The following is a 45,909-nucleotide window of genomic DNA, read 5'->3' on the forward strand; positions in this document are numbered from 1 at the left end:
CCGCATCCCTGAAGTCGAATATCAAGGAGATGATGTCGACGATCAGCAGCAACCAAAGAAAGCGAACAAAGGCTGGGCTCAGGCTTTCACCTGAAGCCAACAGCAGCGCTATAACGACGACAAGTGGCACCCAGCAAAAAATATGCGGCAAAGCCATCGCACCGCTCATCCCGCGCGCGGACACCATAATGGGCACGTTCAAAGCCATGCCCGTAATGGCAAGAATTGCGATCACCCGCCCCTGCGGCTGATCCAGAAATGCCAGCGGAATCAGATTGACGGGCACCAAAATCACCACCACCCAAATCTGAACCCAAAGGGGAATCGCCCTGAAACTGCGCCAGATTTCCCGCACCATGAACCGCACCCTTTTCTCGTCCTTCGCCCGCAACATTAGCGAGTGAGACGCGGGCGAACAGCACGTTCACCGTATTGTCAAATCACCGCTGAAAAGGCGCGTTCCAGTTTACCGACAAGCTCGCCGATCTGTTCATCTTCAATAATGAAGGGCGGCGCGAGCAGGATATGATCTCCGTTTCGACCATCCCGCGTACCAGCCATCGGATAACAGATCAGCCCTTCGGCCAGCGCTGCTTTCTTTACCTTTCCGGCAATGCCCAGTGATGGATCGAATGGTGCCTTGGTCTCACGATTCGCCACCAATTCGATCCCCCGGAACAGGCCACGCCCCCGCAGATCACCCACGTTCGGGTGCTGTCCAAAAGCAGCCTCCAAAGCGGATTGCAATGTGTTCCCCATGACACCAGCGCGTGTTGGCAGGTTTCGTTCCGTCAGTTCTCGGACTACCGCCAGCGCGGCCGCTGTGGCAACCGGGTGTCCGATATAGGTGTGCCCGTGTTGAAAAAACCCTGACCCGTCACGGATCGCATCATAGATTTCACCGTTGCACAGCATGGCACCGATCGGTTGATATCCTGCCCCCAACCCTTTGGCGATGCACAGAATATCCGGTGAGATACCATCATGGTCGCAGGCAAACAGGTGGCCGGTACGCCCCATGCCGCACATCACCTCATCGAGGATCAGCAACACGCCATACTGGTCGCAGATTTCACGGATACGCTTGAAATACCCATCTACCGCCGGAACCGCGCCAAGGGTTGCGCCGACGACCGGCTCGGCCATGAAAGCCATCACCGTTTCAGGACCCAGGCGCAAAATTTCCGCCTCCAACTCATTGGCGACGCGCTGGCCGTAGTCAAAGCTGCTCTCATCCTCGGGTTTCTCGGCATATTCATAGCAGGCCGAGATATGGGTCATTTCGATCAGCATCGGTGCGAACTGTGCCCGTCTCCAGGCATTGCCCCCGGCGGACAAAGCCCCCAGAGTGTTGCCGTGATAACTCTGCTTGCGAGCGATGACATGCCGGCGGTCCGGCTGGCCGATTTCCAGAAAGTACTGGCGCGCCAACTTGATGGCCGCCTCGGTCGCCTCGGACCCGCCGGATACAAAGTACACTCGATCCAAATCCCCCGGTGCGTGCTGGATCAGCAAATCGGCCAGCGCCTCGGCCGGTTCCGACGTCATGAACCCGGTATGCGCAAAAGCGATCTGTTCCACCTGCTGTTGCACGGCCCGGATCACCGCCGGGTTCGAGTGTCCCAGACACGACACTGCGGCATCGCCGCAATCCAGGTATCGTTTGCCTTCGGCATCGACGAGGTAACAGCCATCACCGCCCGCCGCGACTGGAAGGTCGGACTTGGTGTGTCGCGGGAAAACGTGGCTCATGATTCAGTCCTTCCAAGAGTTTCAACCAATGCTGCGACCGAGGCCGCGTTATCCGCCCAGGCCGTGCCATCCGGCGCCGTCAGGCTATTTTCAAATCCGACCCGCACATCACCACCGCGCCGCGCAGTTTCGGCCAGACAAACATGTTCCTGCGCCCCAAAAGCGCACACCATCCAGTTGGACGGGCTGGGAGGAAAGGCATTCAAATCCGCAGGCACAGACTGCTGGCCTTCGCTGTATCGCCCCAGCACAAGCAAACGGTCCGTCTGATCGGCCTTTACCACGCCTTCTGCTTGCCAGTTTTCCAGCAATTCTACGTCTTCCGCATCATACAGAATATGCTGAACACGCGTACCCTGATCCGCACACAGGGCGTAAATCCGAGGCGCAAGAATGTTGTCTCGTGCGACTTCCCGCACTGACACTGACGCCCAATCAGGTTGAACCCTTTGCAGGCACTCGAGTTGCGATGAGACGTCAAATACTCCTGCCGCTTCCGTGGTAATCTGAACATCCATACCCGGAACGACGCGCTGCAATTCTGTCAGCGTTTCGCGATACAATCCAGCATCCAGCGTATGGTTTCCGTCAACATCCCGAACATGCAGGTGTATGCCATTCGCGCCCGCCACATGGCAGCCTTGCGCAGTGGCGACGATCTCGTCTGTCGTGACTGGCAGAGCCGGATGATCTTTCCTGCTCCGCCGTGCTCCGTTCGGGGCGACCAAAACATACGGCCGGCCAGTGCTATTTGCTGCGATCGAAATCATTGCACCCTCTGAATTCTTCTGCTTTCAGCTAATACGCGCGAAATTCGTTTTCAATTTACCCTGTAGAAAACATATGTTTTATATTCTGCATGACACTCACCCTTACAGCTTTGGTTACGCGATTGCGCCGCGAGATCGATCAGATGCCCGCGCAAATGCAGATTGCCGCAAAATACATCATCGATCATCCCGGTGATTTCGCCCTGAACCCCGTCCGAACAACCGCCGATCGGATCAGCATCAGTTCGAACGTTCTGGTCCGGCTCGCCCAGCGTATGGGATACGACAGCTTTGATGCGTTTCGTCGCCCCTTTCGCCACGCTCTGACAACTGACGGAGAGGACAGGTTTGGCCAAAGTTGGTTGGAGCAGCTTTCACACCAAGGGCCGTTTGGTGCCGCGCAGGCGAGATTTGCGCAGAACGAAATGAATGTTGTGTCCCGCTCGCTGCGTCTGATGGACCCTAAGTTGGCGGAACAGGCCGTCGCATACATGATTTCGGCGCGACGTTGCTACGTGACTGCAACGCGGTCCAGCCATGCGCTGGCCTATTATTTTCACTACGCGGGTCGCATGGCCCATCCCGGATTTCAATTGGTACCGCGCCACATGGGCTCGGCCATCGACGATCTGGTCGAATCCACAGCAAACGATTGTCTGTTTGCCATCACGGTTCACCCCTATTCCGCCGACACCATTCAATCGATGCGCTTTGCCCGCGATCGATCCATGCGAATTGTGTTGTTATCGGACAGCGAAGTCATTGCGCCGGGAGTTGAGCCGGATGTTGTCCTGCCGATCAGCACCCGAACCTTGCACCCCTTTTCAAGCTTTTCCGGAGCAATGGCAGTTCTGGAATGCTTGCTGGGCCATCTTTTCGTTGCTGGCGGGGACGCAGCCAGGGAAAGGGTGGATGCCTATCAGAAAGCTCGGGAAAACACCGGGGCCTATTGGAAGCCAGGTGGGTTGCCAAAGCTCAGAAAACCCTAGGGTGGCGTTTTCCTTCTGTGCCCGGGCGGGCGCCATGCTCTAGTCTTTGCGTTTCGCCCGCGGTTGCGGTCTGGTCGGGATTTCCTTCAGCAATCCTCCGACACCCATACCGGCAATATCCGCGCCGGTCGTCTCGATCCCACAGGCCACCCGCGACAGAACCCAATCCGCCCCGTTCAAAGCCGGAGACCGTGCACATCCCGGCAACCCGATCACAGGGCGATCCTGCATCGCACCCAGAAACAGCAGGTTTCCCGGATCAACCGGCATACCAAACCGATCCACCTGTCCCCCGGCCAGTCGCACGGCTGAAGGGGCGACATCATCCGGGTCCGAGGTCGCGGATCCTGTCAGGATCATCAGCAAATCGCCCGCCGTTGTTGAAACCGCTTTGGCCAGCGTATCCGCGCGGTGGGGCACGATCCGGACATCGCACAAGTCCAGCCCCAATGCTTCGGTCCGCCCACGAATGGCCGCGATCCCTTTTTCGTTCGAGGGGCCACCGGGAATATCCGTCACGATCAACCCGGCCGTCTTATGAACCGGCCTTGCCAAACGAACAGCCCCTTGCGCCAGATTGGCCGCGCGATGAACATCTGCCTCCGGCACGGCATATGAGATGACCTTGATGGTGGCCACCATACCCTTCGGTCCCATTTGCTGGTATTGTGGAACAGTCGCGACCGTGATCATCGGATTGACCTGGTTGAACATCTCAAGTGCGGCCACATCCAAGACGGCCACACCCGGCCCGTCCGCCAACAGGTTGACCCGCCCGGTGAACGCGTCCGTCACGCGCAGATTGGCCGCCTCCGCGTCAGGCGCAAGAGCTGCTGCCAATGCACGCGCGGCTTCGTCCTCGTGGCAGTCTCCAGGTTCAAGGCGCGCAACAATAACTTCGCCGATCCCCGCCTGAGTCAGCTGCTCCACATGATCTGCCTGCAACGACAGACCCTTGCGCAACTTTTGACCGTCCGCCGTAACCGAATGCGCCAAAATGGCGCCTTTTGCTTCAGAGACGGGTACCGGACCAAACCTCATGCCTTGCCTCGCAATACGGCCGTCATCTGCGCCAGAATAGCAACGGCTATCTCGGATGGCCCGGCGGCACCGATATCCAAGCCAATGGGCCCGTGAATTCTGGCAATCTGCACCTCGGTAAAACCGGCCGCTTTCATACGCTCAACGCGCTTGGCATGGGTCCGTGTCGACCCCAGTGCGCCGATATAGAAGACACCTGCGTCCAATGCGGCTTGCAGCGCAGGATCATCCAGCTTGGGATCATGAGTCAGCAGTACGATAGCGGTACGCGCGTCCATCCCCAGCTTGGCGACTGCCTCATCCGGCCAATCCGTCAGGATCGTTTCGCCCGGAAAACGTGCGTTGGACGCAAATGCATCACGCGGATCGATAATGGCCGGGTCATACCCCGCAATCCTCGCCATCGGCACCAGTGCTTGCGCGATATGGACTGCGCCAACAACGATCAGCCGCAGCGGCGGGTTATGTACCGCCACAAATGTCTGGCCATCCTCTTCAAAACCCGACAGGTCCATGCGCAGCCTTTCGACATAGGCATTGCGGCGCAGGGCCCTGTGCCCGGTGTCGACATTGACTTCGTAAGCAATGGGTTCCCGCGCCGCACGGGCGGCGGCCAGTTCTGCCAGCATGGGCTCGGGCAAGACCTTGCCAACGGGTTCGACAAGAACGCGAATGGTACCGCCACAGGCCAAACCCACCGCAAAGGCATCTTCGTCACTAACACCGAATTCCAGCAAACGTGCCTCGCCTTCATCGATAGCTTCCAGCGCTTCGACGATCACCGCACCTTCGACACAGCCGCCCGAGACGGACCCTTCGATCCGGCCATCGCCGCCGATCACCAGTTGCGATCCAACCCGCCGCGGCGCGCTGCCCCAGGTTTCGACAACTGTGGCAAGCGCTGCGCCGCCGCCATTGCGGTGCCAATCCAGTGCCGTTTCCGGACTGTTGTCGAATCGTTCCATCGGAACCTCCAGCTGTGCTCTGCCTTCAACATAAGCAGGATTGGCGTGATGAAAAGCGCAGGGACCTTGCCAAAAGGTCTAATTTGAACGTCGAGGGGCAGTGCCGGCGCCCAAACGACATTCAAGAAATCAAAGCATTGATTGTTAGCGGTCCGAGTCTTAGCCTGCGCGGGCAACCGGCCTCGGGCCGGGGCTGCATATCGAACAATTTATAGATCGGAGACAAGCAGTTGAAACATTTTCTTACACTGGGCGCAATGGTTGGCCTTTTGACCTCGACCGCTGCGTGGGCTGACACGTTCGAACGTTACGGAGAGGTTGAGGGCTGGAAAGTCTTCATCGACAACGAAAAGAAATCCTGCCTGATCGAGGCCGTGGACGATGCCGAAAACGTCGTTCAGATGGGCCTGACCGAGGATCGCGGAGTTGGTTATGTGGGCGTTTTCACCAAAGCCGAAACCGATATCAAACGTGGCGAGACACAGGAAGTGGCGATCCTGATCGGGGATAACATCTATCTGGGCGAAGCCACTGGTATGAAAGGTAATATTACCAAGGGCTATTCGGGTGGCTACGTCCTGTCAGACGACCCTCAGTTCGCGGACGATCTGGCCAAGAAAAAGGTCATGATCGTGTTTCCTGAGACGTCGTTTGCCTTCTCGGTCGATCTGACCGGCACATACAAAGCCATGGAAATGGCCCGCAAGTGCAACGAAGAACAACTGTCGTAAGGTTTTAGTCGGACAGCGCGGCCATCAGCCGTGCTTTCTGCCCCTGGTCGTCGGGTTGAGAAATCACGGCGGCCAGGTCTTCGAGTGAAGCAATCGAATGCCCGGCCCGAAAGCTGTCTACATGGGGAAGCATTGTCACCACCCCTTGTGCCTTGGGTGCAAACCCATCCCAACGCAACAGTGGGTTCAGCCAGATCAGGCGTTTGGAAGACAGATGCAGACGCTCAATTTCTTTCTCGAGGCTCTCCGGGTCGCCCCGCTCCAAACCGTCGGTGATCAGCAGAACAACCGCCCCTTGCCCCATGACACGGCGCGACCAGTCCCGGTTGAACTGATGCAGGCAGTCGCCGATGCGCGTGCCGCCCTCCCAATCCTGCGCCTCGGCACCAGCGGCAGCAAGCGCGGCATCCACATCCCTTTGATGCAGGTGGCGAGTGATGTTGGTCAGGCGCGTGCCGAAAGTGAAGGCATGCACTTTGGCCCAGCCTGCTCCTTTGGCGTTCGATACTGTGTGCAGAAAATGCAGGATGATACGGCTGTACTGGCTCATTGAGCCAGAGATATCGCAGAGAGTCACGAGATTCGGCCAACGTGGCTTGGGTTGCAGCCTGGCGATATCGCGCAACTCACCCCCTTGCCGCATAGCAGCGCGCAAGGTGCGGGCGCGGTCGATACGATGCCCCAGATGGCTGGCCTGCCCGCGGCGCGATTCAATGGGTTTAACCGGCAGGGACATCCGCGCCAACACGCGTTTGGCCTGAGCGATTTCAGCCGTGCTCATCTGTTCAAAATCCAGATTGCGCAGACGTTCCTCGGACGATGCCGTCCGGGTTGCGTCAATCTCGATTTCGGTTTCACCCTCGTCTTCGGCGACCGGTTCCGGCACATCCTGTTCGACACCGTCCAACAGCGCCTCCGCGGCGCGTTTTTCCCCGGCATCGGCTTTACGTTCCTCCTGAACACCGCGAATGGCCGGAAGCATCATGGCCATCATGTGCTCCATGTATCGCGGGTCGCGCCAGTACATTCGGAAGACCTGAGCGAACACCGTACGATGTTCCGGACGGTTCACGAAACAGGCGTGGAGTGTCCAGTAGAAATCCCGTTTTTCGGTGAAGCCTGCCGTTTGCACGGCACGAATTGCGTCAATCACGCGTCCCGGGCCGATTGGCAGACCTGCCTTTCTGAGAGCACGGGCAAAATGCATGATATTCTGCGCCAGCTTTGGGTTGTCCGGAATATCCAGCGGGAGTTGCTCGGTCATTAGCAGCCATGGGGGCTCTGCCCCCATACCCCCGAGGTATTTTTGAACAGAAGAAGCATCAGGCGGGTTCGAGGGTGGCTTTTGCCTCGTCGAGGAGGCGTTTAGCCTCTGAGCCCTGCAGCCTTTGAATATCGTCCTGGTACTTTAGAATGGCACCTAGTGTGTCGCCGATTACTTCAGGGCTGAGGTTCATGACATCCAACGCCAACAGGCATTTGGCCCAGTCGATGGTTTCGGCCACACCCGGTTTTTTGAACAGATCTTCGGTTCGCAAACGCTGAACGAAAGCCACGACCTCACGGCTGAGCGCCTCGGCAGCTTCAGGCGCGCGGGCGTGCAGGATTTCGATTTCGCGGTCAAAATCAGGGTAGTCGACCCAATGATAGAGGCAACGGCGCTTGAGGGCGTCGTGTACTTCTCGGGTTCTGTTCGACGTGACAACCACAATGGGAGGTTCAGGGGCTTTTACCGTTCCGAGTTCGGGGATGGTGACCTGAAAATCACTCAACGCCTCCAGCAGGAAGGCTTCGAACGGCTCATCGGTACGATCCAGTTCGTCGATCAGCAGAACCGGTGCGCCGTTTTCATCTGCGCGCATCGCTTGCAGCAACGGGCGTTCGATCAGGTAATCGTCCGAGAACAGTTCTGCCTGCAGAGTGCCCCGGTCTGCCCCGCCAGCGGCTTCGGCCGTTCGGATAGCAACCATTTGCGCCGGGAAGTTCCATTCGTAAACGGCGGAGGAGGCGTCCAGCCCTTCGTAGCACTGCAGGCGGATCAAACGACGGTTCAGCCCGGAGGCCAGAGCCTTGGCGATTTCGGTTTTGCCGACTCCTGCCTCACCTTCCAGAAACAACGGGCGCCCTAGTTTCAACGAAAGGAACACAACCGTCGCAAGGGCGCGCCCACAGACGTAACCCTGACTTCCCAGCATCTGCTGCACGGCATCGATGGATTTTGGCTGAGTCATGGACCCCCTCATTTCTACGTGGACAAACAGGTCACGCAAGCGCCTGCGCGTCAAGGCCCCTGCCCCTGTCAGAGCTACGACGTTCCGGTTGGTTGACAAGTTTTTTTGGCATCTCGCGTAGCCCCGGTTGGTCTTTCGCCGCAGCTATGCTAGCGGGAGGCCATGACCGATACCCTCACGATCCGCCGCCCCGACGACTGGCATCTGCACCTGCGCGATGGCGCAATGTTGCAGGCCGTCCTGCCCGAAACCGCGCGCCATTTTGGCCGTGCGATCATCATGCCGAACCTTGTGCCCCCGGTGGTGACCGGCGCGCACGCCGCCGCCTATCGCGACCGCATCATGTCCGCCCTGCCCGGCGAGATGACGTTTGAGCCGTTGATGACCCTGTATCTGACCGAGGATACGGACCCGGACGATCTGTACGCCGCGCATGCGAGCGGATTGGTCAAAGCTGTTAAACTGTATCCTGCCGGGGCCACGACCAATTCGCATTCGGGTGTGCGGAACTTCGACAAAGTGCGTCCCGTGCTTGAAAGAATGGCCGAGATCGGTTTGCCGCTGTGCGTGCATGGTGAAGTGACTGATGCCGAGGTCGACATTTTCGACCGCGAGGCTGTGTTCATCGACCGTGTTCTGGATCCGATCCGCAAGGCCACTCCGGGTCTGCGTGTGGTGATGGAACATATCACGACCCGTGACGGCGTTCAGTATGTCAAAGCCAATGAGACGGACTTGGGCGCGACGATCACGGCGCATCACCTGATCATCAATCGCAACCACATTCTGGTTGGTGGGATCAAACCGCATTACTACTGCCTGCCCGTCGCCAAACGCGAGGAACACCGGCTGGAACTGCTGAAGGCCGCGACCTCGGGCGATCCGCGGTATTTTCTTGGCACCGACAGCGCGCCGCATACGGATGACAACAAGGAAATGGCCTGTGGCTGCGCAGGATGCTTCACGGCGACCAATACAATGTCCCTGGTGACCGAGATGTTCGACCGCGAAGGCGCTTTGAACAAGCTGGAAGGCTTTGTTTCGCTGAACGGGCCTGCGTTTTATCGCCTGCCCGTGAACAAAGACAGTATCACGCTGACCAAGGGCGCACCGGTCGAATATCCGGACAAGATCGAAACCGGGGATGGCCCTGTCACCGTGTTCGATCCAGGCTTCCCATTGCACTGGCGCGTGGTTTAACCCGCTAGTTTGACAGCCAGGTCACGGGCGCGGCCACCGGTGCGCAGCATCGACCAGATCGCGTCCGCCTCATCCGTACCGATCAGCTTGGCTGCTTTCGCACGCACGCGATCCTCGCGATCGGACAGCGACATCGGCGTCAGCAGATCGTGCGTCGCTTCGCGACGGATACCGTCGCGGCGCAGCAAGGGCAGGTGCGCCTGTGTTTCTGACAGGCTTTCATCCGCTTCGACCGTGATGCGGTCGCGCAAGGACTTAATGCGCGAGTCGGCGCAGACCTTGTCCGTATAGCTGCCCGGCAAAGCCGTATCAAAGCCCATCGCCTGCATGGCAATGACGGTACGATAGGAAAACTTGGCCCCCAGCCCGGTTGTGGGCGAAAGCTGATTGCAAACGCTCATCCAGCGGGGATGGGTTTTGATCTTGATTTCGGCCACTTCGGGTTCCGCGATGTCCAGTTCTCGCGCCGCTTCCAAAGCAGCGTGCAGACCGTGGCAACAGGCGTGAAACTTATGACTGACCGTTTCGAACAGCCATTCGTCGCCCAAACCATCCAGCGCACTCAGATCCGCTGCACCGTGATGAGTCGACCCAAATCCAAACGGGCCCTCCAACGCTTCGGCGTTGGCCTGAAAACCGCGCTGCACCAACAGGGCCGACTCAACCCCGGCTGAGGCCGCAAGTCCGGCATTGTAAGGTTTGCCCATTGTTCCGAACTGGGCCTTCAACCCGGCCGCTCGCGTAGCGGTCAGCCCCAAAACAGAGCGCATCTGGTCCCCATCAAAGCCCAGCAACCGCCCAACAGCGATAGCGGCCCCGAAAGCGCCGGAGGTTGCCGTCTGGTGAAATCCAACCTGATAGTGCCCACGGCCCAGCCACAAGCCGATGCGAATCGAAGTCTCCATCCCGACCAGTGCGGCTTCGAGCAAATCGACCAGAATACGATCATCCCACTCAGCCACGGCAAGTGCTGCCGGAAGAATGGCAACGGACGGGTGCCCAATATGCGCAAAATGCGTGTCGTCATAATCCAGCGCATGAGACACAGTGCCATTCACCAGCGCCGCACCGCGCAAAGGGGCTGCCCCACCGCCGAACAGATGCGCTTGCGTATTCCCGCCCTCAGACAGAACCATGTCGCGCACCGTGGTCGACACCGGTTCGGTTGCCCCTGCACGACCGACGGCGACCCAGTCCAGAACAGAAAGAGACGTGACGATCCGCGCCTGAGATGTCGTTGAAACCGGGCCTGCTGCAAAAGCAGCCAATGATGTTGTGAAATCCGTCATGGGCGCAGTCTAGCGTGCGCCCTTGCCGCGTAAAGGCCTAGCCGTAGAGTTCCTGAGCCCGCGCTTCAAACGCTCGCACGATCCGTTGCATGGCTTCGTTGAACACAACGCCGATAATCCCTTGCAGAATGGCGTTCTTGAACTCGAAATCCACATGGAACGAGATGTTGCAGCCACCATCCGGCGCATCCTCGAACTGCCAGTCGGATTTCATGTATTTGAACGGACCGTCCAGATACTCGGTATCGATCTTCTTCTGACCTGCGAACAGAGTCACCCGGCTGCCAAATCGTTCGCGGAACACTTTGAACGAGATGACCAGATCGGCCTCCATCACCTCAGCCTCACCCGCCGCATAGGTCTTGCGAATACGGGCCGCGGCGCACCAGGGCAGAAACTGGGGATACTTGGCTACGTCGGCAACCAGATCATACATCTGCTGGGCGGTATACGGCAGGTGGCGGGTTTCCGAATGGATAGGCATGACGTCCGGTATTTGCAGGTGACAATGGCGCGTCATGTCGTATGTTGCGCGCCAAAGATCAAGGGGGCTGCGATGACTGACCGCGCATATGTGATAGATGAGATGATCTCGGCCAAGGCCATCGCCGCCCGGATCGAGGAGTTATGTCGCGAGATCACGGCGGAATTCGGCGATACCGACAAGCTGGTGGTCGTAGGGCTGCTGCGCGGTAGTTTCGTGTTCATCGCAGATCTGGTGCGTGAATTGGATCTTCCCATCGAAGTGGATTTCCTTGAGGCGTCTTCATACGGCGATTCGATGGAAAGCAGCCGGGAAGTTCGCATTCTCAAAGACTTGCGCGGCGCGATTGAAGGGCGAGACGTGCTGGTCGTCGAAGACATCGTTGATACGGGCCACACGTTGAACCACGTCACCAAGCTGCTTCAAAGCCGGAAACCTTCGCGTTTGAAGTCCATCGCGTTGCTCGACAAACCCAGCCGCCGCGAAGTTGATTTCCGGTCAGATTGGATCGGGTTCGAGATTCCGGACGAGTTTGTGGTGGGGTATGGAATCGACTACGCGCAACGCAATCGCAACCTGCCGTTTATTGGCAAAGTTCGGTTTACCGAGGATTGAACAGCCTCCGCCTATTGTCGCGGATTATCCCAAAACCTGCCGAATGGCAGACGTGAAGATGCCTGTACCGATGGGAATCAGCGCATCCGGGAAATCGTAATCCGGGTTGTGCAATTGCGGTTGGTCCCTTCCCGCCCCCAACCAGAACATGGCCACCTTCGCGCTTTTGCCAAACTGGCCAAAATCTTCTGAGAACCTTTGCGGCTGATCGACCAACTTGCAGTCAACGCCCTGATCAGTGCAGGCTTTAGCCAATACCGCAACGGCTTCGGGGGCGTTGACGCAGGCTTCAAACACTTCGTCATAAGTGATTTCGACTGACAGCCCTTCGGCTTTTGCTGCCTTTCGGACCAACGCTTCCGCTTCGGCAATAAGGCGTTCCATCCGCGCATCCGAAACTGTGCGCAGCGTCACCCATAACTCGGCGCGCCCAGGCGCAACACCGACCGTTCTCTCACCGAGGGAAGCATGTGTAACGGTGGTCAGGGCGTAATCGTCATTCAGCTCACCACCCGTTCCCAGCGTTGCCAAAGCAGGCATCAGCCTGGACAAAGCGCCTGCTGGCGACACCCCGTCCTGTGGGGCAGCAGCGTGTGAAGTCTTTCCCGTCAAAACGATCTGCATCCCACGCGAGGCGCAATTCGCTGGACCTTCACAAAGCTCAACTGTGCCAAGCTCCAGACCTGGCAAGTTATGCAGCGATAGCACGATATCGGGCGAAACCTCGGCGAATTGAGGATCGGCCCGGTAAGCGATAGCACCATGGCCTGTCTCTTCCGCAGGTTGGAAAATCAGAACCACGCGGCCGGTTTTCGGGCGCTGTTCCTTCAGCGCTTCGGCCACACCAAGCACCATCACCATATGGCCATCGTGACCGCATAGATGCCCCTTGCCCGCAATCTGAGACACATATGGCAGGTTTGACAATTCCTGGATTGGCAGGCCGTCCAGCTCGCACCGAATACCAAGTGTTGGCCCGGGTTCGCCACTATCAAAAACGGCGGCGACCCCATGCCCGCCTAAGCCGGATAGAACGCGGTCAGCACCCGCTTCGCTTAGAATTTCCGCAACCCGGGCAGCAGTTTGCACCTCCCGCCCTGAAAGTTCAGGCTGTTGATGCAATTCGTGGCGCAGACGGGTCAGTCGTGCGATCTGTTCCGGTATCACGCCTGCTGCAACTTTGCTTGGCGCGCCGCGCGCAGTCGGGCGAAATCGTCACCCGCGTGGTAAGACGACCGGGTCAGAGGCGTCGCTGATACCATCAGGAACCCTTTGCCATAGGCCGCCTTTTCGTACGACGCGAACTCTTCCGGTGTTACGAACCGATCGACGCCGTGGTGCTTTGGTGTCGGTTGCAGGTATTGGCCGATGGTCAGGAAATCGATATCCGCGGCGCGCATGTCGTCCATGACCTGACGCACCTGCTGTTCGTCTTCACCCAATCCGACCATGATTCCGGATTTCGTAAAGATCGACGGATCCAGTTCCTTCACCCGCTGCAACAAGCGCAGAGAATGGAAGTACCGCGCGCCCGGACGTACCTCGGGGTAGAGACCCGGCACGGTTTCCAGATTGTGATTGAACACATCCGGTTTTGCCTGAACCACGATCTCAAGAACATCCGCCTCACATTTGAGGAAGTCCGGGGTCAGAATCTCGATTGTGGTTTTAGGAGAGCGATGACGCACCGCGCGAATAGTCTGCGCGAAATGCTCTGCGCCCCCATCACTCAGATCATCCCGGTCGACAGATGTTATGACCACATGGTTAAGGCCCAACTTCTCAACCGCGTGCGCCACGCGACCGGGTTCAAACGCATCAAGATCGTCAGGGCGACCGGTGGCAATATTGCAGAAGGTGCAGCCGCGGGTACAAATCTCGCCCATGATCATCATGGTGGCGTGACCCTGGCTCCAGCATTCGCCTACATTGGGGCAACCCGCTTCTTCGCAGACTGTCACCAGATTGTTGTCACGCATGATCCGGCGCGTGTCCGCATAGCCTTTGCCGCCAGGAGCTTTGACCCTGATCCAACTCGGTTTCTTGGGCTGTGCATTATCCGGGCGATGAGCTTTTTCCGGATGGCGCTGTTCGGGGATCTTCAGATCTCGCACGGGCAGTTTTCCTGACTTTGGGTCAACATTTGTGACTCATAACATAGACATAAGCGAAATGTTACTCCAGCGACGCATAGCCGCTATGCAACGACATTACGCAATCGCAGAAACTTGCAGTAAATAGTCGTTTTTTACCAAGTATTTTCAACGCATAACAGGCCGAAAATTTAATTCGCATACGCAGCGTTTCCTCGATTGAATGCGGTTTAGAACTGTTTTAACTCACGACAAAATCACACGTGAATCACAGGAGATTGATTATGAAATCCGGTGCAAAACTGCCCAACGTGACCTTTCACACCCGCGTCCGCGACGAGTCGGTCGAAGGGCCGAACCCTTTCCGTTGGGAAGACAAGACAACAGCGGATTATTTCGCTGGCAAACGTGTAATCCTGTTCTCGTTGCCGGGTGCCTTCACTCCGACCTGCTCGACCTACCAACTGCCCGGTTTTGAAAATGGCCATGCGGATTTCACCGCCCAAGGGATCGATGAAATCTACTGCATGTCTGTTAACGACAGCTTTGTGATGAACAAATGGGCGCAGGATCAGGGTCTGAAAAACGTCAAAGTCATCCCGGATGGCTCGGCTGAATTCACCCGCAAAATGGGCATGCTGGTCGACAAGGACAATCTGGGTTTCGGCATGCGTTCGTGGCGCTATGCAGCCATCGTCAATGACGGTGTTGTCGAGGCATGGTTCGAAGAGCCCGGCCTGATGGATAACTGCCCGGAAGATCCCTATGGCGTGTCTTCGCCTGATAACCTGATGAAACATCTGCAGACATCGGCAGAGCCGGAAATGGCCTGATCAGAGGTTCCGAAGGAAAAAGGCCCGGATTCGTCCGGGCCTATTTTGTTCAACCGATCATTCGATCGCGTTCAGCCTGATCCTGATAATGCCGTTTCAGACGCTGCAAGGCGATCCGAAGCACAATCTTTCCAGAACGTGCTGACCACCCCATGCGCTTTTCCGCCAGTTCCAGCCCCTCAAGATAGCAACAGCAGCGCAGAGCGACATCGCTCAGACCCGGTCCCAGATCGGACAAGGCGCAGGCCACGCGGTCCTTCGCGTCAGAAAAGCCCCTGCCCCCGTAGCCGTCACTGTCAAAACTGCCCCGTCCTCCGGCGGTCAGGAACCTGTCCCAATTCTGCGAAACCTGAGGGCCGATCTGGGCCAGTTCGAAATCTTCACGCAAGCGCTCTCCGGCGCTGACAAGGGTTTCATCCAGAAACGGTTTACCATCCCGATCCCGTCTTCGCGCCAAAGCGATCAGCGGGCTTTCGGCAGCGCTGTACCGAATACGTTTGGCCCGTTCAGCAGACCCGCCGGACGGTTTGGTCTGAAAACCACTCTGCGCCTCGGCAAACCCAAAGTCAGTCCCCGCGCGCGCCTTGTTTTCCGCCTTGGCAATCAGATGACTCAGCGCTGTTCGCCCTGCCGTAGAAATCCGATAACGAGAAATCCGCCCGGGATTGTCACAGGAAATCCAGTCTTTCAAAGCCAGCGCCTGTGCAATCCTGCATTCCACGACTGCTGTTCTTGTCGCCCCTGTGTCACCAGTGTCTCGAACGACAACGGCCTTGTCCATTTCCTCGGCAACGGCAAGGACTGAACCCGTCTCACTCAGACGGCGCAACACGCGCAGCGCTTCTTTCTCGAACTCTTCTTCGGCTGCGTCTTGCAGCTCGGATGATGGCCCCTCAAAACAACCCGAGGCTGCAAAATGCGCCTCTGCTAATGATTGCAAAGCCGCGTCCACCAGCGGATCATCCCGGCGCATTTCGATGCGTCGAATTTGCCTGAGGATGGTTGACGCATGGCACCCGGCTGATCGCGCAATGTCACGGATCGAGCGACCGGTCTCGGTATGGGCAAGGTATCTTTGCGCCCCCTCTGGAACCCATGCCGGAATGGTAAAAGCCATGTTGTTTTCCATAATTATTTGCCCTCATCGACAAAACAAACTGCCACTTTTCGCCCTCGGAATGTGGGTTAACCAAATCTAACTAGAGGTCCATTCGTTACTCGTTCGTTAACCGCACAAGGCAAGAAGCAGATTTGATTCAAAAAGATAAACAGTCGTGAAACCATCGTTCGGAGAGGTTCTGGTAAAGGCAACACCCGCTTAGGTTGTGCGAAAAACACTGCGCAAATCTTCAAACAAGGGACACTTGAAATGCAGGATCTGATGTCAATGATCGCAACCCTCCGCCGCCCACGCATGTTGGCGCGTGCTGCCAAATTCGGGGCGCGGGATTACAATCGGGACCGGCATCTGCAACGCATTTTGGGATACGGATCGCTACCCGGATCAGGTCTGGCGCTGCTGCGTCTCATGGAGATGGAAAAAGAGGTAAATGAACAGCGAAAGGAAGACGATGCAGCATATTCGCTGGTGCGGCATCTGGATCTGCTTATCGCGCTGTTGGGTGAGGCGCAGCTGTATCAGGCCAGCCGCGCCTCGGCTTTTCAATAATCAGGCAAACGCGTCCGGCATGGAGGCCTTTTTCTCAGCGATATAGGCTTCCAGCGCCGCTGCCTTGTCCGGATCCAACTGTGGTTGCCGGTAGTTGGCCAGCAAATGCTCGACCCGTGCCGACGCCAGAGCGCGCGTATCGCGGGCGCCCTCTTCCTGCCAGGTTTCGTAGGGCTTGTAATCCAACAGTTCGGATTTCCAGAAGGATTCCTTAAAATTAGCCTGTGTATGGGCACAGCCAAGATAGTGACCGCCCGGACCAACTTCACGGATCGCATCCATGGCCTGTGCGTTGTCGTCATAGGCGACGCCTTTGGCCAGCGAGTGCAGAACACCCAGCTGATCTGCATCCATGACGAACTTCTCGAAATCGGCCACAAGACCGCCCTCGAGCCAGCCGCAGGAATGCAGCATGAAGTTCACACCGGCCAACAGGCCCATGTTCAGCGAGTTCGCTGTTTCATAGGCAGCCTGAGCGTCAGGCAGTTTCGAACCGCAGAACGAGCCCGCCGAGCGGAACGGAAGCTTCAGACGACGCGCCAATTGGCCCGCACCATAGGTAATGTGCGCGGCCTCAGGCGTACCGAACGTAGGCGCGCCCGAATTCATGTCGATCGAGGTCACAAAGGCACCAAAGATCGCCGGCGCACCGGGGCGGATGATCTGGCTGTAAGCCACACCGGCCAGAACCTCGGCCAGAACCTGAGTCAGTGTTCCCGCAACCGAAACCGGAGCCATCGCACCGCCCACGATAAAGGGCGAGATGATGCAGGCCTGATTGTTGCGCGCATAAACCTCAAGCGAGCCCATCATCACATCGTCGAAGGTCATCGGCGAGTTGATGTTGGTCAGCGAGGTCATCACCGTGTTTTCCTGCACGAACTCCTTACCGAACAGGATTTCGCACATTTCAACCGAATCCTGCGCCCGGCTGGGGTCGGTCACCGAGCCCATGAAAGGCTTGTCCGACAGGGTCATATGCGCCTTCAACATGTCCAGGTGACGCTTGTTCACCGGAATGTCGGTCGGTTCGCAGACCGTACCGCCCGAGTGGTGCAGCCACTTGGACATATAGGCGAGTTTCACGAACTTGTTGAAGTCGTCCATGGTCGCATAACGACGGCCGCCCTGCGCATCACGCACAAACGGAGGGCCATAGACCGGGGCCAGAACCATGTTGCGGCCACCGATGACCACCGATTTCTCGGGGTTACGGGCGTGCTGAGTGAACTCGCTGGGTGCAGTTTTGATCAACTCACGCGCAAGGCCACGCGGAATGCGGACACGTTCGCCATCGATATCCGCACCTGCATCGCGCCAACGTTCCAGCGCTGCAGGGTTATCAACGAAGTTCACGCCGATCTCTTCCAACACGGTTTCCGCGTTGTTTTCGATGATCTCAAGCGCCTCTTCATTGAGGATCTCGAAATTCGGAATGTTCCGTTCGATGTATTTCGCGGTCTCGATACGGACTGCGGTACGCTCGGCGCGGCGGGCAGCGCCACCGCCACCTCTCGCCCTGCGCCGGGTGTTTGCCTCTGACATGAGAAAATCCCGTCTGATTGGTTAGATTGGATATCGTGATACAGGTTTACCAAATCGCAGGCATCGGGATTGCGGCGCTCTGGGGGAAAAAGCGACATCGGGACCCGACAACCGCCACATTGCCAACTGTCACCTATACATCAGGACTGTCGCCGCCCGCCTCTACAGGTTTTTCCATCGAAAGCCCGTTGCCGCTCTGATCCGTAACTTTCCAACCCAAATGCTGATACATGGCAATCGTATCTGTCATCTTTCTATGCGTGCGCAACTTTAGTTTGGAAAGCTTCTGTGCCCTTGCCGCGTCTTCGGCAAACCACATCAAACGACGCGCCAGCCCCTGCCCTTGAGCCTGAGGTGAAACTGCGAGGTTGAACACCATGATCGCGTCGTCGACCTGGTCAAACACAATGACGCCAACGATACCGTCAGACACTGCAAGCATAACGTGATGCGCCTTGATCTCATCCGCTACTCCGGCCGTGACATCTGGCAGATCTTCGATTCGGCGTATGGCATCCTCATAGGCGCGTTCAAGGCAACGCGTCACATCACCTGCATCCGCCGCTACAGCAGCTCTGAAACTGATCTTCGTCATGGCACCTGAATACTCCGCAGATATTGCCCCGCTTTTGTATCAAATGATGTCATAGCGCTTGCACATGCAAGGCTTGCAACCTATGAGCCGGTTATGACCCAGACATCCCACGACCGCCTTCTGATCATCGACTTCGGCAGCCAGGTGACGCAGCTTATCGCCCGCCGTCTGCGCGAGCTGAACGTCTACTGCGAAATCCACCCCTACCAGAACGTCACGATGGATTTCGTGCGGGAAATGGCCCCGCGCGCTGTGATCTTCTCGGGCGGTCCGGACAGTGTAACGCGCGAGGGATCGCCGCGGGCTCCGCAAGAGATTTTCGACTATGGCGTTCCGATTCTGGGCATTTGCTACGGTCAGCAGGTGATGATGCATCAGCTTGGCGGCAAGGTCGAAAGCGGCCATGGCACCGCCGAGTTCGGTCGGGCCTTTGTCACACCGAAAGACAATCTGGATATCCTGAAAGGCTGGTTCGCGGACGGTGACGAACAAGTCTGGATGAGCCACGGTGACCACGTCAGCGAAATCGCGCCGGGTTTTGAGGTGTTCGGCACTTCTCCCAACGCGCCTTACGCGATCACGGCGGATTCTTCGCGGCACTTCTATGCGGTACAGTTTCACCCCGAGGTGCACCATACGCCCAAAGGTGCCAAGCTGTATGAGAACTTCGTCAGGCTGGCCGGTTTCAAAGGCGACTGGACCATGGGTGCCTATCGCGAAGAAATGATCCGCAAGATCCGCGAGCAGGTTGGCGACAAAAAGGTCATTTGCGGCCTGTCCGGCGGCGTCGACAGCTCGGTCGCGGCGATCCTGATTCACGAAGCGATCGGGGATCAGTTGACCTGTGTGTTCGTCGACCACGGGCTGCTGCGAAAGAACGAGGCCGAAGAGGTCGTGGGTATGTTCCGCGACAACTACAACATCCAACTGATCCATGCGGATGAATCCGAACTGTTCTTGGGTGAACTCGAAGGTCAGAGCGACCCGGAAACCAAACGCAAGATCATCGGCAAACTGTTTATTGACGTGTTCCAGAAACACGCCGACACCATCGAAGGGGCCGAGTTCCTGGCTCAGGGTACGTTGTATCCGGATGTCATTGAATCCGTTTCGTTCTCGGGCGGCCCATCGGTCACGATCAAGTCGCACCATAATGTCGGCGGTCTGCCCGAAAAGATGGGCCTGAAACTGGTCGAACCCCTGCGCGAATTGTTCAAGGACGAAGTTCGTGCATTGGGCCGTGAACTCGGCCTGCCGCAAAGTTTCATCGGGCGTCACCCCTTCCCCGGCCCCGGCTTGGCGATCCGCTGCCCTGGTGAAATCACCCGCGAAAAGCTGGAGATTCTGCGCGAAGCCGATGCAATCTATATCGATCAGATTCGCAAGCACGGGCTTTATGACGACATCTGGCAGGCGTTCGTCGCCATCCTTCCCGTTCGCACCGTGGGTGTGATGGGCGATGGCCGCACCTATGATTACGCATGCGCTCTGCGAGCGGTCACTTCGGTCGACGGGATGACGGCGGATTACTACCCGTTCAGCCATGAATTCCTTGGAGAAACGGCGACGCGTATCATTAACGAGGTCAAGGGCATCAACCGCTGCACATACGACATCACCTCGAAACCTCCCGGAACGATCGAGTGGGAGTGATCCTTCGAAAACACGTTGCGCCCATTACGGGATGACCCAAAATGGGGCATGTGAAACAGACGTCGAAAAACACGTTCAAGGCCGCGTTGTGGATGACCGGCGCCATTGCCTCGTTCTCGTCAATGGCGGTTGCCGGTCGTGAACTGAGCGTCGCACATGACACGTTCGAGATCATGATGTACCGAAGCCTGGTCGGGTTGTTCGTGGTCGCTTTCGTCCTGACACTCACACGCAACTGGGCACAGGTTTCAACGGAACGTCTGGGGTTGCACGCCGTGCGCAACACCTTGCATTTCACCGGGCAAAACCTTTGGTTCTACGCGGTAGCCGTTGCACCTTTGGCGCAGGTTTTCGCGTTGGAATTCACTCTCCCGCTTTGGGTCGTTTTGCTTTCGCCATTGTTTCTGAACGAGCGGCTTACCGTCCTCAAGGCAATGGCGGCACTTATCGGTTTCGCAGGTGTTCTGATCGTGACACGCCCCGGCGCAGCGCCGCTGAACCCAGGCCTTGTGACTGCAGCTTTTTCCGCGATTTTCTTTGCGTTTACAACGATTACCACCAAAAAACTCACACACTTTGCCAGCATTGGCTGCATCGTTTTCTGGCTAACAGCGATGCAAGCGGTTCTGGGGGCCATCGCTGCTGGCTTCGATGGTCAGCTTTCCCTTCCCACAGCGCAAACCACGCCTTTTCTGATTCTGGTTGGGCTGGCGGGGTTGTTGGCCCATTACTGCATCACGAACGCCCTTGCTATCGCCCCGGCAACCGTTGTGGTCCCTTTTGACTTCGCTCGCCTTCCCACGATCGCTGTTGTCGGGATGATCCTTTACCACGAACCGATCGACCATTGGGTTCTGATCGGTGCCGCGGTCATCTTTGCCGGAATTTCTATGAACATCTGGTCCGAAAACCGTAGCAGTTTAGCAACAGTCCAGAACTGTAGTCGCAATACGTAACGCACCGTCACCAGTTGACCTTAAAGTAACCAAAAAGAAAGTATCGCTCACCATACAGCGGACAGGCATAGGTCACACTCAAACTCAATGCCAATTTGACCCGCGAAAGATATTAGGGAGGACAGTATGAAAAAAGCACTACTCGCAACCTGCGCTTTGTGCGTAGGAGCGACGGCAGGACATGCAGGCGGGCTGGATCGCAGCGGCCAAGGCATTAATCTGATCTTCGAAGAAGGATCAGCGGTGCAATTCCGGTTGGGGTACACTAACCCCAGCGTGACAGGGACCATGCCAGCTTTGGCTGGACCAAATCGTGGTCAACCCGTCAGTTCCGGAGAGGTCGCGAACGATTTTTTCACTCCGCATCTGGGGTACAAAACGTCCCTTACTGAAAAGCTCGACTTCGCGATCATGTACGATCAGCCTTTTGGGGCAGACATCAATTATGCAAGCACCTACCCGTTGTCGGTTAACCCGATCCCCGGCGGCCGGACTGATGTGCTGAGGGCCACGGCGGATACCGACGCTGTCACGGCATTGCTTCGCTATAAATTCGATGGCGGTTTCAGCGCTATCGGCGGCATTCGCGCACAGCGTGTGAAGGCTTCGATCACCGTTCCGATTACTGCTGGTTACCAGGTTGACACAGACGCCGATACTGCTTTCGGCTACGTTGTCGGCGTCGCTTGGGAAAAGCCAGAGATCGCGGCACGTGTATCGTTGACCTACAACTCCAAGATCAGCCACGATCTGTCGCAGACGGAGTCGCTCAACCCAATTCCGAGACCACCGATTACACCAGGGACTGTGGCCACCTTCAACACAACCAGCGAAATTGAGACGCCTCAATCCATTAACCTGGATTTCCAGACAGGCGTCGCGCCAAAAACCCTGTTGTTTGGCTCGATCCGTTGGGTCGACTGGCCACAGCTTGTGTACAACCCACCAAACTACCCGCCGACTTCGAACCTTGTTGATTACGACGAAGCCACGTTCACGTACTCGTTGGGCATGGGGTATCAATTCTCAGAAGAGTTTTCTGGCGCTGTGACATTGGGCTACGAGTCGTCCCAAGGCACTCCGGTTTCAAACCTGGGTCCAACTGACGGGTTCTGGAGTATCGGTGTAGGTGGAACATACTCGCTGGATCAGGCCAAAATCAGCGGCGGTGTTCGGTACACTGACATCGGCGATGCAACCGCAAATGGTGCTGGTCCGAACGCACGTGGTACGTTCACCGGCAACAGCGCCTGGAGTGTTGGTATCCAGGTCACTTATGCTCTGAACTGATCCGACAGATCACAACACGATGCAAAGCCCCGCTGTCGCAGCGGGGCTTTTTTTGCGCATAAACCGGGTCGATGATTCACGGCAAAGATAAGATTGTGACGTCATGAACGCACAAAAACACCTCTCTCCCCGCGCATGGGCCGAGCTCCTGCTTCTAGGCGTAATCTGGGGCGCATCCTTCGTATCTATACGGATCGCATTGGACACCATCCCCGTGATGACGTCAGTTTTACACCGCACCCTTTGGGCAATGTTGGCCCTCTGGCTTGTCGCGTGGAGCCAGGGGCTTAGTTTTCCCCGGTCGCCTCGCGTCTGGGGCGCGTTTTTGGTCATGGGACTGCTGAACAACGCGCTTCCATTCAGCCTGATGGCCTGGGGACAGTTGTACATTGATACGGGGCTGACCGCGATCCTCAACGCGACGACGGCCGTATTCGGCGTGCTGGTCGCAGCGTTGTTTTTTCAGGACGAACGTTTGACGAAAGCGCGTTTGTTCGGCGTTGGTTTGGGGTTTCTTGGGGTTTCAATCGCGATCGGCGTGCAAAACGTCACAAGTTTCAGCCTGCAAAGCACCGCACAGCTTGCGATATTGGCGGGAACACTCTCATACGCGTTCGCTGGAGCATGGGCCCGATACGCCTTGTCCGACCTTCCGCCCATCGTCGCCGCTGCAGGGATGCTGACGGCTTCAACCTTGTTAATTCTACCGGTGACACTCGCGGTTGATGGATGGCCAACCATGGCGTTGCCGGCGATCACCTGGGCGGCAATTGGCTATTACGCGATTGTGGCAACCGCCGGAGCCTATCTGCTTTACTACCGTGTTCTGGCAATGGCTGGCAGTGGCAATCTGATGCTGGTGACGCTTGTCATACCCCCTGTCGCCATCGTTCTCGGCGCAGTGTTGAGGGATGAGGCCCCGCCCCCCAATGCCTATTTCGGCTTTGCCGTTCTTGCCGTGGGCCTGATGGTTTTGAATCGATCTGGTCGCCGCGATTGACGCCGTGCGCTGCCCGTTTTAGCAAAGGCAAAAAAGGGACAGCGCAAGATGATCTATAACTCAGCCGAAGACTGGCGCACGGCAAGCCGCAAGAAGGTGCTGTTCTTTGGCATGTCTGGTTTGGGCAAGACCTATGTTTCGAACATCCTCCGGGATTCCGGGAACTGGTTCCACTACTCGATCGATTATCGCATCGGCACCCGCTACATGGGCGAATACATCACCGACAACGCCAAGGCCGAGGCGATGAAAGTGCCGTTTCTGCGTGAGCTTCTACTGTCGGATTCGATCTATATCGGTTCGAATATCTCTTTTGCGAACCTGACCCCGGTTGCGGCCTATCTGGGCAAGCCGGGTAACCCTGCCCTTGGCGGGCTTGAGATGCCGGAATACCGCCGCAGGCAGGAACAGTTTCGTCTGGCCGAGATACACGCCTTGCTGGATACCGAGTATTTCATCGACCGCGCCGAGCGCTTGTACAAGTATCCGAATTTCATCTGCGACACCGGTGGGTCGATCTGCGAATGGGTGGATCCCGAAGACCCACGCGATCAGGTCCTGTCAGAGCTTTCTCGGCAGACCCTGATGATCTGGCTGAAGGGGGATGAAGGCCATACAGCCGAACTGGTGCGCCGCTTCGACAAAGCCCCGAAACCAATGTCCTATCAGGCCGAGTTTCTGACCAACGCCTGGACAGAGTATCTGGATCAACACGGTTGTGCGGAATCTGACGTGAACCCCGATGACTTCGTTCGCTGGACCTATGCCCAAGCGCTGGCCCATCGTCAGCCTCGTTACGAGGCCATGGCGAGAAACTGGGGCGTGACGATTGCCGCCAACGACATCGGCAAAATCCGCGACGCCGCTGATTTCGATGAGTTGATCGAACGCACACTTGAGGCCAAGCGCAAGAGCGCCTAACTACCAGTTTTCACTATTCTCTTAGAAGCCTGACACATGCCCATCAAAATCCCATCAGATCTGCCTGCGTTTGACGTCCTGACCAAAGAGGGCGTCATGGTCATGGATGAAGATCAGGCAATGCGTCAGGATATCCGCGCCCTGCGTATCGGTTTGCTGAATCTGATGCCCAAGAAAATTCAGACCGAAAACCAGTTCGCTCGCCTGATCGGTGCTACACCGTTGCAGATTGATCTGTCGTTGATCCGCATGACCGAACACCGGACCAAGACCACCGCCGCCGAGCATATGTCCGAATTCTACCGCCCCTTTCAGGAGGTCAAGGACGAAAAGTTCGACGGTCTGATCATTACCGGTGCCCCGATTGAGCATCTGGAATTCGGTGATGTGACCTATTGGGACGAGATCAGCGAAATCTTTGAGTGGACCCAGACAAACGTGCATTCCACCTTTGGAGTGTGCTGGGGCGGTATGGCGATGATCAACCATTTCCATGGCGTTCGAAAGCATATGCTGGAGGCCAAGGCCTTTGGGTGTTTCCGTCATCTCAATCTGGATCCGGCCTCGCCTTTCTTGCGCGGGTTTTCGGATGATTGCGTTATTCCGGTTAGCCGCTGGACGGAAATGAAACAGAATGAGATTGACCTCGCCCCCGGTCTCAGGACCCTGTTGGGCAGCGAGGATGTCGGCCCCTGTCTGGTCGAAGATCCCGACCACCGGGCGCTGTATATCTTCAACCATTTCGAATATGACAGCGACACGCTGAAACAGGAATATGACCGGGACGTCTCGAACGGCACGCCCATCAACGTGCCGATCAACTACTATCCCGACGATGATCCATCCAAGACGCCGCAAAACCGGTGGCGCAGTCATGCGCATCTGCTCTATGGCAATTGGATCAACGAAATCTATCAGTCCACGCCTTTTGATATGACTAAAATTGGTAACTAAAGCTCTGATATCCTTTAGCCTGATCGTTCTGGGCCTTGCCGTGCTGACAACCTGGCGCAGCGCCCGAAACGAAGCGCTGGCCGAGGCGGCCTTTCCCCCCGAAGGGCAAATTCTGGACGTGGACGGCGTTGCTGTTCACGCCGTGGTCATGGGCGAAGGGCCTGATGTCGTTCTGATCCATGGCTCCAGCGGAAACACCCGCGATATGACCTTTGCACTGGCCCCCATTCTGGCCAGGTCCTACCGCGTGATCGTCTTTGACCGGCCGGGTCTGGGGTATTCGGAAAGTTTCAATCCGGATGGCGAAACCATCATCGAACAGGCGGATATCCTGCAACGGGCAGCTGCCCAGCTTGGGGCGGAAAAGCCCATCGTCGCAGGGCAAAGCTATGGCGGTTCGGTCTCGCTTGCCTGGGCTGTAACCCGGCCCGAGAATATCTCGGCTCTGGTTTTGATCGCCGCTGCCGCAATACCGTGGGAAACACCTTTGGATGGGTTCAACCGTCTTGCCTCAACCACGGCAGGCAACGCGTTGCTTCTGCCGGCAATCACTTCGTTCGTGCCTGATTGGTACGTTACACAGGCGCTGGATAAGGTGTTTGCACCGCAAACGGCCCCTGACGGCTATGCCGAACATTTCGGACCTGAGCTGACGATGCGGCGCGGCTCAATGCATGCCAATGCCAAGCAGCGTGCCAACCTTCTGGACGAAGTTACACGCCTGCAACCACGATATGGCGAGATTACGGTTCCAACCGAAATCATTCATGGCACAGCCGACGACACTGTCAGCCTCGACTGGCATTCCGAACGCCTGATCGAACAAATCCCTGGTGCCGAATTGATCGAGTTGCCAGGTATCGGCCATATGCCACAGGTGGTCGCCGCACCTGAAGTTGCCGCTGCGATAGATCGCGCAGCACAGCGTGCGGGTTTGCGTTAATCCAAGCTCTAATCCATAGTCAGATATGGATTTTATCGCGAGGTAGCTTATGGCCCGGTCCGAAAAAGGTTCTATCGAAAAGTACTATAAAAAAGACGCGCCCAAAGCTGTGCGAGAAGAGATAAAAAACGCGAAAAAGGGCGATATCCTGAACGCGACCTACCCTTATTCCGAAAAGATGAAGACCAAGGATTATGACGAGCAGATGGACCTGCTTCAGATTGAATTGGTCAAAATGCAATCCTGGGTCAAGGAAACCGGTCAACGTGTTGCCATCATTTTCGAAGGTCGCGACGCTGCTGGCAAAGGTGGAACCATCAAACGGTTTCGCGAAAACCTGAACCCGCGCGGGGCGCGCAACGTGGCGCTCAGCAAACCATCGGATGCAGAGCGCAGCCAGTGGTATTTCCAGCGCTATGTACCCCACCTGCCCGCTGCTGGGGAAATCGTGTTCTTTGATCGCAGCTGGTACAATCGCGGTGTCGTCGAGAATGTCTTTGGCTTCTGCACACAGGAAGAGCGTGAACGGTTTTTCCGTCAGGTTCTGCCGCTTGAAATGGGTTTGGTGAATGACGGCATCCATTTCTTTAAATTCTGGCTCAACGTTGGCCGCGCCGAGCAGTTGAACCGTTTTCTGGCGCGCGAAACTGATCCGTTGAAGCACTGGAAGCTCAGCCCGATTGACGTGGCAGGCCTGAATAAATGGGATGAATATACGCAGTCGATCTCGGAAACTCTGACCCGGTCGCACACGGATGCCTGCCCTTGGACGATCGTTCGTTCCGACGACAAGAAACGTGCACGTATTGCGGCCATCCAAACGGTTCTGCATGCTTTGGATTATGATGAAAAAGACAAGAAAAGCATCGGTGATATCGATCCTCAGATCTGCGGTGGTCCGGATGTTTGGGAGGCATAGTTTGCTAGTTTGTCCGACCCGGCCAAGTCTTTCACAGGCAAGTGTTGGACGACGGTGCATCTTTGTTCTATGTCCCTGTAACTCAACAGCTATTCAAGAAACCTGAGGCCGGGATGTCGAAACGGGGCTACCACCACGGAAACCTGAAACAAGCCTTGATCGAGGCGGCTTTGTCCCTGATCGAAGAAAAGGGGCCGACCGGTTTCACCTTGTCCGAGGCCGCAAAAACCGCAGGAGTCACGCCTGCGGCCGTCTATCGTCATTTTCACGGCCGCGAAGATCTGATTGCCGAAGCTGCGCGGCAAGGTTTCGAGATGTTCGCAGACCTGATGCAATTCGCTTATGACAAGGGCCAGCCTTCTGCCTTGGCGGCTTTTGAGGCAACGGGGCGCGCATATCTGGCCTTTGCGCGCAAAAATCCCGGCCACTACATCGCCATGTTCGAAAGCGGAATATCACTGAACCGGACGCCTGAATTATCCCTTGCCGCCAACCGAGCGAAATCCGTTCTGGAAAAAGCCGCTGCTGATCTGTCCCAGCACATTCCGCCGGAAAAACGCCCACCCGCCTCGATGTTCAGTGCCCATATCTGGGCGATGAGCCACGGTGTTGTCGAACTTTATGCCCGCAACACGGGTGCGACGTCACCCTTCCCTCCGGAAGACCTGCTGGAAAGTGGAATTGGAATATACCTGCGTGGTCTGGGTCTGGTCCCTCAGGACGACTGACACCTGTCAGAACGAATGGGTACTCTGAGGCATACTCAGGCCCGACGTCACATTGATCAGATCCATCTCGCCCATCCCCTTGATATCAACACGCCCAAGTTCCGAGACCTGAAACTCGTCGATCAGGGCGTATTTCATCTCTTCCGGGGCGACGATGTTCATGGGATTGGCAAAGACCTGCAAACGCGACGCGATGTTCACGGCCGGACCAAACACGTCATAGACATATTTCTGAATCCCCACGACCGATCCAACCGCCGCGCCCATGCCCAACCCGATCCGGGCCTGCCATTTATGCGGATGGCTTTCGTTGCGGCGTTCAAGATAGCGCAGGAAACGCACGGCACAATGAGCCACCGCAGTCGCGTGATCCGGCGTGGCATCCGGCATTCCAGACACGGCCAAATATGCGTCGCCGATTGTCTTGATCCGTTCGCACCCGAATTGTTCGACGATCCGGTCGAAGGCCGTGAAAATGTCGTTCAACTCGCTCAGAGTCACCGTCGGGTCGGTTTTAGCTGCAAAATCCGTAAACCCGACGAAATCCAGCATCACCACCGAGACCTGCTGATACAGCTGCGGCGTGACCACACCGAACGTCTTGAATTCTTCATAGACAGCCCGGGGCATCAGGTTCAGCAACAGGCGTTCGACACGTTCCTTTTCGCGTTCCAATTCTCTGGTGTTGCGCTCGACCATGGTGGAATAGCTGTCGATCATGCTTTCCAATTCGCGAATGCGGGTGATGTTCTGGCATTCGATAATCAGCACCTGCTCGGACAAGCCATTGGCCAGCGAGACCGTAACCGCAAAGATCAACGTCCTGCGTTTCGGTTTGATCTGCAATTCGACCGAATACCTCAGGCCGGACTGCTTTACATCCTCCAGCTCTTTTGGATCAAGATCGGGCAAGATATCTCTGAGTGAATTGCCCTCCTCAGGAGTGCCAAACCACTCCGTGAAGGGGCCATTGTGAAACACAAACTGCAAATCCGAGGCCCGCACCACGGCGACGCCGACCCCGATCGCGCGGAGCAATTGTTCGTTTATCGCCAGGATGCTCATGCCGCGTTCCGGGTGACAATGATCGAACGTTTCCCTTCAATCGCGCTCAGCGCAGTTTTGATATCGCCATCCGACATTCCGTGCTGACTCAGCGCATCCCCGAACAGCTCGGCCATGACGTCAAACTCATCATGCGAAATCTTCAGATGCCGATGAACGGCTTCGATCCTGTCGTCACTGAAAGAAGCTGGACCACCGATCAAAGAGGATACAAATTTCGTCTGATGGTCGATCAGACGCGGCATATCGATGTCTTCAAAATGATGACCGATATCATCCGAATCCAACGCCATTTCATAGAAAGTCATCACGACTCGGCTGATCGTTTTGAAACCGCCGTATTTTTCATAGAGTGTCTGTGCCACACGTATACCCGCGCGTTACCAATCAATAACACTACAACTCTATATCAAATTGATATTTTTGTTAATGTTTATGATGTTCTACCGAAGAATGATCCAATGAACCGGTGACCTGCCCAAGGCGCAGCTATGTTTGGAACCTGAGACTTTCTATTTGCGCTGCGGGATTTGAAACCGTCGATCCGAACGCACTCCCCTTGCGTGGACCTCGATTTTTTCGACATGACAGAAGGGTTTATGGCGGAGAGACAGGGATTCGAACCCTGGAGACGGTTTCCCGCCTACACACTTTCCAGGCGTGCGCCTTCGACCACTCGGCCACCTCTCCGTGCCGGCGATGTTTGGACGAATGTCAGCGGATTTGCAAGGCCTCAGTTCGGCAAAATCCGGGGAATATTTCAAATAATCCGGGCCACACTATTTCAGCCAAACAACGACCGAAACATATCGTTGGCAATGGCTTCAGACCTCATCCCCTGCATCAGGGTCCATATCGGCCTCGGTCAGGTCCACCGGTTTCTTCGCGACCTCGCGCGGCTCAGCATCCACGGAGTCAGATTTCTCAGGCTCTACCTTGCCCGAAGCATGCAGGGTCTCGGGGTTGCGCAACCAGATGTCACGCTGGGCAAAGGGAATCTCGATGCCCGCCTCCGAGAATCGGCGGTTGATCTCATGGTTCATGTCGGATTTCACGGACAGAACCCAATTCACGTCACGCAGGATCGCGCGGATTTCAAAATCAAGAGAATCCGCACCGAACCCCTGAAACACCACGCTTGGCGCCGGGTTGGCCAAGACCATCGGGTGGCTGTTGGCGATCTCACCCAGAATGGTTTCAACCAGACGTGTGTCGGTTCCGTAAGCAACGCCAACCGGAACAATCACCCGCCCAATCGTGTTGCCGCGGGTATAGTTCGTAACGACTCCGCTGATCAGATCAGAGTTCGGTACAATCACATCGGTCCTGTCAAAGGTCTCGATCCGGGTCGAGCGGACCGAGATGTCTCGCACATATCCCATCATGCCGTTCACATCGATCCAGTCCCCTTTCGAGATGGGACGCTCCACCAAAAGGATGATGCCAGAGACGAAATTGGACACGATGGTTTGCAGACCAAAGCCGATACCAACCGACAGGGCACCGGCAACAATTGCCAGAGACGACAGGTCAAACCCGGCCACCATGATGGCCACCAATGCGGCGAGAAAGATTCCGACATACCCGGACCCGGCGACGATCGCGTTTTGACCACCGGGGTCGATGCTGGTCTTTGGCAAAAGCGAGTTGCGCAATCCGCTTTGCAGCAACCGCGTCAGCGTGTAGCCGATTGCAAAGACGGCAACGAAGGTCAGGAAGTTTTTAGGCGAAACCGTGACGCCGCCGATATCAAAACCAAGCAGCAGACGCGACCAAGCCTCAAGCAGATCGGTCTCACGCGCGCCCCAATAGATCGCCAGAATGGGCAGAGCCACGATAGCCAGAACAAACCCGACCAGCACAGCAAAAAGCGAATCCCGCGCGGCCTCACCCTGCCCGGTGATCCAACCGTAAATCTGGCTGATGAACCGCTGAAGTATGACCAACGCCCCGATCAGCACCAGCGTCCTCACGGCCGGAAATACGATTGCTTCGGCTGCATTGGTATAGCCGAAAACCGCCAGAATCGGGGACGCGATCCCCAACAGGAACAAAGCTCTGCGCAGGAACTCGACCAATTGACTGAAGCCGGCCGAGCGGGTCGAAGCAGATTGATCCGGTGGACCATCGGTTGTTCGAATCTGACGTATTCGCAGCAACAACAATGCTGTTGCGACAATGACCGGGAAACTGACAACAGCACGGGTCGCGTCCGAGATGTTTTCGATCCGTTCGAACAGCAGCGCAAGTTCGTGTAAAACCAGCATCAGGGCGAGCAGATCTATGTAAACACGCAGTTCTCTGATGCGCGCGACCGACAGCCGTTTGAACCCCTGCGACGCGCCGATCACATAGACTTGGCGACCGATCCAGTCATAGAAAAAGATGATAGCCGCCCAGTAGGGGATATTCTGCAAAAGCAGGCTTCCCCTCAAACCCGGAACGCCGGTCAACCTGATCGCTGTGACGACTGCCAATACCCCGATCCACGGCAGCAGAATTCGAAACAGTGAGATCACAAAGGACCACACTCCGGTCCCTGCCCCACCCAGTAATCTCAGATAGTCGCCGCCCCGTTCCGACCAATGTTTGCCAAAGATCAGCAGCACGGCTGCAAGCACCAGCAGGATAAAGATCGCCAATCCACGATCACGAATTTGCTCGCGTGCGACATCGGAACGCAAATTGGTGATCGTTTCGTTTGCCAGACTCTGGATGGCTTCTTTGACATCCACCCACGCCGGACCCCAATAGGCAGGGTTTATCGGCGACGGCCCCTGTTCAAAGAATTCCTTTGTCTGCCGTGCGCGAAGGATCTGATCTATTTCACTGATCAAACCATTGGCGCGGCTATACGCCTCTTCGGATATGATACGGGGCACGCGCAGACTGTTGAGCTGTTCTTCAAGATGAGAGCGAAGCCTGGCGATATCTTCCGGCTCGGTCGCGTCCCCTTCGGGTTTGGGACCCAGAGCCTTGATCTGACTTTCCAGCGTGGTGATGCGGTCGGTATTTGCACCGCGTGCGCGATTAAAGTCTTCCCTGTAACCGTTTATTTCAGAACGCAAATTCTCAAAAGCCGCGTCCGAGGCCCGGTTCGCCTCGATCACGGTTTCGGCACGGTCCGCCGTTTTGACCCAACCCTGATAATACTCGCTTTGCCGATCCGTCAGCTGCGCGACAGCACCTTCCGCAAAAGCGAAAAGGCCCAGGAATACCAGTGTCAGAAACAGGCGGACCTGTCCCAGCATTACACGTCCTCGAACACGCCGGGGATGCTGCGCGGTGCCTCAGTCATCCAATCCGGAACCGGCAGCTCTTTTTCACGCAGGAACTCGGGATTGAACAGCTTGGACTGATAGCGCGTGCCATAATCACACAGGATCGTCACGATGGTGTGGCCCGGTCCCATTTCCTTGGCCAGACGCACCGCACCCGCCATATTGATCGCGGTCGAGCCGCCCATGACCAGCCCTTCGTCGCGCAGCAGGTCAAAGATGTAAGGAAGCGCTTCGTTGTCAGTGATCTGATAGGAATGATCTGGTGTGAACCCTTCCAGATTCTTGGTGACACGCACCTGCCCGATGCCTTCGGCAATCGAACTGCCCTCCATCGCGATCTCGCCTGTCGTGTAGTAAGAGAACAAGCCAGCACCCATCGGATCGGCCAGTCCGATCTTAACGCCTTTGGGCTGCAGAACATCAGCGACACCGGCAAGCGTGCCCCCAGACCCCACCGCGCTGACGAACCCGTCAACTTTGCCGCCGGTTTGCTCCCAGATTTCGGGCCCTGTGGTTTCCACATGCGCCTGACGGTTCGCCACGTTGTCGAACTGGTTGGCCCAGATCGCGCCATTGGGTTCCGACTGCGCCAGCTCCTCTGCCAAACGGCGGGAATAGTGTACAAAGTTGTTGGGGTTGCGATACGGTGCTGCAGGCACCTGAACCAATTGGGCACCAGCCAGACGCAACATGTCCTTCTTTTCTTCCGACTGGGTTTCCGGGATCACGATCACCGTCTTGAACCCCATCGACGCCCCGACCAGCGCCAGACCAATGCCGGTGTTGCCGGCGGTGCCTTCCACGATGGTGCCGCCGGGCTTTAGATCGCCCCGCGCAATGGCGTCTTTGATGATATAGAGCGCAGCGCGATCCTTGACGGACTGACCCGGGTTCATGAACTCGGCTTTGCCAAGAATTTCGCATCCAGTCTCTTCACTGATACGGCGCAGCCGGATCAAAGGTGTTTTTCCTACTGCGTCAGCAAGATCTCGTGCAATGCGCATGTTCGCCCCTTGTCGTTAAGTATCCTCGAAGATTTACAGCCGCACCGCCGAGACCACAAGCGCGATAGTCACACGCGCAAACGGTCGCGATGGCGGTCCAGCCAATAGGCCAAAGACACCAGCTGCAAATCCTTGAAAACATGGCGGTCTGTCATGTCGATGAATTCATCGAACGGCAAAATCTGGCTACGGATATCTTCGCCTTCAGTATCCAGCCCACCGGCAACAGTGGTTTCGGTCAAGTCGCCCAGCCCGACAAACAGATACATGAACCCGGTGGAGGAACCGCTGGAGGAGTAAGCTCCGCCCACATATTCCAGCTTGTGAAATTTAACCCCGGCTTCCTCCATCGCCTCGCGATGTGCCGTCTGTTCCGGTGTTTCGCCCGGATCGATCATTCCGGCCACGGCTTCCCAAAGCCAAGGCTCGGGATCGTTGATCAGGTACACAGGTGGTCGAAACTGTTCCACCACCAGCACCGTGTCGCGGACAGGGTCATACGGCAACACAGAAACGGCACTGCCTTGCATCAATCCTGCCCTGCGCAACACGGGGCCCATGCTGCCATCATGCTGCCGGTGCTGAAGGTCGATTTCCTCCATCCCGAAGTAATCTACATAGACGCGGTCGTGTCGGTGAACAATCACATCTCGGGTCACGTCCCGTTCATCTCCGGTGCGTCGCTGCCCGGCCAGGATCTTTGCCCAGGCGCGGGTTTGAATCGGGCGAACACTGCGCATCATAGTCTGCGGGTCGATTTTGCCGAAATAGGCCATCTCTTCTTCGGCGGCGAGCGTCGTGATCTCTCCCAACCTGTCGACCCAATCCTGTAGCGACCACAGATCCCCCGGTTGCCACACTCCGGGGGCGGGAAAAAAGACCTGCGCGTCTGCTTCAACCCCGTTTTCCAGTACGACCTTCAACGGCTTCAGGTCGTAGTCAAAGGAACCCTCGTAATACGCAAGCCGGGCCAGATCATCGGACGACAAGCCTTGCGCCAGTACGCCTTTGGCTTTGGCACCTTCCGCTGACAAGATCATTGGAAAATCCTGCCCTTGTACCGCATGAACGGCATGGTCGCGCAGACTGGCTGAGTGGATTGCAATTTCGCTCAGCGGACGACCCAGAACGCGTTCCAACAACGGTAGGTGCCGCAGCGTTCCATAGAAGAACAAATCAGACAAAATCGAGCTCTCTTGTGATGAAACTGTTCAGCGCCACTTTCGGCTGGCCTGTTCCGTTGCCAGCCCCGCAACAACCGCGCCAATGGCAAACGTAATCAAAATTTCCGGATAGATCAGTTCCTTGCCGTATTCGATCCCGATCTTGAAAATAGCCAAGACCGCTTCAAACGGGCCCCCATAGCGATTGCGCATCGCAAGGTCGAACATACGGTAACACCCTTGCACAAACAGCGCCCAGAACACCAACGAGGCAACCCCCGTCAGCCCGTTGTTGATACCCGCCGTCCAACCGCGCCCGGCGCGCTTGCCCATGATTTTCCAGCCACAGATCGCGCCAAGGGCCATATTGACATAGGTGAAGTAGCCATAGTCCTTACCCTCTTCTCCGTTTTCGATGATCATGGTCGAAACGATAAACGCCAGCACGACAAGACAAACGGCGGCTACAAGGCGCGTGGCAGTGGGCATAGGACAGTCCGTATTTAACTCGGTTTCGCTATTGTGATCTGTGTCACATCGCAATTGCCCGTGTCAAAGGCCGCGCCGCATGCCGTTAAATAATAATTCCACATGCGGCGAAAACGCTCATCAAACCCCATGTCCGAGATTTGGTCCCACTTGTTGTTGAACGTCTCGTACCAGCGCCTCAGGGTCAGATCATAGCTTTTGCCAAATTCCTTCGATTTCACCACGTTCAATCCTGCTTCACCTATCTGCTCCCGCAGGATCGTCGGCGAAGGCAACATTCCACCGGGGAAGATGTATTTCTGAATGAAATCAACGCCGTTCTTGTAATAGTCCCAGCGGTGATCCCCCACGGTAATGATCTGTAGGGTTGCAGATGCTCCGGGCTTGAGGCGTTCGCGGACCGCTTCGAAATAGACTGGCCAGTATTTCTGACCTACGGCCTCGAACATCTCGATCGATGCGATGCCATCATATTGGCCGCGTTCATCCCGATAGTCCTGAAGCTTGAATTCCACAAGGCCAGATAGACCTGCCTTTTCAATGCGTTCTGTTGCGAAATTAAACTGCTCCTGACTGATGGTCAGACCGGTGACACGCAAGCCACGCTCTTTCGCGGCATATTCCGCGAACCCGCCCCAACCGCATCCGATCTCCAGCACATGGTCACCGGGCTTAGCACCCATTTCGTCAATAAGGCTGGCATATTTAGCGGTCTGCGCCTTTTCCAGACTTTCCTGCCCAGTTTCAAAGATGGCACTGGAATAGGTCATCGTTTCATCCAGCCAAAGTCCGTAGAAATCATTGCCCAGATCATAGTGATACGAGATGTTCTTTTTGGCTTGCGCGCGGTTATTGCGATGCAGCCAAAACCGCAACCTTTCATAAGCCTGAACAAGCAACTTGCCGGTGAAACCGTCATAGACAGTCTCGGATCCCAAATGCACGAGGTCCATAAACGACCGAAGGTCCGGTGTACTCCAATGCCCGTCCAGATAAGCGTCGGAAAAGCCCAATTCGCCCTCGCGGATCAGCCGAGCGAACACGTCACCGTCATGGATATCGACCTGAGCAACCGGTCCGGGCTTGGCCCCTTCTGCTCGGAACGTGCGGCCGTCGGGCAATGTGATATCCAAACGCCCGAATTCCATTTTGCTCAGCATTTTGAAAACTTGCGCGAAATATCTGGGCAGGTCTTTTTGCCCTTCAGTCGTCGTCAGGATCATCCGCTCTCCCCTCTGCGGTGTTAGTGTAAAGCTAGGCCGCGTTTTTGTTTCTGGCAAGTTTTCAATTCCTTAGTCGTTTTTTCGGCTTTCATACGCGCGCAACGCCCGGTTTCGCCCTTCGGACAAATCAACAACGGGTTCCGGGTAATCTGTATGTGAATTCAGGTGCCAACTGCGGGGGATGGCATAGAAGTATGACAGGGCTGTGCTGCTCGGATCGACCTGATTTTCAGCAATCCAACGCCGCAGATATGTTCCTTCGGGATCGAATTTCTCTGCCTGTGTTCGGGGGTTAAATATGCGAAAGAACGGAGCGGCGTCAGGGCCGGAGCCCGCCACCCACTGCCAGCCCATTGCATTGCAGGCCGGATCCCAGTCGATCAGGCAATCCTCAAACCAATCCATCCCGATTTTCCACTGTGTCATCAGATGCTTGGTCAGATAGCTTGCAACGATCATTCGCGCCCGGTTGTGCATCCGACCAGTCACATACATTTGCCGCAGGCCACCATCGACGACTGGAATTCCGGTTCTTGCCTGCCTCCAGGCGACAACCTCAGGATGGTAGGGGTCCGAATTCCAGGGAAAGCCGTCCCATTCCGGCCTCCAGTTGTCTGTGACCATGTGCGGCGTGTGAAACATCAAGTGATAGGCAAACTCGCGCCAGACCAACTGACGCAAGAAAGCCCCAGTGTCCGATGCCCCCATCAGCGCGGCCTGTTGCACCCGATGCCAGACAGTACGCGGACCGATCTCTCCCAGTGAGAGGTATTCCGACAGGTTGGACGTCCCGTCCAAATCCAGCCTGTCACGATGGCTGGAATATTGCGCAATTCGGTCAAGAAATTCGTCAAGGTGATCGCGTGCGGCCTGCTCTCCGGGATGAACATATGGGCGAACTACGTCTGCCCCCCTGTTCATCGCGCGCGCCATCTGCCAGGCACTCTGATCTTCACTTTCGGGCCATGATGCAGGTGCGGGCAATCGCGTCACAGGTGCATCTGGTGCCGATACGTCCCGTCCTTGAACGGCGCGCCACATCGGGGTGTAAACGCGAAACGGACCTCCGGCCTTGGTCGCGACTGTCCAGGGTTCAAATAGCAAATGCCCTGCAAAGGACTTAGCCGACACGCCCTGCTCGGTCAGAGCGGATTTGACCCGCTTGTCCCGCTTGATCGAAGCCGGATCATACGCGCGGGACCAGTAGACTGCGCCGGCTCCGGTCTCGGCCACAATCCTTTGCAACTGCTCAAGCGCGTCGCCGGATCGCAGGATCAGGCGGCTGCCCATACGCGTCAGAGATGCACCAAAGACCTCTAACCCCAGGCCCAACCGCCATTTCGGCGCGGCCCCCAGCTGTTGCACAAGCTCGTCGTGAATAAAGACGGGGATGACCAGGCGACCGCTCGCGACCGCCGCTGTCAAAGCTGGATGGTCCGACAGGCGCAAATCCCGCCGGAACCACATAATGATAGGAGACTGCTCGTGCACAACGTCCGCCCTGAGGTTTTCTTTCTTCTACGAAACCTCAAGGATAATGGATCACAAAACGCGCTCAAGAGCCTCTAAAAGCTGATCAATTTCCTGTTGCGAGGTGTAATGCGTGAAACTGACCCGCAAAACGCCCTGTTCGGGATCTACACCCATGGCCTGCAACGGGCGCACGGCATAAAAATCACCTCCACCAGCCATAACGCCATACGTGGCCAATTCTGCAGCAACAGGCTCAGCCGGGCGAGTCAACGATAGCGCAATCGTAGGAGCTCGTCGGCTGGCATCGGAGGTGCCGATCAAACGAACTGCGTTACGGTCCTTGACCGCGTCCAGAACCGGTTGCAGCAACGCGACCTCATGCGCCCGCATCAGATCGTGGGCAAATGCGCCCTGCTCTGCCGCGCCCGTATCAGGCCCTCCATGGTGCGCGCAAAGCTCTTCGATATAATCTGCCATACCTGCGCTGGCAGCGATCTGCGCATGATCCGGGCCTGCAGGGGTGAAGCGCTTGTACAAAACGTCGCCGTTGAAGAAATGCGCCTGGTTGGGCAACAGTTCTCCCAGAGTGCGTCGAATGACCATGCACCCCTGATGCGGACCGTAGGTTTTATAGGCCGAAAACAAATAGATATCCGGCCCCAGATCGCCCACATTCGGAAATCCATGGGGCGCGTAAGATACACCATCGACGCAGACAAATGCCCCGGCAGCATGGGCGATTGCGGTGATTTCCGTCACCGGGTTGATCTCACCCACGACGTTCGAACAATGCGGGAAACAGACCAGACGCACCTTTTCGTCCAGCATGTTTTCCAGATCCCGAGGGTTCAGCGATCCGGTTTCGGGGTCGATCTGCCATTCCCGCACCTCGATCCCGGCTTCGGCCAACCGCCGCCACGGGCCGGAATTGGCTTCGTGATCCTGATTGGTCACAACGATGGCCTCACCGGGTTGCATCCATTGCCGGAACGCCTGTGCCAGAACATAGGTATTTTGTGTGGTCGACGGACCAAAACTCAGCTCATCCGCATCAACGCCCAGTATGGCGGCCATGCGCGCACGGGCCTCGTCCATTTCCGCACCTGCCAGACGGCTGGCCTCGTAAGGGGCGTAGGGCTGAACCTTCCGCTGCGTATAGAACCGCGTTAGCCTGTCAATCACCGGCTTGCAGGTATAAGAACCGCCCGCATTTTCGAAAAACGCCTGCCCTTGCAGGCTGGGTTCGGAAAAGGCCGGGAATTGCGCCCGAACGAAATCGATATCCAGAGATCTCATGCCTCATTGCTCCTTAATTTTGCATTCAGATCAATGAGATGCCCACACATGTTTCCGGACACCTCAGAAATCATGGCAGGTCTTCCAGCCTAGCCTGCGTTTACGCCTTGGGATGGCGAAACACGGGGCAGCCCTTCGTTGAACAAGAGCAGAGATACTTAGACAGCCGCGCCCGTGACCGTCAAGCGGCAGTACAAAACAAAAAACCCCGGCCAAGTGCCGGGGTTTGGTTCGCGCGCCAATGTCCGGTCTTACCCCTGAACCTTGGTATAGGTCCCCTCGCCTGCGAGAATGCCGCGGAAGCCACCAGGTTCATCCAGGCCGAATACGATCAGAGGCAGATTGTTGTCGCGCGCTAGTGCGATGGCCGACGCATCCATCACCCGCAGCCGCTTGGCCAGCACGTCGTCATAGCTGACAGAGTCGTAGCGCACGGCGTCGGCATGTTCTTTGGGGTCTTTGTCATACACGCCGTCAACGCCGTTTTTGCCCATAAAGATAGCCTCACACGCCATTTCATTGGCGCGCAGAGTGGCGGCAGTGTCCGTGGTGAAGTACGGGTTGCCTGTACCGGCGGCAAAGATACAGACCCGCTTTTTCTCAAGGTGCCGAACAGCACGACGGCGGATATAGGGTTCGCACACCTCATCCATACGAATGGCCGAGATCACCCGTGTGAACACCCCGATCTCTTCCAGCGCAGACTGCATCCCCAGCGCGTTCATCACCGTGGCCAGCATACCCATATAGTCCGCTGTGGTCCGCTCCATACCCTGCGCCGATCCGCTCAGGCCCCGGAAAATGTTGCCGCCACCGATGACCATGCAAATCTCAACACCCAGATCGTGAACCGATTTCACCTCTTGGGCGATGCGTTGAACGGTTGGCGGATGCAGACCGAATCCCTGATCCCCCATCAACGCCTCACCCGAAATCTTCAACATGACCCGATTGTACTTTGTTTTCGGGGTTTCAATGGTTTCAGGGGATGGGGAAAGGCTCATGTTGCGCTCCGGGCTGGCACGGGGTTAATTTCCGGCGCAAAATGAAGCAAAAGCTCCGCAGGTTCAATGCGGTTGGTGAGGATTGAGGCAACCGCACATGACCCGGAGATCGACAGACCCTTTTTTCCAGCAACTGCCGCCTATTCCCGACGACAAGCCGGTGCTGATTGCCGGACCCACGGCATCCGGAAAGTCTGCGCTGGCGTTGGAGATCGCCGAACGCCACGGCGGCGTGATCGTCAATGCGGATGCAAGTCAGGTGTATGACTGCTGGCGGGTAATCTCAGCCCGGCCCTCCGCCGAAGAAGAAGCGCGTGCGCCCCATCTTCTGTATGGCCACATCGCCTATGATCAGGAGTATTCCACTGGCCATTGGCTGCGCGAAGTCGCGCCCCTGTTAACAGGCGATCAACGCCCGATCATTGTCGGTGGGACGGGTCTGTATTTAACGGCCCTGACGGAAGGCATAGCCCAAATTCCCGCTACTCCACCTGTGGTTCGGGCTGAGGCTGACCAGTTGCCGATGGCCGAACTTCTGGCGGGTGTAGATGCGGAAACGCTTGCGGGGCTGGACACGCAGAACCGCGCTCGCGTGCAACGGGCCTGGGAAGTACAGCGCGCCACCGGTCGCAGCCTGCTGTCGTGGCAGGCAGACACACCCCCACCGGTTTTGCAACTCAGCGATACGGTTCCCATTGTTTTTGATGTCGATAAAGCATGGTTGTTGGACAGGATTGAACGCCGCTTCGATCAGATGCTCGAACAGGGCGCAATTGACGAGGTGCGCGCCATGCAGGACCGCTTCGACCCAGCCCTTCCGGCCTGCAAGGCCATAGGTGTTCCTGAACTTCGCGCCTATCTCGAGGGATCGATGACTCTGGATCAGGCGCGGGAGCGCGCGACGATTTCGACACGGCAGTTCGCCAAGCGGCAACGCACCTGGTTTCGCGCACGTATGAAGGCATGGAATCACGTCGATTTCTCAACGTGATACCTCACGCTTTTGACTTGCTTGAGCATGGCGGCAATCAAGCTCTGAAAGCTTAACAAAACTTAATGAAATGCTCCGGTTTCCTTTAACATTCTAAGAAAAGGTTTGGAAATCTCGGCACCACGTCGGGCTGCATGAAGAAAAACGACCCATGACTTCAACTGTGTGCGAATGTCGTTTTTGTACCTCTTATGACGATTTCGAACATTGACCTAAAACAAAATCTAGTGCCGAATAACGACATGGGGATGTGCAGAATCCAAATACCAAAACCCTTCACTCTGGCGACTGTAAAAATTCGGGTCGCATAGAGCCATAACCAATCAACAAAATCAGTGTCACAGGGAGACATCTATGACGAATAACGTATCCACCGAAGACAAGGTGCACTGGGCGGCCGAGATGCACGCTCAGGAATACCGCGAAGGCAAGCTGAGCCGGCGGGAATTCATGACGCGTGCGACCGGTCTTGGGGTTACAGCTGCCGTGGCTTACAGCATGATCGGTTTGCCGACACCTGCTGTGGCCGAAACGGCAAAGCAGGAAGGTGGCACGCTGCGTGTGCAGCAAGAAGTGCGCGCCCTCAAAGACCCCAGAACCTATGACTGGTCGCAGATTGCGAACGTGTCGCGCGGTACGCTGGAATATCTGGTCGAATACAACTCGGACGGCTCGTTCCGCGGCATGTTGCTGGAAGGCTGGGAAGTCAACGACGATGCAACCGTCTACACTCTGAATATCCGTCCGGGCGTCAAGTGGAACAACGGCGATGACTTCACGGCCGACGACGTTGCCCGCAACATCGCGCGCTGGTGTGACAAATCGTCGGAAACCAATTCGATGGCGGGTCGCTTTGCAACACTGATCGATGGCGAAACCGGTCAGGCTGGTGAAGGCGTCATCGAAGTTGTTGACGCAACCACGGTCAAGCTGAACCTGCCGAAGCCGGATATCACACTTATTCCGGGCATGGCCGACTATCCCGGTGCAATTGTTCACAGCTCGTTCAGCGAGACGGATCTTCTGAACAACGTGGGAACCGGCCCCTATCTGATGGACGAACTTGAAGTCGGCGTAAAAGCCGTCCTGGTTCGCAACCCAGACCACACCTGGTGGGGTGAAGAAGTGTATGGCCGCCCTGCTCTGGATCGTATCGAATATATCGACTACGGAACCGACCCGTCGGCCTGGCTGGCAGCGTTGGAATCCGACGAAGTCGACATGCTTTATGAATCGGTGGGTGAGTTCATCGACGTGATGGATGGGCTTGGCTACGTGAAGTCCGAAGTTGTGACTGCGGCAACCATCGTTGTTCGTCCGAACCAGCTGGCCGAAATCGACGGTCAGAAGCCTTACGCAGATAAACGTGTCCGTCAGGCGCTTCAGATGGCGGTCGACAACGCCGTTTGTCTGGAACTAGGTTACGGTGGTCGCGGTGCTCCTGCGGAAAACCACCATGTTGCACCTCTGCATCCGGAATATGCCGAGCTTCCGCCGCAAAAGGTTGATCCCGCAGCAGCCAAGGCACTGATGGACGAGACCGATTTCGCTGACTTCGAGCACGAAATCATCTCGATCGACGATGACTGGCGCCGCAACACCACCGATGCCGTGGCTGCGCAGCTGCGCGATGCCGGTTTCAAGGTCAAACGGACCGTTTTGCCGGGCAACACCTTCTGGAACGACTGGGCGAAATACCCATACAGCTCGACCAACTGGAACCCACGTCCACTGGGTGTTCAGATCTGGGCACTTGCCTATCGTTCGGGTGAAGCCTGGAATGAATTCGGCTATGCAAGCCCTGAGTTTGACGCCATTCTGGAAGAGGCGCTGGCCATTGCGGACGCGGATACGCGTCGCGAAGTCATGGCGCGTGGTGAAGCACTGCTGCAGGAAGACGGGGTTACTGTTCAGCCCTACTGGCGCTCGCTTTATCGCCACATGAAAGAGGGTCTTGTCGGAACCGACATGCACGTGACTTTCGAACACCACCACTACAAGTGGGGCTGGGCTGCCTAAGCTTAGTCAAAAACACGCGAGGGGCGCCTGACACGGGCGCCCCTTTCCAGCCGCAGACTCGCCGACGCGGGGTCGGACGTCCGAGGCCAGAAAATGGTCCACTGATCTGCGGAATACCTGAACAACAGGGGCCACCATGGGACTATTCATCCTACGACGGTTCGGCGTCATGCTACTTACAGCATTATGTCTGACGTTCGTCGTCTTTTTTCTGACCAACCTATACCCAAACCTTGAAAAGCTCGCGAAGACGCAGGGCAACCAGCGGATGTCAGACGAGCAGGTCGAAGCCTGGCTTGAAAATCGCGGGTACCTTCAGCCGACGCTGATAAAGTATGGCCAATGGCTGGGCGTGATGCCCGGTTTCCAGAACACTCTGGAAGACGGCCAGTTCGTGGGCTCTTGTACAAGACCCGGATCGACGGCCGAGGACACACCGCGATTCTGCGGCGTTCTTCAGGGGGATTGGGGGTATTCCACCGTCTTCAAAGATGAGGTCGGCGCTATTGTCGGAAAACGTCTCGGCAATACTGGTTACCTCATGTTCTGGGTTCTGGTCCTTATGGTGCCGTCCGCGCTGATCGTCGGTGTTCTGGCTGGTATGCGTGAGGGATCGGCACTGGATCGGTCGCTTTCCACCTTCTCGATCATAACGACGGCGACACCGGAATACGTGTCCGGCGTTATCTTTATCGCGATCTTCACCTCGTCCACGGTGGGATTGAAGTGGTTCAAAGGCACCGCGACGCAAGCGATGGAGAACCCGACCTTCGAAAACTTCTTCCTGCCGGTTCTGACCATTGCGCTTTACGGCATGGGCTATATCGCCCGCATGACCCGCGCCTCGATGACCGAGGTGATGACAGCGCAATATATCCGAACCGCGCGTCTGAAGGGTGTCTCGTTCCCGAACATCGTCATGAAACACGCGCTGCGCAATGCGCTGATCGCGCCATTCACCGTCATCATGCTGCAGTTCCCATGGCTGCTGAACGGCGTGGTGATTGTTGAAACCCTGTTCAACTACAAGGGTTTCGGCTGGGCGCTTGTTCAGGCTGCAGGCAATAACGACATCCAGCTGTTGCTGGCGATTTCGGTCGTGTCGGTCTTTGTGGTGCTTATAACGCAGCTGATCTCGGATATCGGCTATGTTTACCTCAACCCGCGCATCCGCATTTCGTAAGGAGGGATAGATCATGGAACCACTTACCTGGACCGGCTCTATTGCCTTCCTGAACCCGCTGCTGATGATTGCTCTGGCTGTTCTGATCATTTCGATCGTGGTCTGGATCATTGCCAGCATCTTTCTGCCTGAACAGCAGATCGTCGTAAACTCGGATGGATCCATCAGCTCCAGCGGCGGTGTCCGCGGCCTGATCCAGCTTGCGCTGCACTACAGTTTCCTGGCCAGTGTAGGCTTGGCGGTGGCCTATCTGGTGCTGGGTGTCCTGATGGGGACCAGCGCCGGGATTGTCGGGGCTATTTCCCAACAGTTCATGCCGGTATGGGTCGCGCTGATCATCATGTTCGCCATGTCCATGGCTTTCAAAAGACGGCTCGGACTGTACGGCAAACTCTATGACAGCCCCATTGGTATGATCGGATTTGGTCTTGTGATGTTTTGGGTCTTCACCGGCATCTTCGGCGCACTTGATCTGATCGTAACCCACGACCCGCTGGTGCAGGTCTCGGGCATGAAGAACAAACTGCCCGGAACACCTCTGCCCAACGTGGAAGACGGCGAATACGCCTGGTATCTGCTGGGCGGGGATAACCTGGCCCGTGACGTCTTTAGCCGGATGGTCAAAGGTGCCTGGATCGTGGTGCAGATCGCGCCCCTGGCAACAATGTTTGCCTTCATGGTGGGCATTACTCTGGGCCTGCCTGCCGGCTACTATGGCGGTCGTCTGGACACGTTCCTGTCGTTCCTGGCAAACCTGATCCTCGCATTCCCGGTAATCCTGCTGTTCTATCTGCTGGTGACACCGGAAATCGTGGCGACAGGGGTGCCGAACTATATGGCGGCCGTTCTGTTCGTGTTCCCGATCCTGTTCATCGGGGTGCTGCTGAATTCGCGCTATTACACACGCCCGAATTTCCGCACGCCTCTGCTGATCGGTGTTCTGGGTGTTACGATCTGGCTTTACCTGTCGCTGATCTCGACCGGTGGCTACATCATCAATACCGACGCTTATCGGATTTGGGGCCTGCCGACCTACCTGGACTTGTTCGATATCCCGGGCGGTATTCTGGTGGTCTTCGTTTCGGTGGTCTTTGTAAACTCTCCCACGGTTTTCCGTATCGTGCGCGGGCTGGCGCTGGACATCAAAACCCGAGACTACGTGGCTGCGGCCCAGACCCGAGGCGAGGGTCCGTGGTACATCATGCTATGGGAAATCCTGCCAAACGCCCGTGGCCCGCTGATCGTCGATTTCTGTCTGCGCATCGGCTATACGACTATCCTTTTGGGTACCTTGGGTTTCTTCGGATTGGGCCTTCCACCTGAAAGCCCTGACTGGGGTTCGACGATCAACGAGGGGCGCAAGCTTCTGTCGATCTACCTGCACCCTGCCCTTCCGCCCGCCTTTGCTCTGCTTACTCTGGTTCTTGGTCTGAACCTGCTTGCAGACGGTCTGCGCGAAGAAAGTCTGAAGGACTGATGTGATAAAGGAAATCGACCGATTGGCCGTGGGTGCGCCCGTCCACGCATGGCTCTGCGGTGTCAGCGTCGCTTA

Annotated in this window: 43 protein-coding genes and 1 tRNA gene (1 of these 44 cut by a window edge); 19 read left to right on the forward strand and 25 right to left on the reverse strand. The window is 56.7% G+C overall.

All coding sequences use genetic code 11. From position 1 onward, the window contains the following. The 3 genes from ACR0LF_RS03415 to ACR0LF_RS03425 form a co-directional block, all read right to left on the reverse strand. Window positions 1–301: the 5' portion of a hypothetical protein gene (locus tag ACR0LF_RS03415; protein WP_480574964.1), read on the reverse strand. The gene continues 32 nt to the left of window position 1, outside the view; the window shows 301 of its 333 coding nt (coding positions 1–301); its start codon is at window positions 299–301; its stop codon lies beyond the left edge, outside the window. Window positions 302–435: 134 nt separating this feature from the next. Continuing rightward, window positions 436–1,752 carry an aspartate aminotransferase family protein gene (locus tag ACR0LF_RS03420; RefSeq protein WP_480574967.1) on the reverse strand — a complete coding sequence of 439 codons (1,317 nt, stop codon included), beginning with the start codon at window positions 1,750–1,752 and terminating at the stop codon, window positions 436–438. After that, window positions 1,749–2,522, reverse strand: coding sequence for a beta-keto acid cleavage family enzyme (locus ACR0LF_RS03425; RefSeq protein ID WP_480574970.1), 774 nt, complete (start codon window positions 2,520–2,522; stop codon window positions 1,749–1,751). Before ACR0LF_RS03425 ends, ACR0LF_RS03420 begins: the two co-directional genes overlap by 4 nt. Window positions 2,523–2,611: 89 nt before the next feature. Here ACR0LF_RS03425 and ACR0LF_RS03430 point away from each other — a divergent pair, with 89 nt between their 5' ends. Further along, on the forward strand, window positions 2,612–3,511 hold the full coding sequence (locus tag ACR0LF_RS03430) for a MurR/RpiR family transcriptional regulator (RefSeq protein WP_480574973.1): 900 nt from the start codon (window positions 2,612–2,614) through the stop codon (window positions 3,509–3,511). 39 nt (window positions 3,512–3,550) lie between these two features. Here the strand turns inward: ACR0LF_RS03430 and ACR0LF_RS03435 are convergent, their stop codons facing one another. After that, complete coding sequence (locus tag ACR0LF_RS03435) at window positions 3,551–4,552, reverse strand: molybdopterin-binding protein (RefSeq protein WP_480574976.1); 1,002 nt, start codon at window positions 4,550–4,552, stop codon at window positions 3,551–3,553. Beyond that, window positions 4,549–5,517: an XdhC family protein gene (locus ACR0LF_RS03440; RefSeq protein WP_480574980.1), complete on the reverse strand. Its 969-nt coding sequence runs from the start codon at window positions 5,515–5,517 to the stop codon at window positions 4,549–4,551. The genes ACR0LF_RS03435 and ACR0LF_RS03440 overlap by 4 nt, the downstream gene beginning before the upstream one ends. A gap of 230 nt (window positions 5,518–5,747) precedes the next feature. Here ACR0LF_RS03440 and ACR0LF_RS03445 point away from each other — a divergent pair, with 230 nt between their 5' ends. Next, a complete protein-coding gene (locus ACR0LF_RS03445) occupies window positions 5,748–6,248 on the forward strand; it encodes a hypothetical protein (protein WP_480574982.1) in 501 nt (166 codons plus the stop codon). Between the two features lie 4 nt (window positions 6,249–6,252). On the opposite strand, the gene ACR0LF_RS03450 is transcribed toward ACR0LF_RS03445, so the two are convergent. After that, a complete protein-coding gene (locus tag ACR0LF_RS03450; protein WP_480574985.1) occupies window positions 6,253–7,512 on the reverse strand; it encodes a vWA domain-containing protein in 1,260 nt (419 codons plus the stop codon). Between the two features lie 58 nt (window positions 7,513–7,570). Then, window positions 7,571–8,479, reverse strand: a complete 909-nt coding sequence (locus tag ACR0LF_RS03455) for an AAA family ATPase (protein WP_480574988.1) — start codon at window positions 8,477–8,479, stop codon at window positions 7,571–7,573. A gap of 162 nt (window positions 8,480–8,641) precedes the next feature. Here ACR0LF_RS03455 and pyrC point away from each other — a divergent pair, with 162 nt between their 5' ends. Beyond that, window positions 8,642–9,679 carry a dihydroorotase gene (gene pyrC, locus ACR0LF_RS03460; protein ID WP_480574992.1) on the forward strand — a complete coding sequence of 346 codons (1,038 nt, stop codon included), beginning with the start codon at window positions 8,642–8,644 and terminating at the stop codon, window positions 9,677–9,679. On the opposite strand, the gene ACR0LF_RS03465 is transcribed toward pyrC, so the two are convergent. Both ACR0LF_RS03465 and ACR0LF_RS03470 read right to left on the reverse strand, forming a co-directional pair. Beyond that, window positions 9,676–10,968, reverse strand: coding sequence for an MmgE/PrpD family protein (locus tag ACR0LF_RS03465; protein WP_480574995.1), 1,293 nt, complete (start codon window positions 10,966–10,968; stop codon window positions 9,676–9,678). The genes pyrC and ACR0LF_RS03465 overlap by 4 nt on opposite strands. A 37-nt stretch (window positions 10,969–11,005) precedes the next feature. Further along, on the reverse strand, window positions 11,006–11,452 hold the full coding sequence (locus ACR0LF_RS03470) for a type II toxin-antitoxin system RatA family toxin (RefSeq protein WP_480574998.1): 447 nt from the start codon (window positions 11,450–11,452) through the stop codon (window positions 11,006–11,008). Window positions 11,453–11,524: 72 nt separating this feature from the next. On the opposite strand from ACR0LF_RS03470, the gene hpt reads away from it, so the two are divergent. Continuing rightward, window positions 11,525–12,067: a hypoxanthine phosphoribosyltransferase gene (gene hpt, locus ACR0LF_RS03475; RefSeq protein WP_480575001.1), complete on the forward strand. Its 543-nt coding sequence runs from the start codon at window positions 11,525–11,527 to the stop codon at window positions 12,065–12,067. 24 nt (window positions 12,068–12,091) lie between these two features. Here hpt and ACR0LF_RS03480 read toward each other — a convergent pair whose 3' ends face one another. Together ACR0LF_RS03480 and lipA are read right to left on the reverse strand one after the other, a co-directional pair. Further along, the gene (locus ACR0LF_RS03480; RefSeq protein ID WP_480575004.1) at window positions 12,092–13,234 is read right to left on the reverse strand and encodes an amidohydrolase; all 1,143 of its coding nucleotides are present in this window, start codon (window positions 13,232–13,234) and stop codon (window positions 12,092–12,094) included. Continuing rightward, window positions 13,231–14,181, reverse strand: a complete 951-nt coding sequence (gene lipA / locus ACR0LF_RS03485) for a lipoyl synthase (protein WP_480575007.1) — start codon at window positions 14,179–14,181, stop codon at window positions 13,231–13,233. The genes ACR0LF_RS03480 and lipA overlap by 4 nt, the downstream gene beginning before the upstream one ends. A 263-nt stretch (window positions 14,182–14,444) precedes the next feature. On the opposite strand from lipA, the gene ACR0LF_RS03490 reads away from it, so the two are divergent. Beyond that, entirely contained in the window at window positions 14,445–14,993 is a 549-nt protein-coding gene (locus tag ACR0LF_RS03490) for a redoxin family protein (RefSeq protein ID WP_480575010.1), read from the forward strand. A gap of 49 nt (window positions 14,994–15,042) precedes the next feature. On the opposite strand, the gene ACR0LF_RS03495 is transcribed toward ACR0LF_RS03490, so the two are convergent. After that, window positions 15,043–16,122, reverse strand: a complete 1,080-nt coding sequence (locus ACR0LF_RS03495; RefSeq protein ID WP_480575013.1) for a DUF6456 domain-containing protein — start codon at window positions 16,120–16,122, stop codon at window positions 15,043–15,045. Between the two features lie 240 nt (window positions 16,123–16,362). Between ACR0LF_RS03495 and ACR0LF_RS03500 the strand changes: the two genes are divergently transcribed. Continuing rightward, window positions 16,363–16,662 carry a DUF6477 family protein gene (locus ACR0LF_RS03500; protein WP_480856024.1) on the forward strand — a complete coding sequence of 100 codons (300 nt, stop codon included), beginning with the start codon at window positions 16,363–16,365 and terminating at the stop codon, window positions 16,660–16,662. On the opposite strand, the gene ACR0LF_RS03505 is transcribed toward ACR0LF_RS03500, so the two are convergent. Continuing rightward, the gene (locus ACR0LF_RS03505; RefSeq protein ID WP_480575019.1) at window positions 16,663–18,207 is read right to left on the reverse strand and encodes a trimethylamine methyltransferase family protein; all 1,545 of its coding nucleotides are present in this window, start codon (window positions 18,205–18,207) and stop codon (window positions 16,663–16,665) included. A 133-nt stretch (window positions 18,208–18,340) separates the two neighbouring features. Next, the gene (locus ACR0LF_RS03510) at window positions 18,341–18,802 is read right to left on the reverse strand and encodes a GNAT family N-acetyltransferase (protein ID WP_480575022.1); all 462 of its coding nucleotides are present in this window, start codon (window positions 18,800–18,802) and stop codon (window positions 18,341–18,343) included. Window positions 18,803–18,895: 93 nt separating this feature from the next. Here ACR0LF_RS03510 and guaA point away from each other — a divergent pair, with 93 nt between their 5' ends. From guaA to ACR0LF_RS03555, 9 genes are all read left to right on the forward strand, one after another. Then, window positions 18,896–20,455 carry a glutamine-hydrolyzing GMP synthase gene (guaA, locus tag ACR0LF_RS03515; protein WP_480575025.1) on the forward strand — a complete coding sequence of 520 codons (1,560 nt, stop codon included), beginning with the start codon at window positions 18,896–18,898 and terminating at the stop codon, window positions 20,453–20,455. A 41-nt stretch (window positions 20,456–20,496) separates the two neighbouring features. Next, window positions 20,497–21,411 carry a DMT family transporter gene (locus tag ACR0LF_RS03520; RefSeq protein WP_480575028.1) on the forward strand — a complete coding sequence of 305 codons (915 nt, stop codon included), beginning with the start codon at window positions 20,497–20,499 and terminating at the stop codon, window positions 21,409–21,411. Between the two features lie 126 nt (window positions 21,412–21,537). After that, window positions 21,538–22,701 (forward strand): OmpP1/FadL family transporter, encoded by a 1,164-nt coding sequence (locus ACR0LF_RS03525; protein WP_480575031.1) that lies wholly within the window; start codon window positions 21,538–21,540, stop codon window positions 22,699–22,701. Window positions 22,702–22,804: 103 nt separating this feature from the next. Next, the gene (locus tag ACR0LF_RS03530; protein WP_480575034.1) at window positions 22,805–23,701 is read left to right on the forward strand and encodes a DMT family transporter; all 897 of its coding nucleotides are present in this window, start codon (window positions 22,805–22,807) and stop codon (window positions 23,699–23,701) included. Window positions 23,702–23,749: 48 nt separating this feature from the next. Next, entirely contained in the window at window positions 23,750–24,622 is an 873-nt protein-coding gene (locus tag ACR0LF_RS03535) for an ATPase (RefSeq protein WP_480575037.1), read from the forward strand. Between the two features lie 36 nt (window positions 24,623–24,658). Further along, complete coding sequence (gene metA, locus ACR0LF_RS03540) at window positions 24,659–25,576, forward strand: homoserine O-acetyltransferase MetA (protein WP_480575040.1); 918 nt, start codon at window positions 24,659–24,661, stop codon at window positions 25,574–25,576. Beyond that, window positions 25,566–26,519, forward strand: a complete 954-nt coding sequence (locus tag ACR0LF_RS03545) for an alpha/beta fold hydrolase (RefSeq protein WP_480575043.1) — start codon at window positions 25,566–25,568, stop codon at window positions 26,517–26,519. Before metA ends, ACR0LF_RS03545 begins: the two co-directional genes overlap by 11 nt. Window positions 26,520–26,568: 49 nt before the next feature. Beyond that, window positions 26,569–27,438, forward strand: a complete 870-nt coding sequence (ppk2, locus tag ACR0LF_RS03550; protein WP_480575046.1) for a polyphosphate kinase 2 — start codon at window positions 26,569–26,571, stop codon at window positions 27,436–27,438. A gap of 113 nt (window positions 27,439–27,551) precedes the next feature. After that, entirely contained in the window at window positions 27,552–28,166 is a 615-nt protein-coding gene (locus tag ACR0LF_RS03555; RefSeq protein ID WP_480575049.1) for a TetR/AcrR family transcriptional regulator, read from the forward strand. A 6-nt stretch (window positions 28,167–28,172) separates the two neighbouring features. Here the strand turns inward: ACR0LF_RS03555 and ACR0LF_RS03560 are convergent, their stop codons facing one another. The 11 genes from ACR0LF_RS03560 to pyrH all read right to left on the reverse strand — a co-directional run bounded on the left by ACR0LF_RS03560 (window position 28,173) and on the right by pyrH (window position 40,164). After that, entirely contained in the window at window positions 28,173–29,231 is a 1,059-nt protein-coding gene (locus tag ACR0LF_RS03560) for an adenylate/guanylate cyclase domain-containing protein (RefSeq protein ID WP_480575052.1), read from the reverse strand. After that, window positions 29,228–29,596, reverse strand: coding sequence for a group I truncated hemoglobin (locus tag ACR0LF_RS03565; protein ID WP_480575055.1), 369 nt, complete (start codon window positions 29,594–29,596; stop codon window positions 29,228–29,230). The genes ACR0LF_RS03560 and ACR0LF_RS03565 overlap by 4 nt, the downstream gene beginning before the upstream one ends. A 235-nt stretch (window positions 29,597–29,831) precedes the next feature. Further along, window positions 29,832–29,921: transfer RNA gene (locus tag ACR0LF_RS03570), tRNA-Ser, on the reverse strand. Window positions 29,922–30,055: 134 nt separating this feature from the next. Next, window positions 30,056–32,482 (reverse strand): DUF3772 domain-containing protein, encoded by a 2,427-nt coding sequence (locus tag ACR0LF_RS03575; protein WP_480575058.1) that lies wholly within the window; start codon window positions 32,480–32,482, stop codon window positions 30,056–30,058. Continuing rightward, window positions 32,482–33,516 (reverse strand): cysteine synthase A, encoded by a 1,035-nt coding sequence (locus tag ACR0LF_RS03580; protein ID WP_480575061.1) that lies wholly within the window; start codon window positions 33,514–33,516, stop codon window positions 32,482–32,484. Before ACR0LF_RS03580 ends, ACR0LF_RS03575 begins: the two co-directional genes overlap by 1 nt. 68 nt (window positions 33,517–33,584) lie before the next feature. After that, the gene (locus ACR0LF_RS03585) at window positions 33,585–34,700 is read right to left on the reverse strand and encodes an NUDIX domain-containing protein (RefSeq protein ID WP_480575064.1); all 1,116 of its coding nucleotides are present in this window, start codon (window positions 34,698–34,700) and stop codon (window positions 33,585–33,587) included. Window positions 34,701–34,727: 27 nt separating this feature from the next. Further along, complete coding sequence (locus tag ACR0LF_RS03590) at window positions 34,728–35,168, reverse strand: TrgA family protein (RefSeq protein WP_480575067.1); 441 nt, start codon at window positions 35,166–35,168, stop codon at window positions 34,728–34,730. Between the two features lie 14 nt (window positions 35,169–35,182). Continuing rightward, window positions 35,183–36,391: a class I SAM-dependent methyltransferase gene (locus tag ACR0LF_RS03595; protein ID WP_480575070.1), complete on the reverse strand. Its 1,209-nt coding sequence runs from the start codon at window positions 36,389–36,391 to the stop codon at window positions 35,183–35,185. Window positions 36,392–36,460: 69 nt separating this feature from the next. Next, window positions 36,461–37,882 (reverse strand): cryptochrome/photolyase family protein, encoded by a 1,422-nt coding sequence (locus ACR0LF_RS03600; protein WP_480575073.1) that lies wholly within the window; start codon window positions 37,880–37,882, stop codon window positions 36,461–36,463. A gap of 51 nt (window positions 37,883–37,933) precedes the next feature. Continuing rightward, entirely contained in the window at window positions 37,934–39,160 is a 1,227-nt protein-coding gene (locus ACR0LF_RS03605) for an aminotransferase class V-fold PLP-dependent enzyme (protein WP_480575076.1), read from the reverse strand. A gap of 251 nt (window positions 39,161–39,411) precedes the next feature. Next, window positions 39,412–40,164 carry a UMP kinase gene (pyrH, locus tag ACR0LF_RS03610; protein WP_480575079.1) on the reverse strand — a complete coding sequence of 251 codons (753 nt, stop codon included), beginning with the start codon at window positions 40,162–40,164 and terminating at the stop codon, window positions 39,412–39,414. Window positions 40,165–40,261: 97 nt separating this feature from the next. Here pyrH and miaA point away from each other — a divergent pair, with 97 nt between their 5' ends. The 4 genes from miaA (at window position 40,262) to ACR0LF_RS03630 (ending at window position 45,834) form a co-directional block, all read left to right on the forward strand. Continuing rightward, the gene (gene miaA / locus ACR0LF_RS03615) at window positions 40,262–41,155 is read left to right on the forward strand and encodes a tRNA (adenosine(37)-N6)-dimethylallyltransferase MiaA (RefSeq protein ID WP_480575082.1); all 894 of its coding nucleotides are present in this window, start codon (window positions 40,262–40,264) and stop codon (window positions 41,153–41,155) included. Between the two features lie 354 nt (window positions 41,156–41,509). Then, window positions 41,510–43,174, forward strand: a complete 1,665-nt coding sequence (locus ACR0LF_RS03620) for an ABC transporter substrate-binding protein (RefSeq protein WP_480575085.1) — start codon at window positions 41,510–41,512, stop codon at window positions 43,172–43,174. Between the two features lie 136 nt (window positions 43,175–43,310). Further along, entirely contained in the window at window positions 43,311–44,357 is a 1,047-nt protein-coding gene (locus ACR0LF_RS03625) for an ABC transporter permease (RefSeq protein ID WP_480575088.1), read from the forward strand. Between the two features lie 13 nt (window positions 44,358–44,370). Beyond that, window positions 44,371–45,834 (forward strand): ABC transporter permease, encoded by a 1,464-nt coding sequence (locus tag ACR0LF_RS03630; RefSeq protein ID WP_480575091.1) that lies wholly within the window; start codon window positions 44,371–44,373, stop codon window positions 45,832–45,834. Window positions 45,835–45,909 lie beyond the last annotated feature (75 nt).

The organism is Ruegeria sp. E8 (assembly GCF_056533985.1).

What these genes read in the sequence shown, in the direction of transcription:
- ACR0LF_RS03420 (WP_480574967.1), bottom strand. Translation starts at nt 1,752, where the DNA reads ATGAGCCACGTTTTCCCGCGACACACCAAGTCCGACCTTCCAGTCGCG.
- ACR0LF_RS03425 (WP_480574970.1), bottom strand. Translation starts at nt 2,522, where the DNA reads ATGATTTCGATCGCAGCAAATAGCACTGGCCGGCCGTATGTTTTGGTC.
- ACR0LF_RS03430 (WP_480574973.1), top strand. Translation starts at nt 2,612, where the DNA reads ATGACACTCACCCTTACAGCTTTGGTTACGCGATTGCGCCGCGAGATC.
- ACR0LF_RS03435 (WP_480574976.1), bottom strand. Translation starts at nt 4,552, where the DNA reads ATGAGGTTTGGTCCGGTACCCGTCTCTGAAGCAAAAGGCGCCATTTTG.
- ACR0LF_RS03440 (WP_480574980.1), bottom strand. Translation starts at nt 5,517, where the DNA reads ATGGAACGATTCGACAACAGTCCGGAAACGGCACTGGATTGGCACCGC.
- ACR0LF_RS03450 (WP_480574985.1), bottom strand. Translation starts at nt 7,512, where the DNA reads ATGACCGAGCAACTCCCGCTGGATATTCCGGACAACCCAAAGCTGGCG.
- ACR0LF_RS03455 (WP_480574988.1), bottom strand. Translation starts at nt 8,479, where the DNA reads ATGACTCAGCCAAAATCCATCGATGCCGTGCAGCAGATGCTGGGAAGT.
- pyrC (WP_480574992.1), top strand. Translation starts at nt 8,642, where the DNA reads ATGACCGATACCCTCACGATCCGCCGCCCCGACGACTGGCATCTGCAC.
- ACR0LF_RS03465 (WP_480574995.1), bottom strand. Translation starts at nt 10,968, where the DNA reads ATGACGGATTTCACAACATCATTGGCTGCTTTTGCAGCAGGCCCGGTT.
- ACR0LF_RS03470 (WP_480574998.1), bottom strand. Translation starts at nt 11,452, where the DNA reads ATGCCTATCCATTCGGAAACCCGCCACCTGCCGTATACCGCCCAGCAG.
- hpt (WP_480575001.1), top strand. Translation starts at nt 11,525, where the DNA reads ATGACTGACCGCGCATATGTGATAGATGAGATGATCTCGGCCAAGGCC.
- ACR0LF_RS03490 (WP_480575010.1), top strand. Translation starts at nt 14,445, where the DNA reads ATGAAATCCGGTGCAAAACTGCCCAACGTGACCTTTCACACCCGCGTC.
- ACR0LF_RS03495 (WP_480575013.1), bottom strand. Translation starts at nt 16,122, where the DNA reads ATGGAAAACAACATGGCTTTTACCATTCCGGCATGGGTTCCAGAGGGG.
- ACR0LF_RS03500 (WP_480856024.1), top strand. Translation starts at nt 16,363, where the DNA reads ATGCAGGATCTGATGTCAATGATCGCAACCCTCCGCCGCCCACGCATG.
- ACR0LF_RS03505 (WP_480575019.1), bottom strand. Translation starts at nt 18,207, where the DNA reads ATGTCAGAGGCAAACACCCGGCGCAGGGCGAGAGGTGGCGGTGGCGCT.
- ACR0LF_RS03510 (WP_480575022.1), bottom strand. Translation starts at nt 18,802, where the DNA reads ATGACGAAGATCAGTTTCAGAGCTGCTGTAGCGGCGGATGCAGGTGAT.
- guaA (WP_480575025.1), top strand. Translation starts at nt 18,896, where the DNA reads ATGACCCAGACATCCCACGACCGCCTTCTGATCATCGACTTCGGCAGC.
- ACR0LF_RS03520 (WP_480575028.1), top strand. Translation starts at nt 20,497, where the DNA reads ATGGGGCATGTGAAACAGACGTCGAAAAACACGTTCAAGGCCGCGTTG.
- ACR0LF_RS03525 (WP_480575031.1), top strand. Translation starts at nt 21,538, where the DNA reads ATGAAAAAAGCACTACTCGCAACCTGCGCTTTGTGCGTAGGAGCGACG.
- ACR0LF_RS03530 (WP_480575034.1), top strand. Translation starts at nt 22,805, where the DNA reads ATGAACGCACAAAAACACCTCTCTCCCCGCGCATGGGCCGAGCTCCTG.
- ACR0LF_RS03535 (WP_480575037.1), top strand. Translation starts at nt 23,750, where the DNA reads ATGATCTATAACTCAGCCGAAGACTGGCGCACGGCAAGCCGCAAGAAG.
- metA (WP_480575040.1), top strand. Translation starts at nt 24,659, where the DNA reads ATGCCCATCAAAATCCCATCAGATCTGCCTGCGTTTGACGTCCTGACC.
- ppk2 (WP_480575046.1), top strand. Translation starts at nt 26,569, where the DNA reads ATGGCCCGGTCCGAAAAAGGTTCTATCGAAAAGTACTATAAAAAAGAC.
- ACR0LF_RS03555 (WP_480575049.1), top strand. Translation starts at nt 27,552, where the DNA reads ATGTCGAAACGGGGCTACCACCACGGAAACCTGAAACAAGCCTTGATC.
- ACR0LF_RS03560 (WP_480575052.1), bottom strand. Translation starts at nt 29,231, where the DNA reads ATGAGCATCCTGGCGATAAACGAACAATTGCTCCGCGCGATCGGGGTC.
- ACR0LF_RS03575 (WP_480575058.1), bottom strand. Translation starts at nt 32,482, where the DNA reads ATGCTGGGACAGGTCCGCCTGTTTCTGACACTGGTATTCCTGGGCCTT.
- ACR0LF_RS03580 (WP_480575061.1), bottom strand. Translation starts at nt 33,516, where the DNA reads ATGCGCATTGCACGAGATCTTGCTGACGCAGTAGGAAAAACACCTTTG.
- ACR0LF_RS03590 (WP_480575067.1), bottom strand. Translation starts at nt 35,168, where the DNA reads ATGCCCACTGCCACGCGCCTTGTAGCCGCCGTTTGTCTTGTCGTGCTG.
- ACR0LF_RS03595 (WP_480575070.1), bottom strand. Translation starts at nt 36,391, where the DNA reads ATGATCCTGACGACGACTGAAGGGCAAAAAGACCTGCCCAGATATTTC.
- ACR0LF_RS03605 (WP_480575076.1), bottom strand. Translation starts at nt 39,160, where the DNA reads ATGAGATCTCTGGATATCGATTTCGTTCGGGCGCAATTCCCGGCCTTT.
- pyrH (WP_480575079.1), bottom strand. Translation starts at nt 40,164, where the DNA reads ATGAGCCTTTCCCCATCCCCTGAAACCATTGAAACCCCGAAAACAAAG.
- miaA (WP_480575082.1), top strand. Translation starts at nt 40,262, where the DNA reads ATGACCCGGAGATCGACAGACCCTTTTTTCCAGCAACTGCCGCCTATT.
- ACR0LF_RS03620 (WP_480575085.1), top strand. Translation starts at nt 41,510, where the DNA reads ATGACGAATAACGTATCCACCGAAGACAAGGTGCACTGGGCGGCCGAG.
- ACR0LF_RS03625 (WP_480575088.1), top strand. Translation starts at nt 43,311, where the DNA reads ATGGGACTATTCATCCTACGACGGTTCGGCGTCATGCTACTTACAGCA.
- ACR0LF_RS03630 (WP_480575091.1), top strand. Translation starts at nt 44,371, where the DNA reads ATGGAACCACTTACCTGGACCGGCTCTATTGCCTTCCTGAACCCGCTG.